The 48,908-nt window shown below is 60.3% G+C and carries 41 protein-coding genes and 2 pseudogenes; 14 read left to right on the top strand and 29 right to left on the bottom strand.

Annotation, left to right across the window (positions count from 1 at the left end; all coding sequences use genetic code 11):
* A partial coding sequence (locus BLT09_RS34110) for a DUF6600 domain-containing protein (protein WP_342028408.1) occupies nucleotides 1-1,044 on the bottom strand: 1,044 nt, incomplete at its 3' end.
* 376 nt (nucleotides 1,045-1,420) lie between these two features.
* Between BLT09_RS34110 and rnk the strand changes: the two genes are divergently transcribed.
* The 4 genes from rnk (at nucleotide 1,421) to BLT09_RS00190 (ending at nucleotide 3,820) form a co-directional block, all read left to right on the top strand.
* The gene (gene rnk, locus BLT09_RS00205; protein ID WP_027156361.1) at nucleotides 1,421-1,882 is read left to right on the top strand and encodes a nucleoside diphosphate kinase regulator; all 462 of its coding nucleotides are present in this window, start codon (nucleotides 1,421-1,423) and stop codon (nucleotides 1,880-1,882) included.
* A 472-nt stretch (nucleotides 1,883-2,354) separates the two neighbouring features.
* Nucleotides 2,355-2,834 (top strand): VOC family protein, encoded by a 480-nt coding sequence (locus BLT09_RS00200; protein ID WP_091589871.1) that lies wholly within the window; start codon nucleotides 2,355-2,357, stop codon nucleotides 2,832-2,834.
* A 50-nt stretch (nucleotides 2,835-2,884) separates the two neighbouring features.
* The gene (locus BLT09_RS00195) at nucleotides 2,885-3,328 is read left to right on the top strand and encodes an SRPBCC family protein (protein ID WP_091590744.1); all 444 of its coding nucleotides are present in this window, start codon (nucleotides 2,885-2,887) and stop codon (nucleotides 3,326-3,328) included.
* Between the two features lie 45 nt (nucleotides 3,329-3,373).
* Nucleotides 3,374-3,820, top strand: a complete 447-nt coding sequence (locus BLT09_RS00190; protein ID WP_091590742.1) for an SRPBCC family protein — start codon at nucleotides 3,374-3,376, stop codon at nucleotides 3,818-3,820.
* A 178-nt stretch (nucleotides 3,821-3,998) separates the two neighbouring features.
* Here the strand turns inward: BLT09_RS00190 and BLT09_RS00185 are convergent, their stop codons facing one another.
* The 5 genes from BLT09_RS00185 to BLT09_RS00165 form a co-directional block, all read right to left on the bottom strand.
* Entirely contained in the window at nucleotides 3,999-5,618 is a 1,620-nt protein-coding gene (locus BLT09_RS00185) for an ABC transporter ATP-binding protein (RefSeq protein WP_091589869.1), read from the bottom strand.
* Nucleotide 5,619: 1 nt separating this feature from the next.
* Nucleotides 5,620-6,741: an ABC transporter permease gene (locus BLT09_RS00180; RefSeq protein ID WP_023799732.1), complete on the bottom strand. Its 1,122-nt coding sequence runs from the start codon at nucleotides 6,739-6,741 to the stop codon at nucleotides 5,620-5,622.
* Complete coding sequence (locus BLT09_RS00175; RefSeq protein ID WP_023799733.1) at nucleotides 6,734-7,657, bottom strand: ABC transporter permease subunit; 924 nt, start codon at nucleotides 7,655-7,657, stop codon at nucleotides 6,734-6,736. The genes BLT09_RS00180 and BLT09_RS00175 overlap by 8 nt, the downstream gene beginning before the upstream one ends.
* A gap of 162 nt (nucleotides 7,658-7,819) precedes the next feature.
* Nucleotides 7,820-9,412 carry a peptide ABC transporter substrate-binding protein gene (locus BLT09_RS00170; RefSeq protein WP_091589868.1) on the bottom strand — a complete coding sequence of 531 codons (1,593 nt, stop codon included), beginning with the start codon at nucleotides 9,410-9,412 and terminating at the stop codon, nucleotides 7,820-7,822.
* A gap of 316 nt (nucleotides 9,413-9,728) precedes the next feature.
* Nucleotides 9,729-10,226: a GGDEF domain-containing protein gene (locus tag BLT09_RS00165; RefSeq protein WP_236473237.1), complete on the bottom strand. Its 498-nt coding sequence runs from the start codon at nucleotides 10,224-10,226 to the stop codon at nucleotides 9,729-9,731.
* Here BLT09_RS00165 and BLT09_RS34755 point away from each other — a divergent pair.
* From BLT09_RS34755 to BLT09_RS00155, 3 genes are all read left to right on the top strand, one after another.
* Nucleotides 10,113-10,481: a hypothetical protein gene (locus BLT09_RS34755; protein WP_236473320.1), complete on the top strand. Its 369-nt coding sequence runs from the start codon at nucleotides 10,113-10,115 to the stop codon at nucleotides 10,479-10,481. The genes BLT09_RS00165 and BLT09_RS34755 overlap by 114 nt on opposite strands.
* A gap of 475 nt (nucleotides 10,482-10,956) precedes the next feature.
* Nucleotides 10,957-11,436, top strand: coding sequence for a TadE family protein (locus tag BLT09_RS00160; RefSeq protein ID WP_091589864.1), 480 nt, complete (start codon nucleotides 10,957-10,959; stop codon nucleotides 11,434-11,436).
* Nucleotides 11,437-13,221 carry a pilus assembly protein TadG-related protein gene (locus BLT09_RS00155; protein ID WP_236473085.1) on the top strand — a complete coding sequence of 595 codons (1,785 nt, stop codon included), beginning with the start codon at nucleotides 11,437-11,439 and terminating at the stop codon, nucleotides 13,219-13,221.
* A gap of 10 nt (nucleotides 13,222-13,231) precedes the next feature.
* Here the strand turns inward: BLT09_RS00155 and bglA are convergent, their stop codons facing one another.
* From bglA to BLT09_RS00105, 10 genes are all read right to left on the bottom strand, one after another.
* A complete protein-coding gene (bglA, locus tag BLT09_RS00150) occupies nucleotides 13,232-14,857 on the bottom strand; it encodes a beta-galactosidase BglA (protein ID WP_091589862.1) in 1,626 nt (541 codons plus the stop codon).
* Nucleotides 14,847-16,859 carry a glycogen debranching protein GlgX gene (gene glgX / locus BLT09_RS00145; RefSeq protein WP_091589861.1) on the bottom strand — a complete coding sequence of 671 codons (2,013 nt, stop codon included), beginning with the start codon at nucleotides 16,857-16,859 and terminating at the stop codon, nucleotides 14,847-14,849. The genes bglA and glgX overlap by 11 nt, the downstream gene beginning before the upstream one ends.
* Before the next feature lie 235 nt (nucleotides 16,860-17,094).
* The gene (locus BLT09_RS00140) at nucleotides 17,095-18,723 is read right to left on the bottom strand and encodes an alpha-D-glucose phosphate-specific phosphoglucomutase (protein WP_091589859.1); all 1,629 of its coding nucleotides are present in this window, start codon (nucleotides 18,721-18,723) and stop codon (nucleotides 17,095-17,097) included.
* Between the two features lie 3 nt (nucleotides 18,724-18,726).
* Nucleotides 18,727-20,169, bottom strand: coding sequence for a glycogen synthase GlgA (glgA, locus tag BLT09_RS00135; protein ID WP_091589858.1), 1,443 nt, complete (start codon nucleotides 20,167-20,169; stop codon nucleotides 18,727-18,729).
* Nucleotides 20,170-21,438, bottom strand: coding sequence for a glucose-1-phosphate adenylyltransferase (gene glgC, locus BLT09_RS00130; RefSeq protein ID WP_077381220.1), 1,269 nt, complete (start codon nucleotides 21,436-21,438; stop codon nucleotides 20,170-20,172).
* Nucleotides 21,439-21,474: 36 nt separating this feature from the next.
* Nucleotides 21,475-23,688 (bottom strand): 1,4-alpha-glucan branching protein GlgB, encoded by a 2,214-nt coding sequence (gene glgB / locus BLT09_RS00125; protein WP_091589856.1) that lies wholly within the window; start codon nucleotides 23,686-23,688, stop codon nucleotides 21,475-21,477.
* 58 nt (nucleotides 23,689-23,746) lie between these two features.
* Nucleotides 23,747-26,209, bottom strand: coding sequence for a glycogen/starch/alpha-glucan phosphorylase (locus tag BLT09_RS00120; RefSeq protein WP_091589855.1), 2,463 nt, complete (start codon nucleotides 26,207-26,209; stop codon nucleotides 23,747-23,749).
* Nucleotides 26,210-26,526: 317 nt separating this feature from the next.
* Complete coding sequence (locus BLT09_RS00115) at nucleotides 26,527-27,309, bottom strand: ATP-binding cassette domain-containing protein (protein WP_023802796.1); 783 nt, start codon at nucleotides 27,307-27,309, stop codon at nucleotides 26,527-26,529.
* A gap of 2 nt (nucleotides 27,310-27,311) precedes the next feature.
* Entirely contained in the window at nucleotides 27,312-28,376 is a 1,065-nt protein-coding gene (locus tag BLT09_RS00110; RefSeq protein WP_023802795.1) for an ABC transporter permease, read from the bottom strand.
* Between the two features lie 158 nt (nucleotides 28,377-28,534).
* Nucleotides 28,535-29,512, bottom strand: a complete 978-nt coding sequence (locus BLT09_RS00105; protein WP_236388945.1) for a sugar ABC transporter substrate-binding protein — start codon at nucleotides 29,510-29,512, stop codon at nucleotides 28,535-28,537.
* A 267-nt stretch (nucleotides 29,513-29,779) separates the two neighbouring features.
* Here BLT09_RS00105 and BLT09_RS00100 point away from each other — a divergent pair, with 267 nt between their 5' ends.
* The 4 genes from BLT09_RS00100 (at nucleotide 29,780) to BLT09_RS00085 (ending at nucleotide 33,774) form a co-directional block, all read left to right on the top strand.
* Nucleotides 29,780-31,006 (top strand): ROK family transcriptional regulator, encoded by a 1,227-nt coding sequence (locus BLT09_RS00100; RefSeq protein ID WP_091589853.1) that lies wholly within the window; start codon nucleotides 29,780-29,782, stop codon nucleotides 31,004-31,006.
* Nucleotides 31,007-31,009: 3 nt separating this feature from the next.
* Entirely contained in the window at nucleotides 31,010-31,456 is a 447-nt protein-coding gene (locus tag BLT09_RS00095) for an RbsD/FucU family protein (protein ID WP_091589852.1), read from the top strand.
* Nucleotides 31,453-32,376, top strand: coding sequence for a carbohydrate kinase family protein (locus BLT09_RS00090; protein ID WP_091589850.1), 924 nt, complete (start codon nucleotides 31,453-31,455; stop codon nucleotides 32,374-32,376). The genes BLT09_RS00095 and BLT09_RS00090 overlap by 4 nt, the downstream gene beginning before the upstream one ends.
* 255 nt (nucleotides 32,377-32,631) lie before the next feature.
* Nucleotides 32,632-33,774: a DegT/DnrJ/EryC1/StrS family aminotransferase gene (locus BLT09_RS00085; RefSeq protein WP_091589849.1), complete on the top strand. Its 1,143-nt coding sequence runs from the start codon at nucleotides 32,632-32,634 to the stop codon at nucleotides 33,772-33,774.
* Nucleotides 33,775-33,824: 50 nt separating this feature from the next.
* On the opposite strand, the gene BLT09_RS00080 is transcribed toward BLT09_RS00085, so the two are convergent.
* The 12 genes from BLT09_RS00080 to BLT09_RS00025 all read right to left on the bottom strand — a co-directional run bounded on the left by BLT09_RS00080 (nucleotide 33,825) and on the right by BLT09_RS00025 (nucleotide 46,616).
* The gene (locus tag BLT09_RS00080; protein ID WP_091589847.1) at nucleotides 33,825-34,253 is read right to left on the bottom strand and encodes a type II toxin-antitoxin system VapC family toxin; all 429 of its coding nucleotides are present in this window, start codon (nucleotides 34,251-34,253) and stop codon (nucleotides 33,825-33,827) included.
* Complete coding sequence (locus BLT09_RS00075; RefSeq protein ID WP_091589846.1) at nucleotides 34,253-34,492, bottom strand: type II toxin-antitoxin system VapB family antitoxin; 240 nt, start codon at nucleotides 34,490-34,492, stop codon at nucleotides 34,253-34,255. The genes BLT09_RS00080 and BLT09_RS00075 overlap by 1 nt, the downstream gene beginning before the upstream one ends.
* A 96-nt stretch (nucleotides 34,493-34,588) precedes the next feature.
* Complete coding sequence (gene cysQ, locus BLT09_RS00070) at nucleotides 34,589-35,404, bottom strand: 3'(2'),5'-bisphosphate nucleotidase CysQ (RefSeq protein WP_167366315.1); 816 nt, start codon at nucleotides 35,402-35,404, stop codon at nucleotides 34,589-34,591.
* Between the two features lie 10 nt (nucleotides 35,405-35,414).
* Nucleotides 35,415-37,352: a sulfate adenylyltransferase subunit CysN gene (gene cysN, locus BLT09_RS00065; RefSeq protein WP_167366269.1), complete on the bottom strand. Its 1,938-nt coding sequence runs from the start codon at nucleotides 37,350-37,352 to the stop codon at nucleotides 35,415-35,417.
* A gap of 2 nt (nucleotides 37,353-37,354) precedes the next feature.
* The gene (gene cysD / locus BLT09_RS00060) at nucleotides 37,355-38,260 is read right to left on the bottom strand and encodes a sulfate adenylyltransferase subunit CysD (RefSeq protein WP_091589841.1); all 906 of its coding nucleotides are present in this window, start codon (nucleotides 38,258-38,260) and stop codon (nucleotides 37,355-37,357) included.
* A gap of 236 nt (nucleotides 38,261-38,496) precedes the next feature.
* A complete protein-coding gene (locus BLT09_RS00055) occupies nucleotides 38,497-39,810 on the bottom strand; it encodes an O-antigen ligase family protein (RefSeq protein WP_091589840.1) in 1,314 nt (437 codons plus the stop codon).
* The gene (locus BLT09_RS00050; RefSeq protein WP_167366268.1) at nucleotides 39,807-41,066 is read right to left on the bottom strand and encodes a tetratricopeptide repeat protein; all 1,260 of its coding nucleotides are present in this window, start codon (nucleotides 41,064-41,066) and stop codon (nucleotides 39,807-39,809) included. The genes BLT09_RS00055 and BLT09_RS00050 overlap by 4 nt, the downstream gene beginning before the upstream one ends.
* Complete coding sequence (locus BLT09_RS00045) at nucleotides 40,954-43,326, bottom strand: GumC family protein (protein WP_091589837.1); 2,373 nt, start codon at nucleotides 43,324-43,326, stop codon at nucleotides 40,954-40,956. The genes BLT09_RS00050 and BLT09_RS00045 overlap by 113 nt, the downstream gene beginning before the upstream one ends.
* Nucleotides 43,327-43,376: 50 nt before the next feature.
* A complete protein-coding gene (locus tag BLT09_RS00040; protein WP_091589835.1) occupies nucleotides 43,377-44,159 on the bottom strand; it encodes a polysaccharide biosynthesis/export family protein in 783 nt (260 codons plus the stop codon).
* The gene (locus tag BLT09_RS00035) at nucleotides 44,159-44,968 is read right to left on the bottom strand and encodes a tyrosine-protein phosphatase (RefSeq protein WP_091589834.1); all 810 of its coding nucleotides are present in this window, start codon (nucleotides 44,966-44,968) and stop codon (nucleotides 44,159-44,161) included. Before BLT09_RS00035 ends, BLT09_RS00040 begins: the two co-directional genes overlap by 1 nt.
* A 364-nt stretch (nucleotides 44,969-45,332) precedes the next feature.
* The gene (locus tag BLT09_RS00030) at nucleotides 45,333-45,839 is read right to left on the bottom strand and encodes a hypothetical protein (RefSeq protein ID WP_091589832.1); all 507 of its coding nucleotides are present in this window, start codon (nucleotides 45,837-45,839) and stop codon (nucleotides 45,333-45,335) included.
* A gap of 312 nt (nucleotides 45,840-46,151) precedes the next feature.
* On the bottom strand, nucleotides 46,152-46,616 hold the full coding sequence (locus BLT09_RS00025; RefSeq protein WP_139172457.1) for a hypothetical protein: 465 nt from the start codon (nucleotides 46,614-46,616) through the stop codon (nucleotides 46,152-46,154).
* 323 nt (nucleotides 46,617-46,939) lie between these two features.
* Here BLT09_RS00025 and BLT09_RS00020 point away from each other — a divergent pair, with 323 nt between their 5' ends.
* From BLT09_RS00020 to BLT09_RS00010, 3 genes and pseudogenes are all read left to right on the top strand, one after another.
* Nucleotides 46,940-47,596, top strand: a complete 657-nt coding sequence (locus tag BLT09_RS00020; protein ID WP_167366267.1) for an FkbM family methyltransferase — start codon at nucleotides 46,940-46,942, stop codon at nucleotides 47,594-47,596.
* A gap of 87 nt (nucleotides 47,597-47,683) precedes the next feature.
* Nucleotides 47,684-47,836, top strand: a pseudogene (locus tag BLT09_RS00015) (IS5/IS1182 family transposase); the annotation flags it as partial.
* A 174-nt stretch (nucleotides 47,837-48,010) separates the two neighbouring features.
* Nucleotides 48,011-48,558 (top strand): annotated as a pseudogene (locus BLT09_RS00010) (transposase); the annotation flags it as partial.
* A gap of 154 nt (nucleotides 48,559-48,712) precedes the next feature.
* Here BLT09_RS00010 and BLT09_RS00005 read toward each other — a convergent pair.
* Nucleotides 48,713-48,908: transposase (locus BLT09_RS00005; RefSeq protein WP_139172455.1), on the bottom strand; the 196-nt coding region annotated here is incomplete at its 5' end.

Here is a 48,908-nt window from a genome sequence, read left to right as displayed (position 1 = left end):
GGCCTTCGGCTTCTCAGGCTTGGCCGCCTGTTCGGGCTCGGCCTGCTCCTGCTCAGCGGCGGGTTGCTCCTCGGTCGTCGGCTTCTCAGGCTCGGCGGTCTCTTCCGGCTTGACCTCTTCATCCGGCGCCTGTTCGGTCGTTGCTGCGCCTTCGGTCGGCTTCGACTTCCGGGCTGCCTGAACCTGCTTCACCTCCTCGATGTCTTTGAGCTCAGCTGGTTTGGCCTCGGGATCGGCTTTCACTTCAGCTTCAAAGACCGTGACCGTATTGTTTTCCACTTTGCCGGCCTGCTCGGGCGTCTCGGTCTCGCTGACCTCGACGACGGTCACCTGCTGGTTCGTCTCCTTCTCGATCACATCAACATCAATGACTTTGTTGATCACAACCTCGTTCTGGATCGTCACCTCACCGGCCGGCTCGGCCGCCTCGACAATGCGCACAAACTCCGGCTCATCACGGATAACGACGACGGAAATGTCGTCAGCAAGGAATTCGCGGGTGGGAACCACGACCCAGTAAAAATCCGGCGTGGTGTCGACGGTCACCTCGATTGAAATCAGATCGGGATCGCGGCGCGGCGGCAGCGGAGCCCAGATGACGTGCTCCCTTTCGCGCCGCCAGCTCACCCATGCCGGCGCCCAACGAGTGCCGGGAACCCAGTACCAGCCGATGTCGTCGGCATAGCCCCAGCGGCCGTAATGATAGGTCGCCCAGCCGAACGGCTCGTCGGACACCCAGAGCCAGCCATGCTGCTCGGTATAGACCCAATGCCCAATTGTATACGGACGCCAGTCGTCAGCTACATCAACCGGGACGAAAACGGTCGCTCCCCGGTACGAAACCCAATCACCGTGGGCAGACAGTTCATCGTAGAATGTGCTGATCGAAATGGAAACGTCGGTGGCAGCCCTCGCCTCGGACACAAGCGACGATTGCGCCACCGGGGGCGCCATCGGGTTGGGTATCTCGACGATCGTGAACAAGCCGGCGGTTACGCCGCCCAGCATCAGCCGTACAGCGTTTTGGGCAAGGACGCGTTTCATCGCAGTTTCCTCCGAAACAGATCGCCCTTCATCCTGAAAACTCACCGGCTGTCGAATTGTTCCCGCTTGGCATCACCGCGCCTTGCTACAGGGTCGTCTTGACTTCCCCGATCTCGGCACCAACTACGGTTATATGAACGCCACAAAAAAGATCCGTCGCGATTTTCTTTTCCGGGTTTGCCCCATCGCGGGATCGTAACCCCCGGCTCGGCTGCCATATGCCCCGGGCCGCGGGGCAACCACTAAAAATCGACATCGAACGTAGGCAGGCCAGCACCGGCTCTGGGGCACCGGTTTTGAGCAAGATCTGCCTCGAATTGGCCAGTTAAACCATGCTTGAGGCAGCCCGCTCAACTGAGAATACGAGTATTCGAAAATGCAAGATAACATCAAGGCGCGGCGCAAGCCGACCATCCGCATCTCGAAATCGGACCATGCGCGTTTATCGGCGCTTGCGAGCACCGTGGCCGCACGAAATCCGCAGGCTTCCGATGACCTGCTCGCCGAACTCGAGCGAGCGCGCATCGTTTCCGATGGTTTGATCTCCGCGGGCGCCGTCCAGATGGGTTCGACGGTGACGTTCAAGCCCGATACCGGTGATGCGAAAACGGTGACGCTGGTTTTTCCTGGCGATGCGGACATCTCCGAAGGCAAGGTTTCAATCCTTACGCCGATCGGCACGGCCCTGATCGGCCTCTCGGCCGGACAGTCGATCATGTGGACCGCGCGAGATGGGCGCCGGCATGAATTGTCGGTGCTTGCCGTGAACCGGCCTGCTCGGGAAGGCGATGCGGCCGATCAGCGTGCACCAGCACCTTCGACGACGGCGGGCGACTAAAGCGCGTCGCGTGACCGGCCTCATGCGGCGCGCTTTAGGTTGTTGTTTGTTTCCGCGAAAACTGCGGGCATCAACGAGGACCTCAAGCGCCTTCTCCACGAACGCCTCATGATATGGACAACCGGTGCTGAAGCAAACGGCCCGGCCCTACGCCGACCCGCTCTTACCAGCCGGCGGTTGGATGGATCGACTCGGGTTAGGTGGGCCTTGCCGCGTGGCAAAAAAATAACAGGTTGGCTGTCGGGAGGCGCACCACTCGTTCGTCCTTTGGACACGAAGCAACGAAACCAGGTGAAAGACCCGTGAGCGAGTTTAGATCATCGAACACATATGCGGTCGATGTAATCCAGGCCGACCTTATGATGGTGTTCATCGGTCCCGTTCTGGCTGGCGAGGCGCCCAAGGGCCGGTTCGACTGAGATCTGGCAGTCGCGGCGCGAACAAATACCCCCAAGAACCGAGGAGATTAGATATGACGAAACTCGTGACCTGCCTGTGGTTCGACCACGGCGAAGCACGCAAGGCGGCAGAGTTCTATGCCGCCACCTTTCCCGACAGCCATGTGGATCGGCTGAATGCGGCCGCGTCGGACTATCCCGGCGGCAAGGAAGGCAATGAACTGACGGTCGAGTTCACAGTGCTCGGCCAGTCTTTTATAGGCCTGAACGGCGGCCCGAATTTCAAGGCGAACGAATCCGTCAGCCTGATGGTGCTGACCGAAGATCAGGAAGAGACCGACCGCTACTGGAAGGCGATCGTTGGAAACGGCGGCAGCGAGAGCGCCTGCGGATGGTGCAAGGACCGGTGGGGCTTCTCCTGGCAGATCACGCCGAAGCGGCTGATGGAACTGACGACCAGTCCCGACCGCGCCAAGGCCAAGCGCGCGATGGAGGCGATGATGACGATGAAGAAAATCGATATCGCGGCGCTGGAAGCCGCAGCAGCAGGCTAACCCGATCCAAAGCAACGACACCCTGGTGAACTCAACGAATGGAGATGATCATGCCCAACACAGTTAAACTGCACCGGGTTCTCGCCACCAAACCCGAAAAGGTCTACCGCGCATTTCTGGAACCTGACGCGGTCGCGAGTTGGCTCCCGCCCTTCGGTTTTACCTGTACTGTGCATGAGCTTGAGGCGACGGAAGGCGGCAAGCACAGAATGTCGTTTCGAAACTTCACGACCGGGCAAAGCCATTCCTTCGGCGGCACCTATCTGAAACTCGTCCCCGGCGAGACGCTCGTCTACAGCGACGTGTTCGATGATCCGAACCTTCCGGGCGAGATGAAAGTGACCGTCACGTTGACGGCCGTTTCAGTCGGAACGGAGATGACGGTGGTTCAGGAGAACGTGCCCGATCTGATCCCGGTCGAGGCATGTTATCTCGGTTGGCAAGAGTCGCTACGCAAGCTTGCTCACCTCGTCGAGCCCGAAATCACGCAATAAACCGTCTGCGTGATCTCATCCGGCTGCGACAACAAGGAAACCAAAATGACCAACCAGCAGATCACCATTGCCACCACGATCGCCGCGCCGATCGAACGCGTCTGGGAGGCCTACACGACGCCCGGCGATATCACGCAGTGGAACTTCGCTTCCGACGACTGGTGCTGCCCAAGCGCGGAAGCCGACCTAAAGGTGGGCGGCGGCTACAAGGCGCGCATGGAAGCCAAGGACGGCAGTTTCGGCTTCGATTTCGAGGCGGTGTACGAAGAAGTCGAGCCGTACAAGGCGATCGCATTCGCCATGAGCGACGGGCGCAAGGCGCGTACGACCTTCGAAGCTGCAGGCAACGGTACGAAGGTGACGACCATATTCGATGCCGAGACGCAGAACTCCATCGACATGCAGCGTGACGGCTGGCAGGCGATCCTGGACAACTTCGGGCGTTATGTTGAATCCAGCGCAGGACATGAGCAAGTTCAAGGAGGTCGCTGAACTCCGCCGGAAGCAGTTTTTTCAAGCCCTGTCGGCGGAGACGATCGTCGAGATGATAGCGCTCTAAACGCCCGAGGCGATGATCGAGATCGAAGCCATAGCAGCCCTGGCTGCAGACGACGGTCTATTCGCCTCGGGACCTTTCAATCACTATCCGCTGCAGTCCTGACCGACCGCGCTATGCGCTCAAGCGAAACCGTGTGACGTCGATGGCCGCGGCCATCAGTGTCTGCGTATAGGATGCCTGCGGATTGCTGAAGATCGCCTCGGTCGGCCCTTCCTCGACGATCTTGCCCTGCTTCATGACGATGATGTAGTCGGCCATGGCACGCACGACGGCGAGATCGTGGCTGATGAACAGGTAGGACAGTTCATGGTCGGCCTGCAGCTTGCGCAGCAATTCGACGATCTGCTTCTGGACGGACCGATCGAGCGCCGACGTCGGCTCGTCGAGGACGACCACCTTGGGCTTGAGGATCATCGCCCGCGCGATGGCGATGCGTTGGCGCTGGCCGCCGGAGAATTCGTGCGGGTAGCGATTGCGCGCATTCGGGTCGAGCCCGACCTCACGCAAGGCCTCGACGGCGCGGAGGTCGCGTTGCCTGCCCGACAGGGTCGGCTCATGCACCAGAAGCCCTTCGGTGATGACCTGGCCGATGGTCATGCGCGGCGACAGCGAACCGAACGGGTCCTGAAAGACCAGCTGCAATTCGCGCCGCAGCGGCCGCATGGCCTGGCGGTCGGCGGCAGAAATATCGCGATCGCCAAAGCGGATGAGCCCATCGCTTGGCAGGAGCCGCAGCAGGGCTCGGCCAAGCGTCGATTTTCCTGAACCGGATTCGCCGACGATGCCGATGGTCTGGTTGCGTTTCAGCCGTATCGAAATGTGGTCGACCGCGCGCAGGATCAGCGGCTCTCCGGCGAGAAACCCGCCGCCGATCTTGAAGGTCACCTCGACATTCCTGCCTTCGAGCAGGACGGGCGCATTTGGCGGTGGCGGCGCCTTGGTTCCGGTCGGCTCGGCGGCCAACAGCATCTTGGTATAGGCATGCTGCGGATTGACGAAGATCGCTTCCGCCTCGCCCTCCTCGACGACTTCGCCGTAGCGCATGACATAGACCCGGTCGGCAAAGCGCCGGACAATGCCGAGATCGTGGGTGATGAAGACGATCGCCATGCCAAGCTTGCGCTGCAGTTCGGCGAGCAGCATGAGGATCTGCGCCTGGATGGTCACGTCGAGCGCGGTCGTCGGTTCGTCTGCGATCAGTATGTCGGGATCGTTGGCCAGCGCCATGGCGATCATGACCCGCTGTCGCTGGCCACCCGACAATTCGTGCGGATAGGATTTCATCCGCCGCTCGGGATCGGGAATATGGACCAGCCGCAAGAGCTTGAGCGCCTCTTCGCGTGCTTGCGCCGCGCCAAGCCCACGATGCCGGCGGATCGGTTCGATCAGTTGGTTGCCGATCGAATAGAGCGGATCGAGCGAGGTCATCGGCTCCTGGAAGATCATGCTGATCTTGCGGCCGCGGACTTGGTTGAGCTCGGACTTGTGCAGGGCCAAAAGGTTGCGGCCGCGATAGTCGACGACGCCCGTCGCCTCGCCGTTCGAGGCCAGCAGGCTCATCGCCGCCATCATCGTCTGGCTTTTGCCGGAACCGGATTCGCCGACCACGGCAACGGTTTCGCCTGCATTGACGTGGATGTTGATGCCCTTGACCGCCTCGACCACGCCGTCAAGCGTGCGGAAGCGGACGCGAAGGTCCTTGACACTGAGGATGGTTTCGGAAGCGATCATCTCAACGGTCCCTCGGGTCGAGCGCGTCGCGCAGACCGTCGCCGACGAAATTCAGCGCGAACAGCGTCGAGACAAGGAAAAATGCTGGGAACAAAAGCAGCCAGTTGGCGGTGCCGATGTTCTTGGCGCCGGTCGAGATCAGCACGCCCCAGCTAGTCATCGGTTCCTGCACGCCGAGCCCGAGGAACGACAGAAAACTCTCCAGGATGATGACCTGCGGCACCAGCAGCGTCATATAGATGACCACCGGGCCAAGCAGGTTGGGAATGACGTGGCGGATCAGAATGCCGCGCTGGCCTATGCCCATCGCCTCCGCCGCCTGGACATATTCCTGCCGCCGGATCGACAGCGCCTGTCCGCGCACGATGCGCGCCATGTCGAGCCACAGCACGGCGCCGACCGCCAGGAACATCAGCACGAAGTTCCGGCCGAAAAACACCACCAGCATAATGACGAAGAAAATGAACGGCAGCGAATAGAGCACATCGACAATGCGCATCATCACCTCGTCTATCCTGCCGCCGGCAAGGCCGGACGCAGCGCCATAGAGCACGCCGATGACGCCCGCAACGACCCCGGCGAGCAAGCCGATGGCCAGCGAGATGCGCCCGGCCATCAGCGTCCGCGACAGGAGATCGCGGCCAGTATTGTCGGTGCCGAACAGGAAATACTGCTGCCTGATTGAAGCGCTCATCACCGCTTCAAGGCCGTCAGCCGATTTGCTCTCTATCTTGGTGTTGTCGAAGGCATCGGAACGGTCGAGGTAGCGGACATTGCGGTCGTCGATCGGCTTGCGCGATGTGACGGTGACGAAGATGCGATTGTCTTCCTGCCGCCACTGCTTGATGTCGACACGCATGCGCTTGATCGCCTCGTTGAGCGCGGTTTCTATCTTGTCGGGCTTCGGATAGGCCGACAAGCTCGGCGGCATGCGCACATAGTCGGCGTAGATGGTGGTGTATCGATGCGGCACCAAAGAGGGTCCGAACACGCTGAGGATCGCGATGAAGGCAAGATAATACAGGCTGAACATGGCGGCGCGGTTGGCCTTGAGGCGCGCCCAGGCATCGCCCCACAGGGAACGGCCGACGATGGCCGGAGCGGTGGCTGCGATGTCAGTCATAGCGCACCCTCGGATCGACGAAGGCATACATGACGTCGACGATCAGGTTGAAGACGATGGTGAACAGCGCGATGACCACCACGGTGCCCATGACCAGCGTGTAGTCACGGTTGAGCGCGGCCTCGACGAAATAGCGGCCGATGCCGGGAATGGAAAAGATCGTCTCGACGATGATCGAGCCGGTGAGCAGTGCCGCCGCCGCCGGGCCGGTGAAGGAGACAATCGGCAATATGGCACCGCGCAGCGCATGCTTGACGACCACCGACCAGTCCGACAGGCCGAGCGCACGTGCGGTGCGAATGTGGTGCGAGCGCAACGATTCGATCATCGAGCCGCGCATCAGGCGGGCGACGATGGCGATCTGCGGCAAGGCGAGGGTCAGCACAGGGCCGATCTTGTTGAGCAGGGCGCCATCGCCCCAGCCGCCGATCGGCAGCAGTTTCCAGGTCAGACCGAACAGAAGCTGGATAACCGGCGCGATGACGAAGGTCGGAATGGTGCTGCCGGCGGTTGCCAGAGCGATCACCGAATAGTCGGCAAGCTTGTTCTGGTTGAGCGCGGCAATGGTGCCGAGGAGGCCGCCGAGCAGCAGCGCCAGGATCAGGGCCGAGGCGCCGATCTGGATCGAAACGGGCAGGCCCCTGGCAAACAATTCGCCGACAGTGAAATCCGGCATGTTGTAGCTCGGACCGAAATTGCCGCGCAGCAGATTGCCGAGATAGTGGACATATTGCAGCCAGAGCGGGTCGTTGAGACCGAACTGCGCTTCGAGATTGGCCTTGATCTCGGGGCTCAGGCCCCGCTCCTGATTGAACGGGCCGCCAGGCGCAACGCGTATCAGGAAGAACGCCATGGTCACGATGACCAACAGCGTCGGAATGGCGGTCAGAAGCCGCCGGAATACGTAACGCAGCATCGGTTCCCCGCTTTGCTAGCAAACCGGGACCGCCGCCCCTAACGCATGACCCGAGCCGAAGGTCCGGAGAGGATCATGTGCAAAATCAAGGCGTTACAGCGCCCTGTGCGCGCCCCAAAGGACGCGCGGCGCTGTAAAGGAGCGGCAGTCCGGCCAAGGAGATCAGTCCTTGGAGATGAAGCGGGACGGATGCACATCCATGACGTTGTCCTCGAAGCCATGAACCTTCGGAGAAACGATATCCTTGTAACTATAGTAGAGAAGCGGGATGTTGCCGACGTCATCGACGAGGATGCGCTCGGCCTCGGCGAGTTCTTTCATCCGCTCTTCAGGCTTGCCGCCCGCGGCGGCCGCCTCGTCCATGGCCTTCTCGAATTCCGGGCTGTTGTAGCTCGAATAGTTGTTGCCGCTTGCCTTGCGGGAGATGCCGAGGAAGGTTTCCGGATCCTTGTAATCCGCAATCCAGCCGGCACGCGCCACGTCGTAGTCGCCCTTCTGCTCAAGGAAGGAGTAGTGGGTCTTGGTGTCGGTGTTGAGCAGCGTGATTTCGACGCCGAGCGGCTTCAACTGCTCCTGGATGGCGACTGCAGTGTTCTTGTGGTTTTCCGACGTGTTGTAGCGGATTTCCATCTTCAGCGGTTTCTCGGGCGTATAGCCAAGCTTCTCGAGTACCTTCTTGGCCTCATCCTCGCGGTCGATCTGCGACATGTCCGCGTATTTGGCCATTGCCGGCGTATAGCCCTCAATGCCCGGAGGCACCATCGAATAGCCGGGCAGCATTGAGTTCTGCCAGACCTTTTCGGCAAGGAAATCGCGGTCGACTGCCATGGAGATGGCATTGCGCAGTTCGACGTTGTCCCACGGAGCCTTGTCGGTCTTGATCGAAAAATAGTAGGTGCCGAGGTAAGGTCCAACGCGAATCTGATCGCCAAACTTGGCCTTGAGATCGGCGAGCTGCTCGGTCGGGAGGTCGTCGTAGCTGTCGAGTTCGCCGGCCTCGAAGCGCTTTATCGCCGACGAACGATCTTCGGTCGGGATGTAGTTGACGACGTCGAGCTTGACGCTCGCAGCATCCCAGAATTTCGGATTCTTGACCAGTTTGATGTGGTCGTTGGGAACCCACTCCGTCAGGGTAAAGGGGCCGTTGGAGACCAGATTGCCCGGCTTGATCCAATCGGCGCCGAGCTTGTCAATGGACGCCTTGCTGACCGGATAAGTCGCCTGGTGGGTCAGCATTTCAAGGAAATAGGGCGTGGGCGCCTTCAGCGTCACTTCCAGGGTATTTGCGTCGATTGCCTTGACGCCCATCTCCTCCGGCTTCGCCTTCTTGGTGTTCACCTCCTCGGCGTTCTTCACGGGATAGAGCATCGAAGCATATTCGGCGCCGGTGGCCGGATCTTCCAGCCGATGAAACGCGTAGACGAAGTCACCTGCCGTGACCGGGCTACCATCCGACCAGACACCGTCCTTGCGCAGCTTGAAGGTGTAGACGGTGCCGTCGTCCGATACAGTCCAGCTTTCGGCGGCGCCCGGAATGACGTTCGCCTTCTGGTCTTGCATGACCAGCCCCTGGAACAGGTCACGCAATACAGCGGCTTCGTATATTGTCGAGGTCTTGTGCGGGTCGAGCGACTCCGATTCGGCGGCGGTGCCGCGGTTGTAGACGACCTCGGCGAAGGCTGGCGTGTAGAACGTGCCGGCGGCCAAAGCCATGGTTGTGGCGAACACCGTCGCCTTCAGCATGTTTTTCAGCATGAAGTTCTCCCTGTCGAGGCGGCCGTTCAGCTGCGCCTCTTGAGTGTTGACGCCCCGAAGCCGATTCGCTGGCCCCTTTGAGCGCGCCGCCGGTTCCCTTTCCGGCAGCTGGTGGCCAAACAGTAACGTGGTGATTTTTTATTTCAACAGACTCGTGAGGTCACCCTAAGTAAGGCGCAGCGACAGCCACTGCGCGGCCGGCAGAACAGCGGTCGAAACCATGGACCGAGCCTTCCAGCTACGCAAAAGCAGTTCGGCCACGCCTCGGCCGAGCGATGATTCGCAGATACCGGTGGAGCAATCGTGCCGGTCACGATCATGCGAATACCGGTCCGAACCCGGTGGTTGCGACGATGCAGTCGCGCCCCCTGTTCTTTGCGACATAGAGATTCTGATCAGCGCGCAGCAGGATGTCGTTCAAGGTTTGGTCTGGTCCGTGCAGGCAAATCCCGATGCTGACGGTGATTTCTCGGTCCTCGATGCCGACTGCCCGTCTGACACCGCGCATGTTCTGTCTGATGCGCTCGGCTACTTCCAATGTCTTGTCGCGGCCGGCTTCGACCAGGAACACAGCGAACTCCTCGCCGCCGATGCGCGCCGCCAGGTCGCGTTCCCGAACCGAGCTGCGAATAACGCTGCCCATCTCCTGGAGGACGGCATCGCCGATGGCATGACCAAAGGTGTCGTTGATTGATTTGAAATGATCGGCGTCGATGAACAGCACGGCGCCTTCCCTAAAGGCCTCGGAACCCACGATTGCCTCGGCCTCTTCAAAGAAGGTTTTCCTGTTGGCGAGGCTTGTGAGGTGGTCGATGCGTGCTGCCCGGTCGAGCCTGGCGGCCATCCAGGCGAGCTTCAACTGCTGTCTCAGGAAGAAATAGCCGAGCGGAAATCCAACCGCGACGGTGATGACCGTTGTCAAGAACAAGTCCAAGAGGAGGCGGTCGGCAAAGAAGATACCATAGAAAACGAGCGTGAGTGTATCCGCACCGATGATGGCTGCCAGAACCACGACGCAGGTCTGCCTGAACAGCGAGAGCTTCCCGAAGCGTGTCAGGAGATAATCTGATGCCGTCATTCCGCCAACTGCCTTTGGGTAACCCTAACCCGTGAGTGGTAAACACAAGTTACAACTAGCGGCAGCAATTTGGACACAACCCGCACGTCAGATCCTACACATTGCGCGAAAACCCTTGCACCTCGTGGGAAGTTGGGACGGGCAATAGCCTGCAGCGGATCGCATGATATTGATGCAAGTCAATGGGGTCCCTCACTAACTAAACCCTACGTTGTGGTCGATGGGATCGACGGCGCTTTCTCTGCAACGAGCAGGTTGCGCCGCTTTGTTGAAGAAGTCGGGCGTCGAAGCGGGGCGCCGCGTCGGCTGATGAATTCCACGACTTGGCGGAAGAACCGCTTCAAGCATTCGTTTCCGGCAAGAAATCTGTCGTCGATTCCACTTTGCCAGAATGTCTTAAGCCGCCTTTAAGCAACCACGGATTACATCTTTTGCGGGCTTCGGTATGTCTTGATAGGCGACGGACATGAACAGCGCGGAAACTGGGACAATCGCTATAAAGCGGCGCAATACGCGTCAGCTAAAACGCAAATTACATCAGTTTCGAGAACCGTCCGGAACGTCCGCGATCGAATTTGCACTGCTTGCGCCCATTTTCATCTTGCTTCTGCTCGGCATGGTTGCATATGGCATCTATTTTGGCGCCAGTCACTCCGTGCAGCAGATCGCAGCGGACGCCGCACGCACGGCGATTGCCGGGCTGAACGAAGATGAGCGCCAGGCGCTGGTGACCAGTTTCGTCACCACCAATGCCGCGGGATATCCATTCGTCGATTCCGACAAGCTGACCTACCAGGCCAAGGACAGCACGGCCGACGGAAACCAATTCGTCGTGTCCATCCAATATGATGCCCGCAACCTGCCGGTCTGGAATCTGTTCCCGGCACTGCCCATGCCTGGCACCACGATCTCACGCCAGTCGACAATCCGGGTTGGAGGCATCTGAATGTCGCAAACTTTGGCGGGCAGGATCGGCCGGGTCGCCCGCTCGATGCTTGGCGACCTGACGGCGAACTTCGCCGTCATGACGGCGCTGTGCGCACCGTTCGCGCTGGCGCTGGCCGCCTTCGCCATCGATGAAGGCTCGATCTATGTGGAGCGCCGGGAGGCTCAGTCGCTGGTCGATCTGGCGGCAATCACCGCCGCCTCCAACATCAACAACATTGACGCCGCGGTGGTGACCACGCTCGGCGACAACGGAATGCCGGGTATCGTTGTTCAGAAGGCAGGGCAGACGATCACCCCTGCCCTTGGAAAGACTATCGTGTCGGTCACCCCCGGCCGATATTCAGCAGAGTCGTCGCTCGGCGTCGACAAGCGCTTCGAGGCCGGCAAAACGCCCTACAACGCGGTTCATGTCACGCTGAAAAAGGTTCCTGCCCGCTATTTCGCGAGTTCGCTTATCCCTACGCCGGTGATCGGCACCCAAGCCGTGGCCAGCATAGCGCCGCAGGCGATGTTCTCGGTCGGGTCCAGGCTTCTCAGCGTCAATGGCGGCATCCTCAACGCTCTTCTCAGCAAGTTCCTGGGCGGCAACATCGCGCTCAGCGTCATGGACTACAACGCTCTGATCGCTGCCGACGTGAACCTGCTTTCGTTCATCGATGCCCTTGCCGTTGAGATGCAGCTGACGGGTGTCAGCTATTCGGAGGTGCTGGCTTCCAAGGCGACGGTGGGCGAGATAGCGACCGCCATGGCTAATGTTTCACCCGTTGGCAGCACCAGCAAGCTGGCTTTGCAGACAATCGCGTCAAGGACCACCAACACGGTCAAGATACCGCTCAATCATCTTGTCGATCTTGGATCAATGGGCCAGTTGGGCCTCGGGCAAAAGTCGCCCGGCTTTTCGGTCGACGCCAGCGCCATGGGCATGCTGACCACCGCTGCTGCACTGGCCAACGGCTCGAAGCAGGTCGAGCTCAATCTCGGAGCCGCCATTCCGGGGCTTGCCTCCACCACGCTTGCGATTGCAATCGGCGAACCTGCACAATTCTCGCCATGGCTGACAGTCGGCGAGAAGGGTGCTGTGGTGCGTACGGCGCAGACGCGGATCAAGCTGGTGGCGTCCATCGGCGGCAGCAATGCGAACCTCGGTGGCGGCATCAGCCTGCTGGCCGTCAAACTGCCGCTGCATGTCGAGGTGGCCTCTGCCGAAGCCAAACTGACCGACATCAGCTGCCCGACGGGGCACCCCGACAGTTTGAAAGTTACCATTGCCGCACGTCCGGGCCTTGCCTCGCTGCACCTTGGCGCCAGCGATGCCGATAACAGCCCCTCCGCCTTCGCCGATTTCAGCAACCCACAGTCGTTTCAAAATGCCGAAATCGCGCAGGTCAGCGTGAAGCTTCTGTTTCTCACCCTCAATCTGATCGGCGTGAATGGTTCTGCAGCCGTTGAGATCGCCAACAACGATCCGACGATCTTGACCTTCAACAGCACCGACATCGCAAGCAAGACGATAAAGAACGCCTCGACGAAGAACCTGACGCAATCTCTCACCACGTCGCTGGTCAACAATTTGTCGCTTTCGGTCAGTGCGCTGGGCCTCGGGCTTGATGTAACCGCCTTGCTCGGAACCGTGAAGCCGGCAGTGGTGGCGCTGCTGAACGGCGTGACGGCGCCGGTCGACGAATTGGTTTACAACGTGCTTGGGGCGCTGGGCGTGCGCGTCGGCGAGGCCGATGTCCGGGTCATGGGCGCGACTTGCGGGCGCTCTGTGCTTGTTCAGTGAGTTGGAGAGATCAGCCAGCCCGTCCGAGAAAGCAGCCCAACGGCGGCAGCGACAGAATCTTTTCCTGCAAGGCGGCACCAGCGCCAAGGTCGATCGTCTCCGCGACATCGATACCCTGCGGCAACGGCCAGTTGGCCGGGTCCTCGGCGAAGTTGAAAACGCACAGCAGCTTCTCGCCGCCGCCTTCGCGAATGAAGGCAAGCACTTCGCCCTCGGCATCGAGAAAACGGGTCGAACCTTGTACCAGCGCCGCATGCCGCCTGCGCAACGCCAGCATCGCCCGATAGCTGGCCAGAACTGACTTTTCCTCGCCGTTCTGGATATCGACCGCGCGGGCGCGATGGCTTTCCGGGATTGGAAGCCACGGCCTGCCGATTGAAAAGCCGGCATTGTTGGCGCCCTTCTCCCACACCATCGGCGTGCGGCAGCCATCCCTGCCCTTGAACCCCGGCCAGAAGCGGATGCCGTAAGGATCGCGCAGATCCTCGAACGCCAATTCCGCCTCCTCCAGCCCGAGTTCCTCACCCTGATAGAGACAGATCGATCCACGCAGGCATGACAGCAGCGCGATGGAGAACTTCGCCGTCCTTTCCGGGTCGCCGCCGGGCCTTGTCCATCGCGTCACATGGCGAACGACATCGTGGTTGGAAAACGCCCAGCAGACCCAGCCGTCGGAGACAGCACTCTCGAACGCTTCGACGCAGCCACGCACATGCGCCGCCGAGAATTGCGGACCGAGCAGGTCGAATGTGTAGCACATGTCGAGCTTGTCGCCGCCGCTGGTGTAGGCGGCGAGCGTCTGCAACGAACGGGCTTCGTCGCCGACCTCGCCGACAGCGACGCGGCCCTCATATTCGTCGAGCAGCGCCCGAAACCGCTTGAGGAAAGCCAGGTTTTCGGGCTGCGTCTTGTCAAACAAATGCTCCTGATAGAGGTACGGATTGGTTTCGGTGTTGGTGCCTGCGACGCTTGACGCCAGGGGCGGGTTGCTGCGCAGCCAGCGGTCATGGACATAGTAGTTGACGGTATCGAGGCGAAACCCGTCGACGCCGCGCTCCAGCCAAAACCGCACCGTTTCCAGCAGGGCGTCCTGAACCTCCGGATTGTGGAAATTGAGGTCCGGCTGCGAGGCGAGAAAATTGTGCATGTAATACTGCCTGCGGGTCGCGTCCCACTCCCAGGCGGGGCCGCCGAAGACCGACAGCCAGTTGTTGGGCGCGGTGCCGTCGGGCCTCGGATCGGCCCAGACATACCAGTCCGCCCTGGGGTTATCGCGGCTCGTACGGCTTTCGACGAACCATTCGTGCCGGTCGGACGAATGCGACAGGACCTGGTCGATAATGACTTTCAGGCCGAGACGGTGCGCCTCGGCGACCACCGCATCGAAATCCGCTGATGTTCCAAACATCGGATCGACGGCTGTATAGTCGGATACGTCGTAGCCCATATCGGCCATCGGCGACTTGAAGAACGGTGATAGCCAGACGGCGTCAGCGCCAAGCGATGCGACATGCGCCAGCCTCGATGTGATACCACGCAGATCGCCACTGCCGTCCCCCGTCGTGTCCTGAAAGGAGCGCGGGTAGATCTGGTAGATGACGCAGCCGCGCCACCACTCGGCGTGGTCACTTGCCACTCGGGTTCTCCTTTATCTGAGCCTGCGCGGCTTCGTGTTCGATCATGAAAATCACCGTTCGCCCCGGCACCGGCCGTGAAATTCCGGCTGCGCCGTCCGATGCTTCGATGGCTGGCTGCCAGCGAAATCCGTCGCGCTCCGGCAGCGTGAACATACACCCCCGGCGATCGCCATTGATGACCGCGGCAAGGCGGCAATCATCGCTGTCGAGCATCATGACCAGGCGGTGCCGCCCCGGATCGCGCCAGCCTGCCTCGTCGAGCGGCGTGGCGGTTTCAGTGAGCCAGACCGCGTCCGGTTGCTCTGATCCGGGCGGCGGCTCTCCTGTCAGGAAGCGCGTGTCGGAAAGCGCCGGCACGCAACGACGCGTCGCGGCGAGCAAAACGGCGTATTGTTCCAGCGCCCGATCGCGCCCGGACCAGTCGAGCCAGGTGATCTCGTTGTCCTGCGCATAGGCGTTGTTGTTGCCCTTCTGGGTGCGGCCGAATTCGTCTCCGGCGGTCAGCATGATCGTGCCGCGTGAGGCAAACAGCGTGGCCAGCAGCGCACACCGGTCATCGAAACGTGCCATAACGATCGCCCGGTCGCCGGTCTCACCCTCGACGCCATTGTTCCAGGACAGATTGTCATCGTGGCCATCGCGGTTCTGCTCGCCATTGGCCTCATTGTGCTTGTGCTCGTAGGCAACAATGTCGGCCAGCGTCATGCCGTCATGCGCGGCGATGAAATTGACGCTGCGGCTCGTCTGCTGGCCTGGCTTGGCAAACACGTCGGATGAGCCGGCAAGCCGGGTGGCGAGCGCGCCGACCATCCCGCTGTGGCCGCGCCAGAACCGGCGGATGTCGTCGCGATATCTGTCGTTCCATTCGAGGAAGGGCGGCGGAAAATTGCCAAGCTGATAGCCGTCCGGGCCGATATCCCATGGCTCGGCGATGAGCACCCGGTCGCCAAGGAGCAGATCATCCCGAATAGCCATGAGCAGTGGCGCAGCGGCGTCGAATGCGCCATCGACCCGCCCCAGAATGGGCGCCAGGTCGAAGCGGAAACCATCGACGCCGGCATGGCGGACAAAGTGACGAAGCGTGTCGAGGACCATTTCCCGGACGACCGGATGATCACAAGCGACGGTGTTGCCGGTGCCGGTGTCGTTGATCAAGCTGCCGTCCGGCCGATGCCGGTAGTAGGCGCGGCTGTCGAGACCGCGCAGCGACAGCGTCGGCCCAAGCCTGTCGCTTTCGCCGGTGTGGTTGAAGACGAGATCGAGGATGACGCCGATACCGGCCTCACGCAGCGTGGCAACCGTCTGCCGCAATTCCGCGAGACCGCCGGGCGCCAGGCGCGGGTCGAGCGCCATGAAGGTCACGGGATTGTAGCCCCAGGCATTGCGCAGCCCGAGCGGCGGCAAATGCCGCTCGTCGATCGATGCCGTCACCGGCATTAGTTCGACCGCCCCGACCCCGAGCTTTTTCAGGTGCTCGACGATAGCCGGGTGGGCAAGGGCTGCAACCGTCCCGCGCTGGTGCTTCGGGATGTCCGGATGCAGCATGGTGAAGGCGCGCACCGGCACTTCATAGATCAGGCCACCGGGCTGGAACAGCGGCGGCAAGACGGGCACCGGCCGCGGCAGGGTGGCGGTAATCGCCTTCGGCAGCAGCGGCGCAGTGTCCGTGCCCTCGCCCCGGCGCGCGGCGAGCCTGACGTCATAGACATAAGACCTGTCGATTTCGACGGCATAGGGGTCGACCAGCAGCTTGTCGGGATCGAACCAAAGCCCGTTCTCGGGCGTATAATCGCCATCGGCGCGAAATCCGTATCGGGTGCCGGCGGCGAGGCCGGCGACGAAAAGCGCGTGAACGCCCTCGCCTTCCGGCTGGAGTTCGAGCCGGTCGATCTCCCCCTCTCCCTGCTCATCGAAGATCGAGACCCAGAGCCGGCTGGCCGCGGACGACCATGCGGCAAAGCGGATGCCGCCGCGGGTGACGGTGGCACCGAGCTGACTCACGCGGCGACCTCAGCGACCCCTTCTCCCCTTGTGGGAGAAGGTGGATTGGCGCGCAGCGCCGAGACGGATGAGGGGTGCTGGAAGAAACGAGGCATGGGCGATTTGGGCAAAGGTGTGCGCCAAGCTGGAACACCCCTCATCCGACCGAGCTTCGCTCGGCCACTTTCTCCCACAAGGGGAGAAGGGGGAGCCTCGCAACGCAGGCCGAACTCAGACGGCCGGCTGTCAACCAAACTCACGTAATCACGCTCGGCTCGGCGCGGCCGGTATGGCTGCGTATCCCGGCAATATCATCGGCTGCCGCAATCAGGTCGGCAAGCGCCTCCTGCGTGTCGAGATCGTGCCTGGACTTGTCCGGCTCGTAGCGCTCGATATAGACGCGCAGCGTCGCCCCCGAGGTACCGGTGCCGGAGAGACGGAAGACGACGCGCGATCCGCCTTCGAACAGCACCCTGATGCCCTGGTTCCTGGCTATCGAGCCGTCGACCGGGTCGTGATAGGCGAAATCGTCGGCGCTGGTGATCTTCATGCCGCGCACGCTGGTGCCGGGCAAGGAAGCGAGCCTGGCCCGCAATTCGTCGACCAGCGCATTGGCGCGGTCGGTCTCGACCTCCTCGTAGTCATGGCGTGAGTAGTAATTGCGGCCATAGGCGGCCCAGTGCTCGGTGACGATCTGCTTGGCGCTTTCGCCGCGGGCAGCGAGGATATTGAGCCACAAAAGCACGGCCCACAGCCCGTCCTTTTCGCGGACATGGTTGGAGCCGGTTCCGGCACTTTCCTCGCCGCAGATCGTCGCCATGTCGGCATCGAGCAGATTGCCAAAGAATTTCCAGCCGGTCGGCGTTTCATAGATGCCGATGCCGAGCTTTTCGGCGACGCGGTCGGCTGCACCGCTGGTCGGCATCGAGCGGGCGATGCCTTTCAGGCCGGCCTTGTAGCCCGGCGCCAGATGAGCATTGGCGGCGAGCATAGCCACCGAATCCGACGGGGTGATGAAAATGCCCTTGCCGATGATCAGGTTGCGGTCGCCGTCGCCGTCGGAAGCGGCGCCGAAATCCGGCGCATCCGGTCCCATCATCTCGTCATAGAGGTGCTTTGCGTGGACCAGGTTCGGGTCTGGGTGGTGGCCGCCGAAATCCGGCAGGGGAACGAAGTTGCGGGCGGTGCCTTTCGGCGCGCCGAGCCGGTTTTCCAGGATCTCCTTGGCATAGGGACCGGTCACGGCATGCATGGCGTCGAAGCGCATGCGGAAGCCTGACTTGAACAGCCCACGCAACGCATCGAAATCGAACAGATTTTCCATCAGCTCGGCATAGTCGGCGACCGGGTCGATCACCTCGACGGTCATGCCGCCCGCCTCGACGGTACGGATCGTGTCGAGGTCGACCGTGCCGATATCGGCGGTCTTGAAGCTCGAAATCATCTTGGTCCTGGCGAAGATCGCGTCGGTCAGCTTTTCCGGTGCCGGGCCGCCATTGCCGGCATTGTATTTGATGCCGAAATCCTCGTGCGGGCCGCCCGGATTGTGGCTGGCCGACAGGATGATGCCGCCGAAGGTGTTGTATTTGCGAATGATGTTGGAAGCGGCCGGCGTCGACAGGATGCCGCCCTGCCCGACCATCACCTTGCCGAAACCGTTTGCCGCGGCCATGGCGATGGCCTTCTGGATGACCTCGCGGTTGTAAAAGCGGCCGTCGCCGCCGATCACCAGCGTCTTGCCCTTGAACCCGTCCAGCGCATCAAAAATCGACTGGATGAAGTTCTCGGCATAGTGCTCCTGCTGGAACACCGGCACTTTCTTGCGCAGCCCGGATGTGCCGGGCTTCTGGTCGAGATAAGGTTTGGTGGCGACGGTGCGTATCATGCGTCAAGCCCTTTTCGAAAGCAGCAAGCGATAGAGTTCGAGGTATTTTTCTGCGCTTTTATCCCACGAGACATCGGCCTTCATGCCTTGCCGCTGCATCGACGTCCAGATCGCAGGGTTGGCGTGCGCCGCGACCAGCCGGCGGACGGCGTGCAGCAAGGCGCCGGCATCGGCGGGTGCGAACTGGAAGCCGGTCGCCACACCTGCCGAAATCGCCGCTTCATTGGCGTCGATGATCGTGTCGGCAAGACCGCCGGTGCGGGCGACGACCGGCACGCAGCCATAGCGCAGGCCGTAAAGCTGCGTCAGTCCGCAAGGCTCGAAGCGCGACGGGATGATGATTGCGTCACAGCCGCCCTGCATGGTGTGGGAAAGCGCCTCGTCATAACCGACGACGACGCCGATGCGACCGCGATGGCGGGCGGCGGCGGCCAGCAGCGCGCCTTCGAGGCCGGCGTCGCCGGACCCCAGGATCGCCAGGCGGGCACCCCTCGCAACAATCCCGTCGACGACCGTTGCCAGTATGTCCATTCCCTTCTGCCAGGTGAGCCGGCTGATCACGCAGACGATCGGACTGTCGTCGCGGTCAAGGTTGAAACGATCCTCGACGGCGGTCCGGTTGGGGTGCCGCGCCTTCAATGTCCTGGCCGTGTAGCTGGAGACCAGATGCTTGTCGGTTTCAGGGTTCCATATCTCGGTGTCGATGCCGTTGACGATGCCATAGAGATCGACGGACCGCATGTTGATGAGGCCATCGAGCCCCATGCCGAATTCCGGCGAGCGGATCTCCTGCGCATAGGTCGGGCTGACTGTGGTGATGGCCCAGGCGGCCTGCAGGCCAGCCTTGAGGAAACCGACGCCGCCATAGTATTCGACGCCGTCGAGCGCCATGGCCGCCGCCGGCAGACCGAGTTCGCCAAAGATGCCGGCGCCGAACTGGCCCTGGAAAGCGAGATTGTGGACGGTGATCATCGACGGCGTGCCGACCGCCTTGCCGTAGCGCATATAGGCCAGCGTCATCGCCGATTGCCAGTCATGGGCATGGACGATGTCGGGCTGGTAGCCCGAGACGGCGCCGCCGGCGATGTCGCCGCCAACCTGGCTCAGGGCCGCGAAACGCCGCCAATTGTCCGGCCAGTCGGCGCCGGTGGCATTGCCATAGGGGCCGCCGGGGCGATCGAACAGATGCGGCGCGTCGAGCACGAACAGGTCGAGCCCGGCGATCTGGACGGCATGGACCGACGCCTTGCCGCCTTGCAGCAGCGGATAGTGGTGAACGGGTTTTTTCTTCTTGAAGGCATCCATGATCTGGGGATAGCCGGGGACAAGCGTGCGCATCGTCACGCCCTTGCCGGCGAGCGCGACCGGTAATGCGCCGGTCACGTCGGCAAGCCCGCCAGTCTTGATCAGAGGAAATATTTCGGGCGTGACCGACAGGACCTGCATTCACGACAGTCCCAGTTTGTCGATCATGGCCTGCGTGACGAGGCAGATGCCCTTTTCGGAAACGCGGAAGCGCTTGGCGTCGAGGACGGGATCCTCGCCGACCACGAGCCCTTCGGGAATCCTGACGCCATGATCGATCACCACGCGCTTCAATCTCGCGCTGCGGCCGACCTGGCAGTCGGGCAGCATGACGACGTCCTCGAGCGTCGAATAGGAGTTGATGCGCGCACCGGTGAAGATCAGGCTTCGCTTCAGCGACGCGCCTGAGACGATGCAATCGCCCGAGACCAGCGAGGATACCGCCGAGCCACGGCGACCATCCTCGTCATGCACGAACTTCGCCGGCGGCTTCAGCTCGGCATAGGTCCAGATCGGCCAGTCGCGGTCGTAGAGATCGAGCTCGGGCGTGATGTCGGTGAGGTCGATATTGGCTTCCCAATAGGCGTCGACGGTCCCGACATCGCGCCAGTAGGCTTCGTTCTCGGCGGTCGAGCGCACGCAGGATTTGGCGAAGCGATGGGCGATCGCCTTGCCGTGCTCGACGACATAGGGGATGATGTCCTTGCCGAAGTCACGGCTTGAGCCCGGTTCGGCCGCGTCGCGGCGCAGCTGCTCCATCAGGAACTTGGTCTTGAACACGTAGATGCCCATCGAGGCCAGGGCAAAATCCGGCTTGTCGGGAATGCCGGGCGGATCGGCGGGCTTCTCGATGAAGGAGATGATGGTGTCCTTCTTGTCGACATGCATGACGCCGAAACCGGTCGCCTCCATGCGCGGCACTTCGAGGCAGCCGACGGTGACGTCGGCGCCGGCGTCGACATGCTGGCGAAGCATCAGCTCATAGTCCATCTTGTAGACGTGATCGCCGGCCAGGATGACCATGTATTCGGGCCCGTAGGCCTCGATGATGTCGATGTTCTGGTAGACGGCATCGGCCGTGCCCTCATACCATTGCGTTTCCGATACGCGCTGACTGGCCGGCAGGATGTCGAAGCTCTCGTTGCGCTCGGGCCGAAGGAAGTTCCAGCCGCGCTGCAGGTGGCGGATCAGCGAGTGCGCCTTGTACTGGGTGGCCACGCCGAGGCGGCGAATACCGGAATTGAGCGCATTGGAGAGCGCGAAATCGATGATGCGCGTCTTGCCGCCGAAATAGACCGCCGGTTTGGCGCGCCGGTCGGTCAATTCCTTGAGGCGGCTGCCACGGCCGCCGGCCAGAACATAGGCCATGGCATCGCGCGCCAGCGGCTGGGTCCGTTTTATCTCTGCCATTCTTATCCTCCCAAGTTACGCGCTGCGAGACATCGCCTAGTCCGGAGCAAATTCGAGCATGATCGTCGACAGCGGCGGCAACAGCATCGTCGCCGAGATGCCTCCTGCTTCCTTCCGGGCCTCGACGGCACCGTCATTGCCCTTGCCGGAACCGCCGTAGTCGGAGGCGTCCGTGTTGATGATCTCGCGCCATCTTCCAGCCATTGGCAACGGCACGCGGTAATTGTCGCGCGGCACCGGCGTAAAATTGGAGATGACGGCGATCGGGTTTCCGCCCGGCGCGCTGCGCAGCCAGGCAAAGACCGAGTTGGCGCTGTCGTCGACGATCAGCCAGGAAAACCCCTCCGGTTCGCAATCGCGCGCATGCAACGCCGGCCGTGAGCGGTAGAGATAGTTGAGATCGCGCACCGTCTGCCAGACGCCGCGGTGGGCCCGGAAATCGAGCAGGTTCCAGTCGAGTGCGCGCGCCTCGCTCCACTCGCGGCGCTGGGCGAATTCCTGCCCCATGAACAACAGCTTCTTGCCGGGGTAGCCCCACATAAAGGCGTAGTAGGCGCGCAGCGTCGCGAATTTCTGCCAGTCGTCGCCGGCCATCTTACCAAGCAGCGTCCCCTTGCCGTGCACGACCTCGTCATGGGAGAGCGGCAGCACGAAATTCTCCGAGAAGGCGTAGACCAGACCGAAGGTGATGTCGCCGTGGTGATGCTTGCGGAAAATCGGCTCTTTGGAGAAATACTCCAGCGTGTCGTGCATGAAGCCCATGTTCCACTTGAAGCCGAATCCCAGCCCGCCCTCATGCACCGGCTGCGAAACTTTTGGCCATGAGGTCGATTCCTCGGCGATCGTCATCACACCCGGATGATGACCATAGACTTCCTTGTTCATCCTCTGGAGGAAGCTGACCGCCTCGAGGTTTTCGCGCCCGCCTTTTTCGTTGGGAATCCATTCGCCGGCCTTGCGCGAATAGTCGAGGTAGAGCATCGAGGCGACGGCATCGACGCGCAAACCGTCGACATGGTATTTTTCGGCCCAGAACAGCGCATTGTTGACCAGGAACGAGACCACCTCGCGCCGGCCGAAATTGTAGATCGCGGTGTTCCAGTCGGGATGGAAGCCCTTGCGCGGGTCGGCATGCTCATAGAGCGCGGTGCCGTCGAAATTGGCCAGTCCATGCGCGTCCACTGGAAAATGCGCCGGCACCCAGTCCAGGATGACGCCGATGCCGGCGCGGTGGGCGCCGTCGACGAACCGGGCAAAACCGTCCGGATCGCCGAAGCGGGCCGACGGCGCGTAGAGGCCCGTCGTCTGATAGCCCCAGGACGGATCATAGGGATGTTCGGAGATCGGCATGAATTCGATATGGGTGAAACCCGTGTCGACGACATACGGGATCAGCCGGTCGGCAAGCTCGTCCCATGACAGGAAGCTGCCGTCGTCGTGAAGCTGCCAGGAGCCGGCATGAACCTCATAGATCGACACCGCCTCGCGGCGGGCGTCGGCGTTGCGCCAGAAATTGCGGTGCGCCTCGTCACCCCATTGATGCGCCGGCGGAAGCGCCGTCACCGAAGCGGTGGCCGGGCGTAGTTCGGACTTGAAAGCGAACGGATCGGCCTTCAGCGGCAGCCTCACGCCATCGGGCCCGATGATCTCGTATTTGTACGGCCGTCCGGCGGCGATGTCGGGGATGAACAACTCCCAGATCCCGGTGTCGCGGCGGACGCGCATCGTATGCCTGCGGCCGTCCCATCCGTTGAAGTCGCCGACCACCGAAACGCGCCTTGCATTGGGCGCCCAGACGGCGAAATGCACGCCGGATGCACCCTCGTGATCGATGAGATGCGCACCGAGCTTGTCGAACAGCCTGAGGTGCGAGCCTTCGGCGATGTAATAGTCGTCCAGCGGACCCAGTACCGGACCGAACGAATAGGGATCCGTCAGCCACCAGTCACCGCCGGCATTGCGCGCGTGATAGCGCAGCGGCTGACGCTTTCTGAGCGACAGGCTGCCCTCGAAGAAGCCGCCTTCGTCGCGCCTGGAGAGTTCGCCGGCGTTCTTGCCGGTCAGCGTATAGGCAGTGACGAACTCGGCATGAGGGACGAAGCAGCGGGCGACAAAGCCCTTGTCGACCTCGTGCACACCGAGGACAGCGAAAGGATCACCATGCGTGCCGGCGACAATTGCCGCAACATCACCGGCTGACGCCAGTCCATCCGGCCCGCTTGTCGCAGCGGTCGCGCGCGGCTTCCTCATCAGGCAGTGACCCTCCCCGGCACCCGGACCACATTGTTCGTGGCCTCATGCAATCATATCAGACGGGCACGTTCCAGATTTCTTTCGCATATTGGCGGATCGTGCGATCGGACGAGAACCAGCCGACGCGGGCGACATTGCGAATTGCCCTGGCGTACCACTCCGGGCTGTCGCGCCAGACGGCGTCGACATCGCGCTGGGTTGAGGCGTAGGCATCGAAATCCGCGGCGACCATGAACCAGTCGCTCTGATAGAGGCCGTTCATCAGGTCGCGATAGCGTTCCGGATCGTCAGGCGAAAAGACGCCCGTCGAAACGGCAGCCACGGCCTGCGCCAGTTCGGGAGAGGCTTCGATCACCGATCGCGGATCGTAGCCGTTGCTGCGCCGCTCGGCGACCTCTTCAGTAGTCAGGCCGAAAATGAAGATGTTGTCGTCGCCGACGCATTCCTTGATCTCGACATTGGCGCCGTCGAGCGTGCCGATGGTCAGCGCACCGTTCAGCGCAAATTTCATGTTGCCGGTGCCGGAGGCTTCCATCCCGGCGGTCGATATCTGCTCCGAAAGATCGGCGGCCGGCATCATGATCTCGGCCAGGCTGACATTGTAGTTCGGCACGAACACCACTTTGAGCAAGCCGCGAACGGCCGGGTCGCGGTTGATGACTTTGGCGACGTCGTTGGCGAGTTTGATGATCAGCTTGGCATTGTGATAGCTGGGCGCCGCCTTGCCGCCGAAGAACTTGACGCGTGGCATCCAGTTGCGCTCGGGATGGGAGCGGATCTGGTCGTAGAGGGCGACTGTTTCGAGGATGTTCAGGAGCTGGCGCTTGTATTCGTGGATGCGCTTGATCTGGATGTCGAACAGCGCCGAGGGATCGATCCTGATGCCGAGGCGGTCAGCGACGAGATTGGCGAGCTTGGCCTTGTTCGCCCGCTTGACTGCCGCGAACTTGTCGCGGAAGGCGGCGTCGTCGGCAAAGGCATCGAGCTCCTTGATCGCGTCTATATCGTCGAGGAAGCGATCGCCGATCGCCTCACGGGTGAGCGCGGTGAGACCGGGATTGCACTGGATCAGCCAGCGCCGCGGCGTGATGCCGTTGGTCTTGTTATTGATGCGGTCGGGGTAGAGCCGGTGGAGCTCGGCAAACACCGTTTCTTTCATCAGCTCGGTGTGAAGGGCAGAGACGCCGTTGATCGAGTGCGAGCCGACAAACGCCAGATTGCCCATGCGCACCCGGCGCTCGCCGTTTTCCTGTATCAGCGAGATCTGGCTGATCTGCTCGTCAGAAAACTGATCGGAGGCGCGCGCCTCCAGCAGCACTTCGGCATTGATGGCGTAGACGATCTGCATATGGCGCGGCAACAGCCGCTCGAACAGCGGCACCGGCCAGCTTTCGAGCGCCTCTGGAAGCAGCGTGTGGTTGGTGTAGCCGAAAGTGCGCTTGGTGATGCTCCAGGCCTGATCGAAATGCATGCCGTGGACATCCATCAACAGGCGCATCAGCTCGGGCACGGCGATGGCCGGATGGGTGTCGTTCAGATGGATCGCCGCCTTGTCGGGCAGCGACTGCAGGTCGCCATACTGGCTGAGATGACGCTGAATGATATCCTGCAACGATGCGGTGGAAAAGAAATACTCTTGCCTGAGGCGCAGCTCCTGACCGGCCTTGTGGGAATCGGCAGGGTAAAGGACGCGCGACAAGGCATCGGCCTTGTTGCTTTCGGCGAGCGCACCGATGTGGTCGCCGGCGTTGAACTTGTCGAGCAGGATCGGATCGATCGGCATGCCGGACCAGAGCCGCAGCGTGTTGACGCGGTTGGCCCGCCAGCCAACCACCGGCGTATCGTAGGCAACCGCCAGGACATGTTCGATCGGCTTCCAGACGTGGCGCTCAAGCCTGCCGTCCTTCGAGGTGATCGATTCCACCGAGCCGCCGAAACCGACCTCGAATGAGCGTTCGCGCCGCTCGAACTCCCAGGGGTTGCCGTGATCGAGCCAGGTCTCGGGCAGCTCAACCTGCCAGCCGCCATGGATTTCCTGCCGGAACATGCCATTGGCGTAGCGAATGCCATAGCCATGCGCGGGAATGTCGACGGTTGCCATGCTTTCCATGAAGCAGGCTGCGAGCCGGCCGAGACCGCCATTGCCAAGCGCTGCATCTGGTTCGAGGGCCGCGATGAGGTCGAGGTCGACGCCGAGAGACCGCAGCGCTTCGCGCATATTGTCCATCAGGCCGAGATTGGAGAAGGCGTCGCGCATCAGGCGACCGATGAGGAATTCCAGTGACAGGTAATAGACGCGCTTTTCCTGATGGGCGTAGGCCTCTTGCGTTGCCTGCATCCAATGATCGACGATATGGTCGCGCACGACCTTTATCGAGGCGGTGAGCCAGTCGTATTGCGTCGCGACACTGGTCCCCTTGCCGAGCCTGTATTTGAGGGCCTTCAAGACTTCGTCGGCAAGCGCCTTGGGATCGGAGTTTTCGAGAATGGGAGTTTTGGATGTCATCGCGCGCGTCATGCTGCCTCTCGTGCGGTTGCCATGATCATACCGGCTTTCACCATTCCTCCCAGCCCATGCTAGCGCATATTGTTATGCGTTCAATCGAGTTAGATTGCCGCGGGGAAGCTTACCCAGCGGCAGTTTTAGCAACTTGAAGTGCGTCGCGTTTGGGCGGCGTCTGCGACGCATCTTAGAGTCTTAGTTATGTGCATATCGTCCCAAAACCGCAGCGCACCCTCGGTTCGCGCCCGAGGGCATGCTTTTGGGCGACATGCATTTCTTGTTCGATGCAAGTCGTCATCCCAAAACCGCTGCGCACTTTTGGGCGACATGCATCAGGCAGCCAGTGCCGCCTCCGGCGGAAGCTTCGCTCCGGTCATGAAGGCGACGGCGTCCGACATCGTATATTGCTTGGGATCGATGACACAGAGGCGACGGCCCAGCCGATGGATGTGAATGCGGTCGGCCACCTCGAAGACATGCGGCATGTTGTGGGAGATCAGCACGATCGGCAGGCCGCGCTTCTTCACGTCGAGGATCAGTTCGAGCACGCGGCGGCTCTCCTTGACGCCTAACGCCGCCGTCGGCTCATCCATGATGACCATCTTCGAGCCGAAGGCGGCGGCGCGCGCCACCGCCACGCCCTGGCGTTGGCCGCCCGAGAGCGTTTCCACGGCCTGGCTGATGTTCTGGATGGTCATCAGGCCAAGTTCGGTGAGCTTGTCGCGGGCGCGCTTTTCCATTGCCGGGCGGTCGAGCATGCGCAGCCAGTCGCCCAGAAAACCCGGTTTGCGGATCTCGCGACCGAGGAACATGTTGTCGGCGATCGACAGCGCCGGCGACAGCGCCAGGTTCTGGTAGACGGTTTCGATGCCGGCTTCGCGGGCTTCGATGGGCGACTTGAAGAGCACCTGCTTGCCGTCCAACTCGATGATCCCCTCGTCCGGGACAACGGCGCCCGAGATCGCCTTGATCAGCGTCGACTTGCCGGCTCCATTGTCGCCGATCACGGCCAGGATCTCTCCCGGATAGAGATCGAAGTCGCAGCTGTTCAGTGCGGTGACGCGGCCGTAGCGCTTGACGAGGCCGCGCGCGGTGAGGATGGGCTCCTGGGTCATGGTTACACCGAAACCTTTCTGATCCACTGGTCGATCGCCACGGCGCCGATGATCAGCACACCGGTGAGCAGCACTTTCCATTGCGGATCGGCGCCCAGCATGTTGAGGCCCATCGAAACGACGCCGACAATCATCGCGCCGAACAGCGTGCCCAGAATAGAGCCGCGCCCGCCGAAGAGGGAAATGCCGCCGATCACCGTCGCGGTGATCGCCTGCAAATTGTAGTCGGTGACGGCAGCGGACGGCGAGATCGAGCCGTTGCGGCCGATGGAGACCCAGGCAGCGAAAGCGGCGATCAGCCCGGCAAGCGTGTAGACCGAGATCAGCACCTTCTTGGTCTGGATGCCCGACAGCTTCGCTGCCTCCGGATCGTCGCCGACAGCGTAGACATGACGGCCCCATGCCGTGTGATTGAGCACGTACCACAAGAACAGCACCAGCACGACCATGGCAATGACGCCGAACGTCAGCACCGCCGTGCCGACCTTGAAGTTCAGGCCAAACAGATGCAGCAGCGGGGCTTGGACGTCGACGTCGGCGTCACGGATCGTCTCATTGGCCGAATAGATGAAGTTCGTGGCCATGACGATGTTCCAGGTGCCGAGCGTGACGATGAAGGGCGGCAGCTTCATGTAGGCGACCAGCAGCCCGTTGAGCAGCCCGCAGGCCGCGCCGGCGGCAAGCCCGATCACCACGGCAAGCAAGGTCGGCAGGCCATAGGTGACCGCGCAATTGCCCATGATCACGGCCGAAATCACCATGATCACGCCGATTGACAGGTCGATGCCGGCTGTCAGGATGACCAGCGTCTGCGCGGCGCCGAGAATACCGACGATGGCGATCTGCTGCAGGATCAGCGTCAGCGTGTAGGACGAAAAGAACCGTCCTCCGATCGTGACGCCAAAGACAGCGATCGACAGGACCAGCACGATCAGCGGCACCGCAGCCGGAGTGGAATGCAGGAAATGCTGGATGCGCTTGACGAGCGACGTGCCATGCTCGTCAAAAGCAGCAACGCTTGTCTCGCTGTTCGCGAGAGCCTTTTCGAATTCCTGAACCTGAGACATGTTTCCTCCCATGAGGCTTCAGCTACGCGCCGACGCCCGTCCAACCGTTCCCGATCTGCCGCCGGAATTGTTCGCGCTTGCGATTTCCGCATCGTCCACCCGAAGCGGCCGGGGATCAAGCCCCTGGCCGCTTCGGTCTGTTGCCTGTCAGACCGGCATCAGCCCCAGCACTTGGCGAGGCCTTCCTTGGTGTCGATGGACTTCACGCCCTCCGCGGGCTTGTCGGTCACGAGGTTGACGCCGGTGTCGAAGAAATCCTTGCCTTCGGTCGGCTTGGGCTTCGTCCCGTCCTTGGCGTAAGCGGCGATCGCTTCGATGCCGAGTGCCGCCATCTGCAGCGGATATTGCTGTGAGGTCGCACCGATCACGCCCTCGGCGACCGACTTCACGCCGGGGCAGCCGCCATCGACCGACACGATCAGCACATTGCCTTCGAGACCCACGGCCTTGAGCGCCTGGTAGGCGCCGACGGCTGCCGGCTCGTTGATGGTGTGGATGACGTTGATGCCAGGATCCTTCTGGAGGAGGTTCTCCATCGCCTTGCGGCCGCCTTCCTCGTTGCCGTTGGTGACATCGTGGCCGACGATACGCGGATCATCCTCATCGCCGATCTTGTTGGGGTCCTTCACGTCGATACCGTAGCCCATCATGAAGCCCTGGTCGCGCAGGACGTCGACCGTCGGCTGCGAGGGCGTCAGGTCGAGGAAGCCGATCCTGGCATCCTTCGCCTTGTCGCCGAGCGTCGCTGCGGCCCAGGCACCAATCAGCTTGCCGGCCTCCAGATTGTCGGTCGCAAAGGTCGCGTCGGCGGCGTCGAGCGGATCAAGCGGCGTGTCCAGCGCGATCACCAGCAGACCGGCGTCTCGTGCCTTCTTCACCGCCGGGACGATGCCCTTGGTATCCGACGCGGTGATCAGGATGCCCTTGGCGCCGTCGGCGATGCAGCTTTCGATCGCCGCCACCTGGCTCTCGCTGTCGCCATCGATCTTGCCGGCGTAGGCTTTGAGTTCGACGCCGAGTTCCTTGGCCTTGGCGCTCGCGCCTTCCTTCATCTTGACGAAGAACGGGTTGGTGTCGGTCTTGGTGATCAGGCAGGCGCCGACATCGGCGGCGGACGCAGCCGAGGTGAATGCCATCAGACCCAGTCCGGCCGCGGCAAAAACGGTGGATCTTAGCAGTGCTGTCTTGGTCACGATTTTCCTCCCAGTGGGACCAGTTCGGATGCCGGCCAACCGGCATCGCATGAGCATCCAGCGACTTCTCCCAGCGTGGACGCTTGCCCCAAGAGAATACCAGACTGAGGGTCCTGTCAATAATTAAATCACTCTTATTTATTATTGACAGCGTGGCGTCGGTCACTCATTCTGGCCAAAAGCATTAAGGAAACGACGGGAGGAGAAGGGGTGGAGACCGGCATACCAAGGCACGGTTCGCCCGAGGCAGCCAAAAGCCGCATTCACCGCGGCACCAACCAGAGCGGCATGCGGGACCACAATGAGCGGCTGGTGCTGTCGCTGGTGCGTCAGCACGGCAGCCTGGCGAAGTCCGACATTGCGCGCATGACCGGACTTTCGGCCCAGACCGTTTCGGTCATCATGCGCGAGCTCGAGGAGGACAACCTTCTTGTCCGCCAGGCGCCGCTGCGCGGCAAGATCGGCCAACCTTCCATTCCGATGGCGCTCAATCCCGATGGCGCCTATTTCATCGGCCTGAAGATCGGCCGCCGCAGCGCCGAACTCGTTCTGATCGATTTTCTCGGCAATGTGCGTTCGATGCTGCAGCATTCCTACCGCTATCCGGCACCGCGCGAGACGGTCGAGTTCGTCACCTCCGGCATGAAGACGATGCGCAGCGAACTCACCCCGGCGCAGGACAAGCGCATTGCCGGACTTGGCATTGCCATGCCGTTCGAATTGTGGAGCTGGGCCGATACGGCAGGTGCGCCGCGCGACGTCATGGACGAATGGCGCCACCGAGACATCCGCGCCGACATCCAGGCACAGTGCGAATTCCCCGTCTACCTGCAAAATGACGCCACCTCTGCCTGCGGCGCCGAACTGGTGTTCGGCAAAGCGGGCACGGCACGCGACTTCGTCTATTTCTATATCGGTGCCTTCGCCGGCGGCGGCATCGTGCTGAACGGTCACCTTTTCGGCGGACCGACCGGCAATGCCGGCGCGCTGGGTTCGATGCCGGTGCCTGGACCGGACGGCAAGCCGACCCAATTGATCGGCGTGGCGTCGATCGCCATGCTGGAAAAGGCACTCAACGCGCGCGGCGTCGAAGCCTCACATCTGTGGACGTCACCGGAGGATTGGGGCGAAATCGGCGTCGAGCTCGACGATTGGATCGCCTGCGCCTCGCAGGCGCTCGCCTATGCCATTGTGGCGGCGTCTTCGGTTATCGATTTCGAGGCGGCGGTGATCGACGGATGGATGCCGAAGGCCGTGCGGCGCCGGCTCGTCGATGCCGTTATCGATGCTATCGGCAAGATCGACGGTGAAGGCCTGAAACTTCCGGCCGTGCGCGAGGGGACTGTCGGCATTCATGCACGTGCCCTGGGCGGTGCCAGCCTGCCGCTTTCCGAGCGCTTCCTCATCGGCTCGACCACGATTTCCAGGAGTGCCTGAGCGATGCTGATCGGAATCCCGGTGCTGCTCGGTCCACAGCTGCTGGCGACGCTGCGTGCCATGGGTCATGGCGACGAGATCGCCCTTGTCGACGGAAACTACCCGGCGAAGGAGCAGGCACACCGGCTCATCCGCGCCGACGGTCATCATCTTGCTCCGATGCTCGACGCCATCCTCAGCGTATCGCCTGTCGATGACGCGGTGCCGGATGCGCTGTTTCGCGCCTCGGTCAAAGGTGATCCCCTGCTTGCCGATCCCGTTCATCACGAGATGGAGGCGATCTGCGCCGAGCGTGCTCCGGGCCGCAAGGTGGTTGCGCTTGCCGGCGCCGACTTCTATCAACGGGTCAGGTCCGCACACGCGATCGTCGCGACAAGCGAGCCGCGGCTCTACGCCAACATCATCATCCGCAAGGGTGTGATCTATCCGCCGGAGACCAGGAAATCATGATCCTCTGTTGCGGCGAAGCCCTGATCGACATGCTGCCACGCACCACGACTGAGGGCGAGCCGGCCTTTGCCCCTTATGTCGGCGGCGCGGTGTTCAACACGGCAATAGCGCTCGGCCGGCTGGGAGCGCCCGCCGGTTTCTTTTCCGGCCTGTCGACGGATCTGTTCGGCAGCCAGTTCAAGGACGCGCTTGACGCAAGCCAGGTCAGTTCCACCTATGCGCACACATCGCCCCGGCCGACCACGCTCGCCTTCGTGCGGCTGGACAACGGCCAGGCGACCTACACATTCTACGATGAAAACACAGCCGGACGCATGCTGACCATCGACGATCTGCCAAAACTCGGCAGCGAGATCGAAGCCATGCTGTTCGGCGCCATCAGCCTGATCTCGGAGCCGGCCGGATCCGCCTACGAGGAATTCATGCGGCGCGAGCACAGCCGCCGCGTCATGATGCTCGACCCCAACATCCGGCCGAATTTCATAGCGGACAAGGCCAAGCATCTCAGGCGCATCCGCTCGATGATGGCCATGGCCGACATCGTGAAACTGTCGGACGAGGACCTCAACTGGTTCGGCGAAGCCGGCTCGCACGAGGACGTCGTCCGCAACTGGCTGGAGCGCGGCCCGACGCTGATCGTCGTCACCCATGGCAGCGAAGGCGCCATCGGCTACACCAGGGATCACAAGGTCACGGTCGTGCCGGACAAGGTCGAGGTGGTCGATACGGTCGGCGCCGGCGACACGTTCAACGCCGGCATCCTGGCCTCGCTGCACGAGCAAGGCCTGCTGTCGAAGGAGGCGATCGCCAATCTGTCGGACGACGCCATCCACAAGGCGCTGGCGCTCGGCGCCAAGGCTGCGGCGGTAACCGTGTCGCGGGCCGGCGCCAATCCGCCCTGGCGGCATGAAATCGCCTGATTGGACGGCGATGCGCTGAGGATGCGCAGGACGTCGATCACTTTATGTTTCGCCCGGCCGAGCGCGTGCGACGCGAAAGCCGTGTCGTGCGCAACAAGGCCCCAGATTTCCGGCGTCTGATGCGGACCTGTCGGACTGAGAGGTAACAGGCTGCGACATTTGAGCAATTCGTCGATTGGTCCGTGCAGCTTTCTCGGCCGCGCCAAGTCTGATACCAGCGGCCAGTTATCTGGCTAGTCCCGTTTTGAGGCCGACATGCAGTTCATCGATCTAGGCGCGCAGCGCGAACGAATCCGCGACAGGCTGAAAGCCGCCATCGACCGCGTCGTCGACGACGGTCGCTACATTCTCGGACCTGAGGTCACCGAATTTGAAAACAAGCTCTCCGCCTATGTCGGTACCAAGCATGTCGTAGCCTGCGCCAACGGCACTGACGCGCTGCTGCTGCCGCTGTTTGCGGCCGGCATCGGCCCAGGTGACGCGGTGTTCGTGCCGAGCTTCACCTTCGCCGCCACGGCGGAAGTGGTGGCGCTGGCCAAGGCCGAGCCGGTTTTCATCGATGTCGATCCGCAGACCTACAATATCGACATCGCCAGCCTCGAAGCGGCCATCGCCATGATCAAGGCGGAAGGCCGGCTGAGGCCAAGGGCGATCATCCCCGTCGACCTGTTCGGGCTCGCCGCCGATTACGAGGCGATCATGGCCATCGCCAACCGCGAAGGGCTGATGGTGATCGAAGATGCCGCCCAAGCGATCGGCGGCTCGAGCGACGGCAAGATGCTGGGTTCGTTCGGCGCGGTCGGCTCGACCAGCTTCTACCCGGCAAAACCGCTCGGCTGCTATGGCGACGGCGGCGCGATGTTCACCAATGACGATGCGCTGGCCGAGCAACTTCGCTCGTTCGCCTTCCACGGCAAAGGCGAAACCCAATATGACAATGTCCGCGTCGGCATTAATTCGCGGCTCGACACTCTGCAGGCGGCGATCCTGATCGAGAAGCTGGCCATTCTTGAAGACGAAATGGTTGCCCGGCAAGCGGTCGCCAAACGGTATGCCGAAGGCCTCGGCGACATCGTCAAGGCAGCGCGCAACCTGGACGGCGGCCGTTCGGCCTGGGCGCAATATGCCATCGAGACGCCGAAGCGCGACGGGCTGAAGGCGCATCTCGGGGAAAAAAATATCCCGTCGGTGATCTATTATGTGAAGCCGCTGCACAGCCAGATCGCCTACCGCGACTATCCGCGCACGCCGACAGGTCTTGCCGTTTCTGAGGAACTGCCGAAGCGTATCCTGTGCCTGCCCATGCATCCCTATCTGAGCGAGGCCGACCAGGACCGGATCATCGAGACGATCCGCAATTATATCGGCTCGAATTCGGCGCAAATCGCCGCCGCGTAGAGTCTCACGCGCACGACTACGATCTAGCCGGTAGCGCTCCCGCGTAAATATCAGGTTTTGATACCCACAGTCGTGACATCGGTAAGCGCAAATCCCGCATCGATGGTCAGGATCGGCGCCTGGTAGGATTTCGCCGTGGCATAATGGAAGCAGTCGGCAAGATTGAGCGCACTATTCCGTTCAGCGTCCGGATAGCGGTGCCGTCCATAGCGATCGAAGGCTTGCAGCGCGACGGTCAACTCACGGCTCGAAATCGCCATAAGCTGGACCCCGGCCGCTTCAAGGAACTCCTGCACGCGCGCTTCAGCTTCTGCCATGGGAATGCGCTTTTTGCGAAACAGCCCAACTGTCGCCTCCCATGCAGCCACGACCGATGTGATCGGCCGCGGAGAGCGCGCGGCATCGAGCGCCGCCGCAAGGTCCTCGGCGTCAGGCTCCTCCGTCATAATGGCGATGATTGCGGACGCATCGACGAACATCAGTAGTCGCCGCTGAGGTCATCGAAAAACGCCCTGTCCGCCGCAAGGCCGGTGTCCGGATAGGCCGCAATCTTCGCGCGCAAAGGCTTCAGCCGCTCCCACAGTGGGATCGCCTCTTCGGCGCGGCGCAATTCGTTCTCCAGGGCCAGCTTCACGGCAGCCGTCTTGTTCAAGCGCGTGCGTGCTGCCAATTTTTCGGCAAGCGCGTTTACCTCTTCACTACGGATGTTGAGCGGCATTAGCCAATTCTCCTGTGTAGACGTACATATAATAGCGCCAACACGCGATGGCAACCGTCCATCAGGAGAGCATAAGGTTTTGCGGGAGCGCTTCCGTCAATGTCGAGGACGCGCTCGCACGGCGTCAGGTTGGCCCGCGCTCTTCCCGCTGGCGATGAAATGCGGATTGGCAAAATCCACGTCATCGCTCTGGTTGCGCTTGCCGTAGGCCAGCGGCTGACCATCGAGCGAGCGCGTCATCCCGCCTGCGGCGCGCAGCACCGCGTCACCCGCCGCGGTGTCCCATTCCATGGTGCGGCCGAAGCGCGGATAGACGTCGGCCTCGGCGCTGGCGACAAGACAGAATTTCAGCGACGAGCCGACCGAGACGATCTCGGCAGCGCCCACCGTGCGGATATAGGCTTCGGTCTCGGGCGTATTGTGGGACCGGCTGGCGACGACGGTCAGTGGCGCCACGCCCGTTCTGGCCGAAATCGGCCGACGGCCGATGATCTGGTAATCGCCATTGACATCGATTGCTTCCGCCCTGCCCGGCCGGCCGGAAAAGAAGCGTCCGGTGCATGGCGCAAAGACCACACCGATCTCCGGCACGCCGTGGCGAACGAGCGCGATGTTGACGGTGAAGTCGGTCCTGCGGTTGACGAATTCCTTGGTGCCGTCGAGTGGGTCCACCAGGAAGAAGGCATCATCGAGGTCGGGCGGCACGATGCCGGCTGATGCCTCTTCCTCAGCCACGCAAGGGATATCGGGGAAGGCGGCGCGCAGCCCGGCGAGAATGATCTTTTCGCTCTCGCGATCGGCTTCGGTCACTGGCGAGGCGTCTGATTTCTGATCGACCGCGCAGCCGGCATCAAAAACACGCATCACCTCTCGCCCCGCCGCCAGGGCAAGGCGCTCGAACACCCCGAGCATCGCCTCGTCGTCAGATGCCGCCGCCGCTATCGTATTGGTTTTCGGCAATGTCGCGCTCGTTCAGCCAGAGTTCCAGGGCCTCTACCATCTCCTCCGCGGACTTGCCGAGTGTCTTGAGATGGATTTCGGGATTTTCCGGGGCTTCATACGGTGAATCGACGCCGGTGAAATTCTTGATTTCGCCATTCAACGCCCGCGCATAGAGGCCCTTCGGATCGCGTCTGGCGCACTCCTCAAAGGGAGTGTCGACAAACACCTCGACGAATTCACCGCTGGCCATCAATTCCCTGGCCATGCGCCGCTCGGCGCTGAATGGCGAAATGAAGGAAACAATGACGATCAGCCCGGCATCGGCCATCAGGCGCGCCACTTCAGCCACGCGGCGAATGTTTTCGACGCGATCGGCGTCGGTGAAGCCAAGATCGCGATTGAGCCCGTGGCGGACATTGTCGCCATCCAGGATGTAGGTGTGGCGGCCGGTGGCGAACAGCTTCTTCTCGAAAAGGTTGGCGATGGTCGACTTGCCCGACCCAGAGAGCCCGGTGAACCAGAACACGGCAGGCCGCTGGTTCTTCAGATCGGCGCGGCCGTGCTTGCCGACATCGAGCGATTGCCAGTGGATGTTTTCGGCGCGGCGCAGCGAATGCAGGATCATGCCGGCGCCGACCGTGGCGTTGGTGATGCGGTCGATCAGGATGAAGGCGCCGGTCGTGCGGTTCTCGGCGAAAATATCGAAGGCGATCGGCGCCCGCGTCGAGATGTTGCAAATGCCGACCTCGTTCATTTCCAGCGACTTGGCCGCCTCATGGGCAAAATCGTTGACGTTGACGCGGTATTTCAGGTCGGTGACGGTAGCGCTGGTCTGATCGGTCTCGGTGCGCAGGATATAGGAGCGGCCCGGCAGCAGGGCGTGCTCGTCGAACCAGACGATGTTGGCGGCGAACTGGTCGGCGACCTGCGGCCGCGCCGCCGGTGACACCAGCATGTTGCCGCGCGAGACCTCGACCTCGTCGTCGAGAACAACGGTGATGGCCTGGCCCGCCACCGCCTGGCTCAGATCGCCGCCATGCGAGACGATGCGCCTGACATGAGCGGACTTGCCGGATTTGGCGACAACGACCTCGTCGCCCGGTGCGACCGAGCCGGAGGCGATCGTGCCGGCAAAACCGCGGAAATCGAGATTGGGGCGGTTCACATACTGCACCGGAAAACGGAACGGCAGTTCGACAACGGCTTCATCGACTGACACGGTTTCCAGATGTTCGATCAGCGTCGGGCCGGAATACCATTCTGTTTTATCGGAACGGCCCGTAACGTTGTCGCCATAGCGGGCCGACATCGGAATGGATACGATCGACTGGAAACCGAGTTCACGTGAGAACTGCGCGTAGTCTGCGACAATCCGTTCGAACACCACCTTGTCGAAGCCGACGAGATCGATCTTGTTAACGGCGAGCACGATGTGCCGGATGCCAAGCAGCGAGGCGATGATCGAGTGGCGCCTTGTCTGGCGCAGCACGCCCTGCCGGGCGTCGATCAGGACGATGGCCAGATCGGCGGTCGACGCGCCCGTCGCCATGTTGCGCGTGTATTGTTCGTGGCCAGGCGTATCGGCAACGATGAATTTGCGTTTTGGCGTGGCGAAAAAGCGATAGGCGACATCGATGGTGATGCCCTGCTCGCGCTCGGCCTCGAGGCCATCGACCAGCAGCGCGAAATCGACGTCGTCGCCCGTCGTCCCGTGCTTGCGGGAATCACGCTCGAGCGCAGCAAGCTGGTCCTCGAAAATCTGCTTGGTGTCCGAAAGCAGGCGCCCGATCAACGTCGACTTGCCGTCGTCCACGGAACCGCAGGTCAGGAAGCGCAGCAGCGATTTTTGTTCTTGCACCGCCAGATAGTCGCGAATGCCGTCGGTGGGGGCGAGGCTCTCGGCCGTGCTGTGGCGCATGCTCAGAAATACCCCTCGCGCTTCTTCTTTTCCATCGAGCCGGCTTCATCACGGTCGATCAGGCGGCCCTGCCGTTCGGAGGTGCGCGCCGTGAGCATTTCGCCGACAATGGCCTCCAGCGTGTCGGCGTCCGATTCGATCGCGCCGGTCAGCGGATAGCAGCCGAGGGTGCGGAACCGTACCAGCCGGTTCTCCACCGTCTCGCCGGGACGCAACTGCATGCGGTCGTCGTCCCTCAGAATGAGCATGCCGTCACGTTCGACGACCGGCCGCTCCTTGGCGAAATAGAGCGGCACGATCGGGATGTCTTCCTGCAGAATGTACTGCCAGATATCGAGTTCGGTCCAGTTCGATAACGGAAAGACCCGGATCGATTCACCGGTCGCGATGCGGGTGTTGAATATCTTCCACATCTCCGGGCGCTGGTTTTTTGGATCCCAGACGTGCTGGGCGTTGCGGAAAGAGAAGATCCGCTCCTTGGCGCGCGATTTCTCCTCGTCGCGCCGCGCCCCACCGAAGGCTGCATCGAAGCCGTATTTGTCGAGCGCCTGGCGCAGCGCCACGGTCTTCATCACATGCGTATGGGTGTTGGAGCCATGGTCGAAGGGATTGATGTTGTCGCGCACACCATCGCCGTTGACATGGACCAGGAGATCGAAGCCGAGTTTTTGCGCCATCTGATCGCGAAAGGCGATCATCTCGCGGAATTTCCAGGTCGTGTCGACGTGGAGAAAGGGAAAGGGCGGCTTGGCCGGATAAAACGCCTTCATCGCAAGATGCATCAGCACCGAGGAATCCTTGCCGACCGAATAGAGCATGACCGGCTTGGCGAAGGTCGCCGCAACCTCGCGAAAGATATGGATGGATTCGGCTTCAAGCCGCTGCAGATGCGTAAGCGCGATGTTCATGGACTTTAAGCGTTCTCTCGTGCCGCCCGGATCTTGCATCGAAGCATCAGGCGCAATTTTTCAGCGGCCCGGTTCAAGCTTCATTTCTGGTTTTCGTGCAGGCGTTCTAGCAGATCGCCATTATCTATAACAATGCAAGACAGACCTGCGCTGGAGTGGTTCGAGAATGAATTTTCCACGCAGGGACCAGAACCCGGAAATTCCTGCCCAGATCGCAGGGCCGTCGCCAGGAGGCGCTAGGACGGCGTTCCAACGGGAACAAGTAACTTTTCACCGTTGTGGTCGATCTCGATCAATTCGCTCTTCTGGCGGGCTGCAAATCCTTTGTGGAAGATAATGGCGTTCATGAACGCAAACGTCATTGCAAGCGCCTCGGTCCGCAACGGATAATCGACGAGAGAATGAATGAGAAGAAAAAACACGGAGAGAAACGCCGCCTTTTGAAGGGGATCGCGACGAACTCTAGCAAGTGCCACCAAGAGCAATACTAAATAACACGATATAAGCAGAGTGGCAAATACCCCCCCCTCAAAGGTTATCTCAAGATAATCGTTATGCGCATGATTGACGTATTTCTCAAAAATCATGTGCTCTTTTTCGTATATCTGATACGCCTTTTGAAAATTCCCAAATCCAACACCAATTGCCCAATTTTCTTTAATTCCATCAATGGTTGTGCGAGCAAACTCACCTCTGCCGAAAGCTGGATCAATTGCATCAGTATCGATCTTCGTCCATGCGCCAATTGTGTAGGCCGAAACCCCTATGAAAACCACAAGGATGCTGAACCCACTCACCTTGGAACGTGCTGAGAGAAAGACGATAGATAGCACGGTAATAGCTAGCCCAATCAGAACACCGGCGCGGGAACCAGCTGCCAAAAGAAGCAGCAAAAGCGTGACCAGTCCGAGCGACCCGGACAAAAGATATCCGCGAAACAGGCCATGGTAGACGACGAAGGGAATAGAAACGAATAGCAACGCTGAGAAATGATTCACGTTGGCAAAAAGGCCGGCGTTGATCGTAAATGGCAATAGCCCCTCAATAGCGACGTTGTCCGAGAGCGAATACTGGATCGCTCCTGCCAGGCCATTGCAGATAACACCCATAAAAAAGAACGGAAGAAGGGCTTGGACCTGCTCGGCACGCAAACGCAAAACGCTCAAAAAAAACGCCGCCAACGCCACCAGATACAACAGACATTCGATCGTTCGTCCAACGCCGACACTGATAAAACGAAATTGGGATTCCCCCACAAGCTCGGAGTCTGCGAGCAGCAGTTCCGGTCTCGATCCACTGAATATCGCCGCAGGCAGCGGAACAATTTGCAAAATTACCAGCGCCACAGCGAAGATAAGCAGCCACAGAACAGAATAAGGGATCCTCTGACCAGAGCTTCGTGAAAAGATCGCCGCCGCCGAGATGATTGCCGCGACCTCAATCAGCGTATCCGTATAGAGGCCGCTTGCAGTGCCGCCGCCGATCAGCAGCGCTATAAACAGAACCGATCCAAGGAGATATTTATCCCATTCCGATGGCCGGTCGCTCAAGATGAATGTCTCTCGATGGTCAATTTGTGCACTACCAGCGTGCCGACGTAGCGAAAGCGCCAGCTCTCGGCGATGGCGGCAGTTTCCAGCTTCAATAATTGCATGGGACACCCAGCCGATCCAACCGAAAAATCCTGACTGAGCGCCTGGCGATTGAATGTACCCTCCGGTATATTGAACCGCGCTATTTCGCCAGCAGGCCCCATGCACCTGATCGACCAGAATAACTCTTTGGGAAGCTTCAGGTTTCTTGCAGAAGCGACCATAGCGATTTTGTAGGAACCAGGCGGCAATTCAATATACTGTTGAAGAGCAGTGTTCTTGACGGGCGTATTCAAGAACCGCACCGTGGCACCGCCCTCTCCTCCAACTTCATTCTGGGATGTTGCAAATGTGACTTCCACGCCCGATTGATCGCGGATCTGCCAACTGAAAGGCTTGCGACTGGACACTGGTTCGAACGTGCTGTTGAAAATATACCCGCCCAACTTCCTTTCTTCGTCAGTTAGGCTGAAAAGAAAGAGCCGATACGCTTGTTCATATTCTTTCTGACTAATATAGCCGTTGATAACATTGGACAGTTCGCCTGATGTTGGTGGCGCGCCTGATCCAGTCAGATCGAGCAACATCCGATTTGCTAAATCAAGTCCGTCTCGGCTCTTGCCAAGGAAACTGAACAGATTCGCTCTCCATGGCGCCTCCAGCGTGATGGCTTTCAGCACGGCCTGATATCCATCGGCATGCGAGAGAATTGTCGGCAGGCCCTCGGCGATCGCAGGAAATCGGTCCGGCCATCGCCGCAGCAATATGTCGATCTCGCCAACCGCTTTTGACAAATCCTTGGTTTCGATCGAGTGGCCAATAGACTTTTGGAGGGCGTGCAGCTCTGTCTTGGACAATTCTCGAGCTTGATCGAAGAGCTTATAGGCATCGTTTTCTTTGCCTAGTCGGTATCTGATCTCACCGATCAGGCTGTAGAGACGTGCGTCAGCAATATCGTAGCGAAGGGCGCGTTCGGCTTTGGCAAGCAATACATCGAGATCTGGGGCGTTGCTCGTATCGTTCAGATCGTCAGTGATTTCGGTTATCAAGGCATTGACGTTCAACGGATCCAGCACGAGGGAAACGGCCGGGCTTCCTGTCTCAAGAAAACGACTTAGCCCGATCGACGAAGCCGCCAACACTAGAACGGATGCGGCGAACCAAACGCCTGAACGCCGGAGATTTTGCATAAGCGGGCTGGTCTGCTCCGTCATCGACTTTGCCCTCAAGTTTCGGGGTGCCGTAGTCGTAATACTGGTAGTTCATGTATTTATAGGCGTAGTTGTAATCGAACTTGTTCACTGCAAACTTCGACATCGCGGCCCCGACCACGTTCGCGCCGGCAGCTCGCAAGCGCTTCAACGCCGTCTTCGCCGACTTGCGCGTGACCTGATTGGTAGAAATGACCATCAATGTGCCCTCGGCAAGCCGGCTGAGGATGGGCGCATCTGAAAGGCCGACGACCGGCGGGGCGTCGATTATGACAAGATCGAAACGCTTGCCGAGATTGGTGACGATCAGCGCCATTTTTGGTGAAGAGAGCAGGTCCGCGGGGTTCGGCGGGATCGTTCCGGATGTCAGGACGGTCACATTAGGATATTTCGTCGCCCTGAAAATGCTTGCCAGATCCTCCTTGCGGACGGTGTTCGTCAAGAGATTGCTCAGTCCGATTGTGTTGTCGAGACCAAACAGCCGGTGAAGATTGGGCTTTCGAAGATCGCCGTCGACAATGAGAACCCGGGCACCGAGCGCGGCAAAATCCTGTCCGAGCTTGAATGAGGTGGTCGACTTGCCCTCGGAGGGTTCCGAACTCGTGACCAGCAGTGATCGCGGCGCGCCTTCGGCCCCGGAAAACTGAAGCGATGTTCGAAGCGAACGGTAGGCCTCGGACAGTCCTGATTTCTGATCGGCGATGCTGGCTATGAGTTCCCGGTCATCGACAAGCGGCAAAATGCCGAGCATCGCCAATCCCAGTTCTTTTTCGATTTGCTCAGGATTGGTGAAGGTGTTGTTCAGCAACTCAATTATGTAGATTATTGACGCGCTGAGCGCCAGGAAAAGAGCCAGGGCGATCGCAAGATTGATGGTCAGGCGCGGCGAAAAAGGGCGCTCCGGCGGTGTCGCGAAATCGACGATTGCGGCGCTTTGCGTCTTGAGCTCAGAGCTGACACCCACTTCATTCAGCTTGGCTATAAGGCCGTCATACTGAGATCGGTTCGAATCAACTTCACGCTTGAGGATCGTGTACTTGATGTTTTTGTCGTTAAACTCGACCTGCTGCTTGTCCATCTCGGCAAGTTTTGTCTTAAGATCGGACTCCTTGTTCTGAGCCTCCTGATATTTCTGCCGCAGTGAATCGGTAATCGTCAAAACGCCGTTGTCATAAAGCCGCTGCAGCTCCTTGATCTGCGCCTGAAGCTGCTGCATCTCTGGAAAACCGGGCTTCAATATGCCCAGCTTCTGCTGATACTGGCTGGTCAAATCCGACAGTTTCTCGGTGATGTTTTGCAGACCTTCGCTCTCCAGGACTGGGCCGAGGCTCGCCGCGCGGCCCTTGTCTATCTGGTCCACCATCCGTCCAGCATCGAGCCGTTCCTGGATTGCTGTCGCGAGAGCGGTGTTGAGAGTCTCAATGTTCGACCCTATCAGCGATTTTTCTTCGCCGGTTACCGTGATGCCCGCATCCTTTGCATAGGCGACAAGTTCCTCTTCGGACTTCTGAAGCTTTTGCTTTACCTGCAAAACCTGTTCCTGGATGAACTGCCGTGCCAGATCCGACGTCTCGCTGGTCTGATCGAGGCGCTGGTCGATAAAACTTTGCGCGACCTGATTGGCTATATCGCTTGAATATTTCGGGTTCTGATCGACAAACGTAATTGACAGCAGGCTTGTGTTGGTGACCAGACTCACCGTCAAATCTTTTAAAACGCGCCCAATCGCGATCGCCTCACGTTCCTCCGGAGTTCTCTCCTCTATGGATGGGGATTTGGGGATGCGAAAGGCGCGATAGAAGATATTGCTGAGGGAGAAATCCGACGTGGGAAATAGAAAATCCGGCTTCTCGCTGAGCCCCAGTTGGAACACCACGCGCTGTGCTAATGCGCGGCTTTTCAACTTTTCACGGGCAGTTAGAAAGGCGCGCATGTCGGCGTTTTCAGAAACCACTTCAATGTCCTGGAAGACCTTTGCCGAAGGAACCAGCACTTCTAATTGCGTTGTAGCCTGATATTTTGGCGTCTGCATCATTGTAACGACGGCGCCAGCGACAAGCCCGGCTGCCGCCATCATGACGATCAGCCACCGATACTGGACAACGTAAAAAAGTAGCTTGAGTGGATTGAAGGCCTCGTCCTGCTCCAGAGAGTCGCGACCGTAAGGGTTAAAGTTTTGCGCCCCGTCATAAAACACGTCGGCGGATAAGGCCTGGCGGTGTCCAGGACCTGCAATTTGATGCTGCTGATTTCGATCGAGCATAGTGCGAGGTGATCCTAAGTTCGTCTATTCCAGGTCAGCAATGATCCGCCTTAAGGGATGACTGCAAGTCTTGCAGCACTTGACGCAACCCCGAGTGCGTCCTTGAGATTTTTCATGGCAATTTTCGATTTCGAGGCGAAGACGACAATCTTGTCGCCACCATGGATGCGTGGGTTGCGACTCTTGCCGGCGCGAATCTGCTCCACATTGTAATTTGCGACCAGAGTATTTTGGCCGACATTGCGATAGACAAAGACCTTTTTCGCATCGCCAACGGCATTGAACCCTCCGGCAAGGGCGATCGCATCGATGAGAGACGAATTGCTCGACACCGGAAAAATACCAGCCTTGGTGACTTCGCCGTCGACGGTAATGCGCTGTCCGATCGATTCCTTGACGAAGACCGACACATCGGGCGACTGCAGATAGTTGGCGCCGTAGGCCGTTTCGATTTCCTGCTCCAGCTGACGGACGGTCTTCCCGGCCGCGGTGACGGTTCCGATAAGTGGAAGCGAAATTTGTCCGCCAGCGTCGACTTGAACGGTTCTGTTCAGATTGTCGACCTGGAACACATTCACCTCCAGCACATCATTAGGCGACAAAGGCTGCTCGTTGCCGTTCTGGCTGTTTTGCGCAGGCAGCTCCTTTACGACCTGCAGGGCGCCGCCGCTGGAGAGCGGCGCCGACGATGACGTCAGTTGCAGCGCATCAACCGATGTCGGCGAAGACGATGATGTCGTTGACGAGGTGCTCGTGCAGGCAGACATCGAGAGCGAAGCGAGCAAGGCACATATCGCGCCTGTATAATTTTTTGCGAAATGAAACACACCCATTACGCTGCCCCACCCTTCAACAGGCGACCCAATCCTGCAAAGCGACCGACGTTGCCGGGGCTTCGCTTTTTCGAGCGTGCCTTTCCGACCGGCTCGAGGGGCCGGTTCGCCAATATTTCGCCTGGGCGTTTCAACACCATATTGCGGGCCTCATCTTCCCCACATCGCTTCGCGGCAACGGCAACCGCCTGCGAAAGCCCAGGGCGCCGGCGGGTGGCGCCGTGGGCGTCCGAAGCGATAATATCTACCCTACCCTCGTCAATCAGCTTTTCCGAATAGTAAAGCGCCGTGCGTCCAAAAGCACCAACAATCGAGTCTGCGGTAAGTTGAATTAGGCAACCCACTGCATTCAATTTCTCGACAATGTCGTAATTTGCCTTGATCCATGTCAGCCGCTCAGGATGGGTAAGAATCGGAACGAACCCGGCGTTTATGAGGCGCAGAGCGAAATCTTCCAGCCTGGGTGGCAAGACGTGATGCGGCGGCTCGAATAGAAAATAACGCGATCTGTTCAAGGTCGGCACGCTGCCGAGCGCCAATTGCTCCGGCAGATCCGGCGCTATATGCACGTCGGCGCCAACGTAAAGAGCAAGCGGTATTTCCGCGCGGCGCAGCGCCTGTTCCAACTCTTGAACCGAGCGGGTAATATTTGCCGATCCGTTTTCGTACATGCCTGGCACGATATGCGGCGTACACGCCATATGCGTCGTTCCGTCGGCCACCGCCAGCCGCGCCATTTCCAGCGATTCAGCGAGGCTGGACGAGCCGTCGTCAAGACCGGGCAAGATATGGGAATGCAGGTCGATCATAGGTGGCCGCGCTGAAGCAAACTGACGACTCCTCCCAAACAAAAGGCAAATGCGCCACCCGCACCGGAGCGAATGACGCATTTGTCACGTTTGTGCAATACGGTAGGATTCAAGCTATTCGCTGACAGCGTGCAAGCCAATGACCAGCGTTGCCGCGCCACTCGTCTCTGTGCTCCTGGGCTAGACGAATCCGCCCAAGACGAAGCGCATCCGGCTTCGCCTCAAGTGATAGAGCGGTATGGTTGATGAACTCGATCAATATCCCGACTCCAGCCAGCGCGCCAAGGCCACGGCATAGAGGCACCGACAATACAATCCGGCAGAGGCACAGTCACATGTCTCTGCCACATTGTGTTAATTGGGCTTAACGGCTGACGGCGTCGCCGTCGTCTTGCGTTGCAGCAAGGATGGCAGCCGCACCTGCCATGCCGCCAAAGATAAAGAGCGGGGTGTTGGACCGGTTGCCGCCCGGGGGAATCTGACCCGTATGCTCAGAGCTAACGGAGGCAGCCGTCTGCTCGGAACCCACAACTTTCAGGCAGACATTGTTCTCGACGCGAGAAATGTCGAGGCTAGAATTCGCAGGCACGTCCAGGCTGCAGCCACCGACATTAACGGAAGCCGACCCCTTAGCACCGACCACTATGCGGCTGCCGAAATCCAGCGCATTTCCCGCTTTCGCCGGACCATAGCCCGCGGCTTGCGAAACCATCACGTCGCCATTGGCATGCCCGATGGAACCAATCGAGCTCGCCGCTCCCTGATAGGGAGTCGTACAGGTGCAAGACGTATCCTGAGCGAAAGACGAAACCGGGCCGAAACCGATCGAGGCGACAATTCCAGCCAACGCAACTTTTACAGTGAGGTTCATTCGTTTCGATCCTTTTTGTCCCGCCGCACCTCGGCCCCACCCGGGCACCAAGGTATTGAACTAGCGCGTAACAGCTTTTGGCGTCGATTCCAATCTGCTTCGCATGTGCGAGATGATTTTTTGGTTTCTCATGTGTTTCATTAGACACACTCATTGCCAGATTTGAATCTACCATTTTCGCGCCGCTCGCTGGAAATCTCGGAAAACAAGTCTGTTCCTAGCCTTTGATGGCCATCGCGCCGATGCCTGTGATCGCACATTCTGTCTTTGGTTTTATGACACGGAGTTGACGAGGCCATGAACTACGAACCCTTATTGGCAAGATTTGTAGGTCGAACCTGCCTGCACCGGCTGTCCGCACAAGATGCCATTCTCGGCAAGTTTGGCGGCCAAATCCTTGCCATCGGGCGTGAGGCATTGCACAACTATCGCCCCACCAAACTTTGAAGCGACATTGCCGTCGCAAGGCGTCCCCTTGCCGACCGGCTTGCAGGTCAGTGGGAGCCCTTGGAAGTCCCGGCGCGCTGCCTCGGTCATCATGGCGAGCAGAGGCCTGGGCTTCGTAAACGCCACGCCGCATAGTACAATCTTATGGTTGCCTACGCGGAGATTATCAACCGAATCAATAACAAGCTTGCCGTGAATCGACTCGATAGCTGGAGCCGGCTTCCGCTTTGGCGCCTTGACACCTGTCCCCATGTTAACAATGATCGTGAGAAAAATTGCTGCAAATGCAAATGCTACCACGCTAAGGATGCCTACATTCTTGATCGACAAATCCACCCTCCCCGTGCGATTACCCGCACGGTTTGCCAACATTTTTAACGACTCAACCGCCGCGTCACGTCGGATTTCTATCGTTGCATACCACCAAGGGCTTTCACATGCTAAAAACTTCATTCATAACGTTAAGGGCAATGGCATCAGGCCTGCGTCACGCATTTCGGTTTAGAACTATACCATGGATGGACCGCGTCATTCTAATAGGTCGCGGTTCGATGTACGTGTCCCGAAGGGATAATCGTGGGCGACGCATCCTAGCTATGGCAGGCGTTACACAGCCCAATATATCCTCTCTTTGGCACGCGTTATCGGCGAAAATGACGCCCGATGTGATATTAGATATCGGCGCAAACTATGGCGAGATAGCATTTTGTACTACCTACTCGAACGCCACCTCTGTGCACCTATTTGAAGCAAATCCATACCTGGAAAAGTACCTGCAACAGAGCATACAATCTAGGCCCGACTGCGGGATCTTTCATTTACATATGTGCGCAGCCTCCTCTTCGGTGGGAATCGTAAGCCTTACTATCGACAAGAAGTGGTCTGGAACATCTTCGCTCGTCGGAGAGATAGGCGACAGCATCTTTAAAGGTTCTGGCGAAGGACAATTCGAACGTACAGAAGTTTCTTCCATACCGATCGACACCGTCGTTAACTGCGCATCAAAGACGCTGCTGTTTAAAATAGACGTCGAAGGCTGGGAAATCAACGTTCTCTCTGGAATGAGCAGGCTACTCACGGAGAGCAGGTCATTTGCCGGCATTGTCGAGTTTGACGAGCGAAACTTGGCGCGTGCGGGAGGTAGCGCAAATGAACTCAGGCAATCACTGTCCAGCTATGGCAAGGTATATCTTTCTAAAGATTTTCTGCCAACTTATAACGAGGATTTGCCGGCCCATGGTGATTTCTTAGTCCTTAAGAATATTAATCTGAGCCAGCTGCGCAGCTCTGGCTCGAAACGCCCGATTTAGATTATTCGTAGCTGAAACAACTCTATCCTGCGCGTACAGTGGTCGCAGCCCAGCAGCAGGAGGCGACGGGCTGCGTTTTTGCGCTAGCGCATGGGCGAGGAACGGATCATGGCTCTGCTGCAGGAAAGCCTCGCGGTTGCGGTCGAGAGCAGGTCGATGAGGCCGGCTGACACGCGCCGGGTGGTTGTTAACACGACCGTGCAGCCCAAGAACGTGATATTCCCGACCGACGCCAAGCTGACTGAGTCGACCGTGAATTTTCCGCAAGCCATTGATCTGGCATGTTGATTGAGGCGGATAGCGGCTTTGGAATTGCAGGATTGAGCGCTGTTTTCCTGCAATTCGGTTTTGCGATTCCCTTGTGCTGCGGAGCGTGATTACCTTGGTTCGGCGGGCGGCGAATCGAGGGGGCGAATGTCCAAGCCACGCGAGAAGCGCGAGATGGAGAGCATGATCTTTTCCGCTCCAGGCTCGATCAGATCATCAACATGACGCACGAGCTGGTGCGGCTGGCGCAGGCGATCGACTGGCCGGTGCTGGAGGAGCGTTTCGGCGCCGTCTATTCGGACGGCCCCGGCATGCCGCCGCTGCCGACCCGGCTGATGGCGGGGCTGGCGATCCTCAAGCACACCTTCAACCTGTCGGATGAGGTGCTGTGCGAGCGCTGGGTGGAGAACCCTTACTTCCAGTATCTCACCGGCGAGACGTTCTTTTGCCATACGCTGCCGTTTGACCACTCCTCGATGACGCGTTGGCGCAGCTGTATGGGCGAGGAGCGGATCGTGGCGCTGTTGCAGGAGAGCCTCAGCCTTGCGGTCAAGACCGGGGCGATGAAGTCGGCCGACACGCGCCAGGTCATAGTCGACACGACCGTGCAGCCGAAGAACGTCATGTTCCCGACCGACGCCAAGCTCATCCACCGGGCGCGCGAACGGCTGGTGCGGCTGGCCAAGAGGAGGGGCTCCATTTGCGAGGGCTTTGCACGGGGGCCGAAGTTTGGCGCAGATGGCGCATGGGGCGTTTTTTGAAACGCAATCAGGCCACATTGGCCCGGTTGCAGGCCTCGGGGGCCCAATTGGGCCCCCCCTCGGCGGATTTTGGGCAGACTCCGCCCCCTCATGCCGGCTTCCTCACCGCGAAGAGGACGGCGGCCGCCCGTTGCAGATTGTAGCCGCAGCCGGCAAGCACGCACTGCGTCCGGTTGGTCGCCAGGTTGAAGAAGCGCAGCCGCCGCATGCCGTAGTGCTGCTTGAACACCGCAAACGGCCGCTCCACCGCCGCCCGCACCTTGGAGATCAGCCGGTTGCGCTGC

Origin of the sequence: Mesorhizobium muleiense (assembly GCF_900099905.1) — a bacterium.
Lineage (GTDB): Bacteria > Pseudomonadota > Alphaproteobacteria > Rhizobiales > Rhizobiaceae > Mesorhizobium > Mesorhizobium muleiense.
This window is presented reverse-complemented; position numbering and strand designations above follow the sequence as displayed.

Bases quoted from the DNA above. Each gene is read 5' to 3' on its own strand.
- rnk (WP_027156361.1), top strand. From the start codon at position 1,421: ATGCAAGATAACATCAAGGCGCGGCGCAAGCCGACCATCCGCATCTCG.
- BLT09_RS00200 (WP_091589871.1), top strand. From the start codon at position 2,355: ATGACGAAACTCGTGACCTGCCTGTGGTTCGACCACGGCGAAGCACGC.
- BLT09_RS00195 (WP_091590744.1), top strand. From the start codon at position 2,885: ATGCCCAACACAGTTAAACTGCACCGGGTTCTCGCCACCAAACCCGAA.
- BLT09_RS00190 (WP_091590742.1), top strand. From the start codon at position 3,374: ATGACCAACCAGCAGATCACCATTGCCACCACGATCGCCGCGCCGATC.
- BLT09_RS00185 (WP_091589869.1), bottom strand. From the start codon at position 5,618: ATGATCGCTTCCGAAACCATCCTCAGTGTCAAGGACCTTCGCGTCCGC.
- BLT09_RS00180 (WP_023799732.1), bottom strand. From the start codon at position 6,741: ATGACTGACATCGCAGCCACCGCTCCGGCCATCGTCGGCCGTTCCCTG.
- BLT09_RS00175 (WP_023799733.1), bottom strand. From the start codon at position 7,657: ATGCTGCGTTACGTATTCCGGCGGCTTCTGACCGCCATTCCGACGCTG.
- BLT09_RS00170 (WP_091589868.1), bottom strand. From the start codon at position 9,412: ATGCTGAAAAACATGCTGAAGGCGACGGTGTTCGCCACAACCATGGCT.
- BLT09_RS34755 (WP_236473320.1), top strand. From the start codon at position 10,113: ATGATCGGCGTCGATGAACAGCACGGCGCCTTCCCTAAAGGCCTCGGA.
- BLT09_RS00160 (WP_091589864.1), top strand. From the start codon at position 10,957: ATGAACAGCGCGGAAACTGGGACAATCGCTATAAAGCGGCGCAATACG.
- BLT09_RS00155 (WP_236473085.1), top strand. From the start codon at position 11,437: ATGTCGCAAACTTTGGCGGGCAGGATCGGCCGGGTCGCCCGCTCGATG.
- BLT09_RS00140 (WP_091589859.1), bottom strand. From the start codon at position 18,723: ATGATACGCACCGTCGCCACCAAACCTTATCTCGACCAGAAGCCCGGC.
- glgA (WP_091589858.1), bottom strand. From the start codon at position 20,169: ATGCAGGTCCTGTCGGTCACGCCCGAAATATTTCCTCTGATCAAGACT.
- glgC (WP_077381220.1), bottom strand. From the start codon at position 21,438: ATGGCAGAGATAAAACGGACCCAGCCGCTGGCGCGCGATGCCATGGCC.
- glgB (WP_091589856.1), bottom strand. From the start codon at position 23,688: ATGAGGAAGCCGCGCGCGACCGCTGCGACAAGCGGGCCGGATGGACTG.
- BLT09_RS00120 (WP_091589855.1), bottom strand. From the start codon at position 26,209: ATGACGCGCGCGATGACATCCAAAACTCCCATTCTCGAAAACTCCGAT.
- BLT09_RS00115 (WP_023802796.1), bottom strand. From the start codon at position 27,309: ATGACCCAGGAGCCCATCCTCACCGCGCGCGGCCTCGTCAAGCGCTAC.
- BLT09_RS00110 (WP_023802795.1), bottom strand. From the start codon at position 28,376: ATGTCTCAGGTTCAGGAATTCGAAAAGGCTCTCGCGAACAGCGAGACA.
- BLT09_RS00105 (WP_236388945.1), bottom strand. From the start codon at position 29,512: ATGGCATTCACCTCGGCTGCGTCCGCCGCCGATGTCGGCGCCTGCCTG.
- BLT09_RS00095 (WP_091589852.1), top strand. From the start codon at position 31,010: ATGCTGATCGGAATCCCGGTGCTGCTCGGTCCACAGCTGCTGGCGACG.
- BLT09_RS00090 (WP_091589850.1), top strand. From the start codon at position 31,453: ATGATCCTCTGTTGCGGCGAAGCCCTGATCGACATGCTGCCACGCACC.
- BLT09_RS00085 (WP_091589849.1), top strand. From the start codon at position 32,632: ATGCAGTTCATCGATCTAGGCGCGCAGCGCGAACGAATCCGCGACAGG.
- BLT09_RS00080 (WP_091589847.1), bottom strand. From the start codon at position 34,253: ATGTTCGTCGATGCGTCCGCAATCATCGCCATTATGACGGAGGAGCCT.
- BLT09_RS00075 (WP_091589846.1), bottom strand. From the start codon at position 34,492: ATGCCGCTCAACATCCGTAGTGAAGAGGTAAACGCGCTTGCCGAAAAA.
- cysQ (WP_167366315.1), bottom strand. From the start codon at position 35,404: ATGCTCGGGGTGTTCGAGCGCCTTGCCCTGGCGGCGGGGCGAGAGGTG.
- cysN (WP_167366269.1), bottom strand. From the start codon at position 37,352: ATGCGCCACAGCACGGCCGAGAGCCTCGCCCCCACCGACGGCATTCGC.
- cysD (WP_091589841.1), bottom strand. From the start codon at position 38,260: ATGAACATCGCGCTTACGCATCTGCAGCGGCTTGAAGCCGAATCCATC.
- BLT09_RS00050 (WP_167366268.1), bottom strand. From the start codon at position 41,066: ATGACGGAGCAGACCAGCCCGCTTATGCAAAATCTCCGGCGTTCAGGC.
- BLT09_RS00045 (WP_091589837.1), bottom strand. From the start codon at position 43,326: ATGCTCGATCGAAATCAGCAGCATCAAATTGCAGGTCCTGGACACCGC.
- BLT09_RS00040 (WP_091589835.1), bottom strand. From the start codon at position 44,159: ATGGGTGTGTTTCATTTCGCAAAAAATTATACAGGCGCGATATGTGCC.
- BLT09_RS00035 (WP_091589834.1), bottom strand. From the start codon at position 44,968: ATGATCGACCTGCATTCCCATATCTTGCCCGGTCTTGACGACGGCTCG.
- BLT09_RS00030 (WP_091589832.1), bottom strand. From the start codon at position 45,839: ATGAACCTCACTGTAAAAGTTGCGTTGGCTGGAATTGTCGCCTCGATC.
- BLT09_RS00020 (WP_167366267.1), top strand. From the start codon at position 46,940: ATGACGCCCGATGTGATATTAGATATCGGCGCAAACTATGGCGAGATA.